The sequence below is a fragment of the Kitasatospora sp. NPDC093102 genome (genome assembly GCF_040683915.1).
Classification (GTDB): domain Bacteria; phylum Actinomycetota; class Actinomycetes; order Streptomycetales; family Streptomycetaceae; genus Kitasatospora.
This window is the reverse complement of sequence record NZ_JBFBFA010000048.1, coordinates 1-55,698: the sequence shown is the minus strand read 5'-3', so window position 1 is coordinate 55,698 and position 55,698 is coordinate 1. Positions and strand designations below refer to the sequence as shown.

The following is a 55,698-nucleotide window of genomic DNA, read 5'->3' as shown; positions in this document are numbered from 1 at the left end:
GATCACCGACGACACCTCACCGAGCCAGGCACGCTCGGGGGTCTTCTTCGAGGCCGTCAGCCGCTTGGACAGCTCGGCCGACGTGACGAACGGCAACCCCGCGGCGCGGGCGTCCTCACGGACGCGAAGCGCGTCGTTGAAGACCACCCGAGCACACCCGAACGACCTTGCCAGTGACGCACACTGACTGACGCTCGGGTACACGCGGAAGACGTACCGAAGCTGCATGACGGCCACCGTAGCATCCTGGTTCATGTCACCACGGTGGAATCCGAACCCCGTATATGCGCACCGGCCTTCACGTCATCTACAACCTGCACGTCCACTTGGTCTTCGTCACGAAGTACCGACGCAGGGCCTTCACGGACGCCATGCTGACCCGCTGCGAAGAGATCATGCGGGACGTGTGTACGGACTTCGAGGCCGAGTTGAAGCAGTTCAACGGCGAGCAGGACCACGTGCATCTGCTGGTGCACTACCCGCCCAAGGTCCAGCTCTCCAAGCTGGTCAACAGTCTCAAAGGCGTCAGCTCCCGGCGTCTGCGACAGGAGTACGACAGCCACGTCCGCCGCTACCTGTGGGGCGGCCGCTTCTGGTCCGGCTCCTACTTCGCGGGCTCATGCGGTGGTGCGCCGCTCACCGTCGTACGCCAGTACATCGAGAGTCAGCAACGCCCGACCGCCTGACCCTCGCCCCGCAGGCGCAGAGAACTCCGGCGCTCCGCGCCTCCGGGCCAGGGATGGCCTTCACCTCCGGCGTGAACGCCGGAGCACTGGCCAAGATCAGAGGTAGACCACCTCGGGGAAGCTCGGCGACGGGCCGTCCAGGAGGTGGTCGTCGTGGCCGCGCAGCCAGCGGTCGAAGAACGACGCGACGTACGAGCGGGTGGCGAGCACCGCGCGGTCCGGGCGGACGTCGCCGACGTCCTCGGTCAGCTTCTCCCCGCTGATCGCACCCTGGCGGGCGAGCTGGGGCAGCAGGGACTGCGCGTCGGTGTAGGAGCCGTGGCGGGAGCCGGTGAGGGTCACGTCGGCGTGCCAGCCGGTGCTGTGCTGCCACAGGGCGTCCCAGCCGGGCTGCCGGTGGTAGCTGCCGGAGTCGGGGTCCTGGGTGCCCATGAGCAGGAAGGGCCGGGTCAGGCCGTCCTCGGCGACGCTGGGCAGGAAGACGCCGGTCCTCCCGTCCGGGCCGGGGAAGTGCAGCTGGCCGTCGAGGTTGACGCCGGCCTTGAGGCGCGGATCGTCGTGCATGGTCTGGAGGGCCGTGGAGCCGCCCCCGGAGTGGCCGACCATGCCGATCCGGTCGAGGTCGAGGGAGGCCGCGAGGCCGGCCGGCAGCCGCTTGTCGTGGCGCAGCCCGGCGAGCTGGTCCAGGACGAAGCGGGTGTCGTCGACCCGGGTCTGCAGCGTCTTGCGCAGGAGGGCGCCCATGTCGAGGCCGGGCTGGGCGAACAGCGCGGGGAGGACGGAGGTGGCGAGGTCCCCGTCGGGGAAGGCGACCTCGGAGGCGTCGTAGGTGTGGTCGACGGTGACGATCACGTAGCCGCGCGAGGCGAGGTCCTCCACCAGGCCGGTGCCCCAGGTGCGCGGGTCGCCGAAGCCCGCCGAGTACAGCACGACGGGCCGCTTGCCGCCGGGGAGGGCGGGCGCGTCGGCGCGGGCGTGGGTGCGGATGCCTGCCCAGTCGGTGCGGCCGGGCTCGAAGACGTAGTCGCTCTGGCCGGCGCTCCCGGCGCTGCCGAAGTGGTCGGCGGCAGCGGGGAGCATGTACGGTGCGCGGTCGTTGCCGGTGGCGGGCCGGGTGGTCGGGTACCAGAAGCTGATCATCAGCTTGCGGTGCTGCCCGGGCTTCCAGGGGTCGTCCCGGCCGTCGTCCGTGAGCTGCAGGGACGTCGTGCCGACCGGGTACGGCCCGGTGGGCTGCGGCAGCCAGGCCCTGGCCTGCTGCTCGGTGCCCAGCCCCGGCGCCGCCACCGCGCCCGGTGCGCCGACCACGCCCAACGTCGCCGTCGCCGCCAGCAGCACCGCCGCCACGGCCCGTCCTCGCCTGCTCATCGCCGTTCCTCCTCGTTCGGTTCCGTCTTCGCCCTCAACACGGGCGACGGTACGGGCGAGGAGGGGCGGAAACCGTCATACCGGGGTGCCAAGTCCCGCTGTAGTACCCCGGTATGACGGTGTCCGGCGCTGTCCGGCTCCACACCTCGTGCCGGTGGTTTCCGGACGGGCCGACCGTCGGGATCCGGCAGCGATCACTGCCCGCCCTCCGGTCCGGTGCCGCGCCCTGGGCGCCGACCGAAGGCGTCGCGCAGGTTCGTCCGAGGCCCCGACGGGTCCTCCGGTCCGGCCTGGGTCCGGCCCTCAAAGGCGTAGTCGGCCCGCATGGCTGCCCGGGGCAGGGCGTCGTCGAAGTCCGCCAGGGTCTTCAGCTCGGCAGGGTCGCTCGGGTCGGTTGTGCCGAGAAAGCCGGGACGGTTGGCACGCCGGGTGATGCGCAGGGCATGGCCGCTCAACTCGCCGAGTTCATCGGCGCGTTCGTCGCATTCTGGATCTTCGGCGTTCCACGGTTCCAGCACACTCACCCACGAGGCGCTGCGGTCGAAGCGCCGGACCAGCTCCCGTCGATGCGGGTCGCGCAGCGCGCCCGGCGGTCGAGCAGCAGCAGTCCGGGCGCCTCGGCGGGTCGTGGTCGCGTCCTCCGCCGATCAGGCGTCGAGCACCTGGCCGTCGCGCCTGACGACCGGTCCTTGCGTCGACCACGGGAACTCGATCCAGTCGTCGGTCCTCTTCCACACGTACTCGCACTTCACCAGGGAGTGCGACTTCTCGTAGATGACGGCGGACCGGACCTCGGCGACATGGTCGAGGCAGAAGTCGTGCACGAGCCTCAGTGTCTTGCCCGTGTCGGCGACATCGTCGGCGATCAGGACCTTCTTGTCGGTGAAGTCGATCGCGGCGGGCACAGGCGCCAGCATGACGGGCATGTCGAGAGTGGTGCCCACGCCCGTGTAGAACTCGACGTTCACCAGGTGGATGTTCTTGCAGTCCAGCGCATACGCCAGACCGCCCGCGACGAACACCCCGCCGCGGGCGATGCTCAGGACGAGGTCGGGCTCGTAGCCGTCGTCGGCGATCGTCTGCGCGAGTTCGCGCACCGCCCGCCCGAAGGTCTGGTAATCCAAGGTCTCGCGCACATCAGTCACGGCGATCAGTGTCCTTGGCCGCCGGCCGGGCAGCGAGCACCGGCACGCTGAGGAGCGAAAGTGTGGCGCTTCACACCCCGGCCGCACGCTCCGGGCCGGGGCCGTGCCCCGGTGGGCCCCTCTGCCATACCCAGAGGTAAGCTCCGGACATGGGGGGAAGGCGCGCAGCTGACGCAGGCCGAGGCGGGCAGTCGGTATGAGGTGTTTCACACCGGCTGCCCCGCACGTGACATGGTCGACCACGTGACCAGCAGGTGGGGCATCTGGGTGCTGATCTCCTTGCGGAGCAACGACCTTCGGTTCTACGAGCTGCGCGACAGCATCCAGGGCATCAGCGAGAAGATGCTCGCTCAGACCCTGCGCGCGCTGGTCCAGGACGGCCTGGTCTGGCGGGAGGTGGAGCCGACGACGCCGCCCCGGGTCACCTACGGGCTGTCCGAGTTCGGTCGGGACGTCTGCGAGCCGCTGACGGACCTGTTCAACCGAACCACACAGCAGCTGCCGCCGCGCAGCCCGGGGCAGTGCGGTGGTGGTCGGCCGCGGCGCGATCCTCACTGGTTCCGGTCGGCCCAGGCCGCCACGAGGTCACGGCAGCTTGCGATGCGGGGGTGGCATCCGCACGCACCGACGGGCTCCGTGCCGTCCTCGTCCGGGGTTCCGGACCTGCGCGGCCCGTGACGCGACAGGCCGGGCGGTGTCACGGCTCCCGGCGGGCGCGTTCGGTGATGTTGCGGGCCATTCCTCCGAACACCACCGTGTGGAACGGTGCGACCGACCACCAGTAGGCGTGGCCGGCCAGGCCGTGCGGGTGGAAGAGCGCCCGCTGGCGGTAGCGCGTGCGGTGCTCACCGTCCGGTGTGACGGACAGTTCGAGCCAGGCCAGGCCGGGCAGCCGCATCTCGGCGCGCAGCCGGAGCAGTCGGCCCGGCTGGATCTCCTCGACCCGCCAGAAGTCGAGGGAGTCGCCCACCCGCAGCCGGGCGGGGTCGCGGCGGCCCCTGCGCAGGCCGACGCCGCCGGCCAGGCGGTCGAGCCGGCCCCGCAGGGCCCAGGCGAGCGGGAAGGAGTACCACCCGTTGTCGCCGCCGATGCCTTCGATCACCCGCCAGACGGCGGCGGGTGACGCGCTCACGGTACGTTCCCGGAGGTCCTGGTAGAGGCTGCCGCCGGCCCAGTCCGGGTCGGTGGGCAGCGGGTCGCTGGGGGCGCCGGGCAGTGAGGCGGAGGACCAGCGGGTGGCGACGTCGGCCTCCTTGATCCGGCGCAGGGCAAGGGTCACGGCCTGGTCGAAACCGGTCAGGCCCTCCGGTGGGTCGGGCACCCACCGGGCGATGTCGTGTTCACCGCAGACGACCTCATGGCGCAGGGACTCGACCAGCGGACGGGCGATGGAGTTGGGCACCGGGGTCACGAGGCCGACCCAGTGGCTGGAGAGGCGGGGAGTGAGGACCGGCACGGGGACGATGAGGCGCCGTCGCAGTCCGGTCAGCCGAGCGTAGCGGTGCATCATCTGCGCGTACGTCAGGACGTCGGGGCCGCCGATGTCGAAGGTGCGGTTCACTTCGGGCGGCAGACCGGCGGCGCCGGCCAGGTAGCGCAGGACGTCCCGGACGGCGATCGGCTGGATCCGGGTGGAGACCCAGTGCGGCGTGACCATCGCGGGCAGGCGTTCGGTGAGGTGGCGAAGCATTTCGAACGAGGCGCTGCCGGAGCCGATGATCACGGCCGCACGCAGTTCGGCCGTGGGCACACCGCTGCCGCGCAGGATTCGGCCGACCTCGGCGCGGGACCGCAGATGGGGCGAGAGGTCCGCTTCGGGCACCCCGGCGGGGACGAGACCGCCGAGGTAGACGATCCGGGTGACGCCGGCGGCCGCGGCGGCGGCTCCGACGGCACGGGCTGCCGCGCGGTCGGTGGCCTCGAAGGCCGGTCCGGTGCCGAGGGAGTGCACCAGGTAGTAGGCCACGTCGACGCCGTCGAAAGCCTCTGCGAGGGTCTCGGGCCGGCTCACGTCGCCGGCGGCGATGTCGACGTCCGCCCGCCACGGTTGGTCCCGCAGCCGGCCGGGATTGCGCACCAGGCAGCGGACGCGGTGTCCCCGGGCGAGCAGCTCGGGCACCAGGCGGCCGCCGATGTAGCCGCTCGCGCCGGTCACCAGGCAACGCCTCGCTCCGGCTCGCTGTGCGTCCATCTCGACTCCTCATCCGAAAGCCGGGCCCGCCGACTCCTGCGGTCGGCCGGAGCAGCGGGATCAGGATCGCGTCCCACTTCGGAGCCCGCGACCGGGCGGATCGGCCGGCGCGACGACCGGTCCGGGCCCCTGCTCGTTCCGCAGCGATCCGGGTGACCGGCCGAGTATCCGGGTGACCGGCCGAGTATCCGGGTGACCGGCCGACGGATCGGCACCCGGGCACGGCTGATCGGCTTCGTCGCCGCCGCCTTCCCCGCGTCTCGGCGGACCGCCCGGCGACCGACGCCGACGGCAGCCCCGCAGAGCGCGGGGAACACATGGCGTGGGTGTCCGCCCCGTCGCACGACCGGGAGCACCGGGTCGGTCCTCCGGCTGCCGGGACACCGGCGCCTCGCCGCGCAGCCCGGTCGCAGCGACTGAAGCGACCGGGGCCGCGGGTCGGCCCGCGGTGGTGCTGGGCCGGCAGGCCCGCTTCGGCCACGGCTGTTCCAGCCGCACGTGGCCGGCGAGGTCCTGGACCGCGCCGGCCACCTGGGCACCCTGGAACTGTTCTTCGCCGGGATCATGCCTGTCCTGCGCCGCGAACTCCCGAGCCGCTCGCTGGACGACGCCGACCGTGAACGGCTGTCGGCGGGCTCGGACGGGCTCGGACAGGCGTTGGCCGGTTGTGACGAACTCTGACGGCCGCCGCTCAGCGTCAGCGGGAGCAGGCGATTCCCCGGGCGGCGGCCCGGGCCGCGGCAGCCGCGCGGCTGGGGAGGTCGAGTTTGGCGAGGATGTGTTCGATGTGGGTCCCCACGGTGCGCGGCGTAACGTATACGCGGTGGCGTCGTCCGGGTAGCTCCCGGCCAGGGTGATCGACGACTGCCTGGCAAGGCGCGGGCCTGATCTTGGACGGCTGACCACGGCCAGGCCCGACATCACGCCTTCAAGTTCGGTAGCCGGGGTGACTACGCTTCGGACCGTGATCGATCACGGAATCGCCTATCCCTACCACCGTCTCCACGTCGTGCCTGCGGTCGTGGCGCTCGCGAGCCCGACCTGGCAGCGAGAGGTCTGGCTGGATCCGAACCAGCTCGAGGATCTGGACTACATCGTGCACGTGCTCTTCGACGACTTCTGCGATGCGAAGAACCCGTCGAACTGCTTGGGATTCAGCCTTCGCACCGAGCAGGAAGTCGAGCTGATGGCGCGTCTCGGCGCCGACTACATGGCGGTTCAGAACGCGGTCGGCGCCTCGGCCCCCGACGAGGTCTACCTGGACGCCCCGGGATGGCCCGCCGTGCTCGCCGCGGCAGCTCGGTTGGCTCAGGTGCTGGTGGAGAACGATCTCACCGCTCTGAACAACCTGCACGAGGCGGGCCACCGCTGGCCGCCGGGCACCGGCGAGCTCCCGGACGACGCGGACTACTTCTGACCGCGCGCACGCGGGGCCGACTGTGACTGCCTCGGTAGCGGACACCGCAACACCCTTCCGTACAAGGAGAAAACATGCCCAGGGACGTCGCAACGGTCTGTCTGAAAGCGACCGCTGCCGACGACGTGACGGCCGCCCTCACCGCGGCCCTCACCCCCTTCGCGCACGACGTCCAGCCGGTGGACGGGCGCTGGCAGGGCGAATGGGACTGGTGGCACGTCTACGGAGGCGACGGTGAGCGGGGGCTGGCAGTCCGCCCTGGCCATGAGAACGACCTGCGACTGATCCGCAGCCCCACCTGGCTTGACGGCTCCCCGCGCCCGGCGCAGCCCGCGCACCGGTGCGACGGCGGACCCCGAGGCCTCCTCGACCTCGACACCGAGCGCACGGCCGCAGCCGTCGCCGCAGCCCGGGAACGGGACACCTGGTCCGCGTTCGCCGCGCAGTTCCCGCCCGCCCACTCCCTCCGGACGATTGCCGAACGCAGCCCGTCCGGTCCCCCCGCCGCCGGCTCCGCCTACCAGGCGTTCACGGAACAACCGCTCATGCGGGCTCTTGCCGCCTGGCGGCAGTCCGACCCGAGCGCCCCCACATGGACGAAACACTCGGATCCCATCGGGCACTTCGCCATGAGCCGTGAGCAGTACGCACATCGAACCGCCGTACGGGTCCAGACCACGAACGTCCTGGTCACCCTCGACGGCCGATGGACCGACTGCTTCGAGTACGCCCCCACGCCGCAGCAGCCGATCGCGGCCGACGCGTACTTCGACTTCGCGGACCGGTACCTCCGCGAACTGCCGGACGACGCGGTCATTGTCCGCGTCCGATTCCATTCGTGACGCCGAGCGCCACCGGGGCCACCACCACCATGGCGGCGGCCCCGCTGTCCTGTCAGCGAGCCGCCGGTGTCCTGTCAGCGGTGACGAGGCCAGAATTCGCAGGCCGGAAGACCGACGACTGGCAGGGGAACATCCACCTCCACGTCACCGGAATGGGGACGCCATGAGAGCGAGCATCAGGGGTTACAGCAGTCCGGACGTGGATCTGGACAACTTCGCACCCGAGGACCCGGAGCGTTTCGCCTTCCTGCTACAGGTGCTCGTCGGGCCTGAAGGGGGCATCGGCGCGGAGTCGTTGAGCTTCACGGTCTGCACGCCGGGCCACCTCTCGAGTCTGGTGGACGAGATCGGAACGGTCCCCGGGCACGGGCTGGTCATCACCAAGTCGTGTGACATCGACGAGATCATCGCCATCGTCGACAGGATGGTGCTGCGGCAAACCGGGGAGGACTGGCGCGCTGTGGCCAAGAACCTCGGGAGAATCGGCATCATTGAGTCCGAAGATCTTCTGATGACCCGATAGGTGCCCGGAGTCGTCTCCGCGCCTTCGGAACACAACCGGTCACCATCGAGCGGGGCCGGCAGCAAGCACCACCTGATCGTCGAGGCACACGGCATCCCGCTCGCGGCAACCACCACCGGCGGCAACCGCAACGACGTCACCCGACTGATCCCGCCGATCCGCGGCCTCACATCCGGGATCTCAGCACGTCGACCTCACAGCCCGGCGCGTAGGGGTCGAAGCCGTGCTCGATCAGCCAGCGAACCACCAGCAGGCTTCGCAACGACCACCACGCGTGGATCACGTCGAGGTCGACGTCGCTGCCGTAGCCGGCGATGACGTCGTCGAGGTGCTCCTCGTGTCCGAGCGTGAAGGTGGCGAGGTCGTACAGGGCATCACCCTGGCCCGCCTCGGACCAGTCGATGATGCCCGTGACCTCGTCGCCGTCGACGAAGACGTGCGCGATCTGCAGGTCGCCGTGCGTGAACGCGGCAGTCCACGGCCGGAGCGCGGCCTCGGCGACCTGGCGGTTGCGGGTGACCAGGTCGGCGGGCAGGACGCCGTTCGTCACGAGCAACTCGCACTCGTCGTCGAGTTCCGCCGCCAGCGCGACGATGCTCCGCCCGGCCCGTCCCGGCCGAGACGGCAGCGGCGCGTCGTGCAGCTTCCGGATGGCGGCGCCCGCCGCCGCCCACGCCGCCGGTGACCCGGTCGACGGCCCGCCGAGGCGCCCGAGCGTCGTGCCCGGAAGCGCGGCCAGCGCGAGCACGGGCGGCTTGCGCCACAGGACCTCCGGGGTCGGGACCGGCGCGAGAGCCATCGCCTCGACCTCGACGTCGATGCGCGCCTGATCGGCGTCCACCTTCAGGAACACGTCGCCGACGCGCAGAGTCACACGCTCGGAATGGGCGACGACGACTTCGACCTCATCCATGGACGACCAGTATCCCGGGAATGACCGCCGACGTCGCCGGGTTTGTCGCGTGCGATGGCGCGGCTGACCGCGTCCGGCCACCCGGCGGCCTCGTGCACGAGACCCGCTGCTGCTCAGGTTGAACTCGCCTTGTCGCGGGTGCTGACGAACCTTGATCCCGGCGGTATGACACCGGGATGCGTACGCGTGGCGGGGCGGGTTCACTGCCCAGCAGCAACAGCGCGCTCGCGCCCGACCGGTCAGGGTCGCCCCGGGGCGACCCGATGGGTGCCCGTCACTGCCATGACCAGGGAGTACACCGAGGTCGTCGCGGTGATGAAGAGGCGGTTGTTCTTCGGCCCGCCGAAGGTGAGGTTGGAGACGGGCTCGGGGACGAGGAGCCGGCCGATCAGCGTGCCGTCCGGGTCGTAGCAGTGCACGCCGTCGCCGAAGGCGGCCGCCCACAGGCGCCCTCCGTCGTCGAAGCGGATGTTGTCGAAGCTGCTGTCGGGCGCCTCCGCGAAGACCTTGCCGTCCGAGAGGGTGCCGTCGTCGCGCACGTCGAAGACGCGGATGTGCCCCGCCCGGCTGTCCGACACGAACAACTGCCGCTCGTCGAGCGAGAACACGAGCCCGTTGGGGCCGGTGAAGCCGTCCGCGACGAGCCGTACCTCGCCGCTGCCCGGGTCGATGCGGTAGACGTTGCACGCGCCGATCTCGCTCACGGCGCGGTGGCCCTCGTAGTCGCTGGTGATGCCGAAGTCGGGGTCGGAGAACCAGATCGAGCCGTCGGAGCGCACCACCGCGTCGTTGGGGGAGTTGAGCCGCTTGCCCCGGTACCGCTCGGCGAGCACGGTGATCGAGCCGTCGTGCTCGGTGCGGGTCACCCGCCGGTTGCCCTGCTCGCAGCTGATGAGGCGGCCCTCGCGGTCCAGGGTGTTGCCGTTGCTGTGACCGGCCGGGGAGCGGAAGACGCCGACCGTGCCGGTGACCTCGTCCCAGCGCAGCATCCGGTCGTTGGGGATGTCGCTCCAGATCAGCTGACGCCAGGCGGGCAGGTAGACCGGACCCTCTGCCCACCGGCAGTCCCCGTGCAGCTTCTCCAGCCGGACGTCGCCGTTGGCGCACTTCCCGGCGCGGAAGCGGTCGTCCAGGATCTCGTACAGGCCGAAGAGAATATCGTCAGACACTATTCGCCCCTTGGTGCTTGTTGCTGAATTTTGTTCGGCGAAGCCCGAGTATGGCAGAAGCGGATATGGTTGCACCATGACATCGGAGAACCTCGACGAGATCGACCGCACGCTGGTCGCGCTGTTGCAGCAGGACGCCGGGCAGGCGTACGCGGCCCTGGGCAAGGCGATCGGACTGTCCGCGGGAGCGACCCACGAGCGGGTCCGCAAGCTGCGCGAGCGCGGGGTCGTCCGGCGGACGACTGTCGAGGTCGATCCGAAGGCGCTCGGGCTCGGCGTGCTGGCCTTCGTGATGGTCGAGTCCTCGGCGTGGATGGGGGATTCGGCCGAGGCCTTCGCCGCCATCCCGGAGATCGAGGAGGCCCACATCATCGCGGGCAGCGCCTCGGTCCTGGTGAAGGTGCGCACCTCCACCACCGAGCAACTCCAGGACGTGCTACGGCGGTTGTACGCGATCGACGGAGTGAGCGGCACCCAGGCGACGGTCTCGCTGGAGACCTTCTTCGAGCGCCCGCCGTCACCCGCCCGGTAGACCTGGCGCGAGGGAAGGCGGACCGGCCCGTGAGCGCTGCGCGGGATGCCACGGCGGGGCGGTGGGGTTCGCGGTCGAGGACGGGCATCTGGTGAACCTGTCGGCCGGGCGGCCGCGTCCGACTCTCCCGTGGGTCACGCCGCGCCGGTGCGGACCGTCGATGACGCGGGCGCCACAGCCCGCGGCGAGGCCTCCCGGGCGGGCGAAGCCGTACGGGGGCGCCCGACCAGCTGGAGCGCCCGCAGGCGATCGGGGTTCTCCCCGGGGGAGCCCCACCCCCTGAAAGCCGCCTGGTCGGGGGCGGGGCTCCGGACAACGTACGGTTCGCGGCTATCCGAGGCCGCGAGCGTCCTGCTTCAGCGCGGTGTCCACGGTCAGCGCGGTCGCCACGACAAGGCTGAGCAGCGGGTCGGCGAGCGGACGGTGGATCTGGAGCACGTAGTTGTCGGCCGTGGTGAACATCGTCTTCGCCAGGCCTTCCCAGGTCTTGGTGATCCGGGCGACCTCGGTGTCCGTCTCGTCGACGATGGAGAAGTTCCAGGCCCGCCAGTTCTCCGCCTTGATGGCGCCGATCTTCTGACCGCCGACCTCCAACGCGAAATTGATCTTCCCGATGGCGTTCTGCTGAATGATCTGGCCGACCTCCTGGCCGTTCGGACGCTGCACGATCACCCGCGACTTGATGAGCTTCGCCGGGCGGGTCAGCAGCAGCACCGGGGTGCCCTGCGCGTCACGGATCTCCAGCTTGTGGGTCAGGTACTGGTCGATGGAGAAGAGCAGCCGTATCACCTTGCGCAGACCGCTCTGGCCGACCTGGACCACCGAGCCCAGCGTGGCACCCTGCTGGTCGAAGACCGAGTACTCGTTGGTCAACTCGATCAGCTTGGCCTTCTGGTTCACCACCAGAACGGGCTCGGAGAGGAGGGTGCCGCCGCCGCCGAAGACCGGTCCGACGCCTGCCTGTTGCCGTACCTGGCGCTGCACCTTGGCGGAGTCGCCGGCCGACGCGGCCGGCTGCCCGGGCAGACCCGGGGTGTTCGTGTTCTGGGACATGGCGGGCAGGCTAGGCCCAATCCTCCGTGGGTAGCCAGATCGTTTTGAACGGCCCCCGGGTTCGTTCAGGACTTCGAGTTGCGAACTCGTCCTGTAGGTTCGGGTGTTGAGAACGACAGCCGACCGGTACTCGACGGAACGGGTGTGGCTGATGTCACATCCGCTGATCGTGTGCGGGCGATGGCCTGCCTCGTAGCAGGCCGTCCCCGCCCCCAACGCGCTCCTCCCCGACACCTCCGCGGCCCGCCAACACCGGACCCCGTGGGCTGTCAGTCGCCGGCCCAGAGGTGCAGGATGGTCGCCCACTCGTCGGAGACGCCACCAACACCTCGGCCATCCCGGTCACCCGCCTCGGCATCACCACCGGCCGCGCCTCCCACGTCCTCGGCCTGCACTTCTTCAACCCGGCCCCGGTGATGCCCCTGGTCGAGCTGGTGTCCTCGCTGCACACCGCTCCGACCGTCCTCGACCGGGTGGAGGCCTTCACCCGGGATGTCCTCGGCAGGCACGTCATCCACTCGCGCGACCGGGCCGGCTTCGTCGTCAACGCCCTGCTGGTGCCCTACCTGCTCTCCGCCATCCGGATGGCCGAGGCCGGCCACGCCAGCCCCGAGGACATCGATGCCGGTATGGTCCACGGCTGCGCCCACCCCATGGGGCCGCTGCAACTCGCCGACCTGATCGGCCTGGACACCGTCGAGGCGATCGCTCGGTCCATGTACGACGAATACAAGGAGCCGCTGTACGCCCCGCCGCCGCTGCTCTCCCGCATGGTCGAGGCGGGGCTGCTCGGCCGCAAGAGCGGACGGGGGTTCCATCTGCACCCCTCGGTGTGACAGGCACGCCCCGCCGACGCCCGGCTCCCGTCAGGGAAGGCCCGGCACCGGCGGGGCGCCGTGCTGCCCACGTGCGGCAGAGCCGCCGAATCGGTGCCTCCAGCGCGGCGAGCCCGTGACGTCAGGCAGTGACGCGTCCGGCCGAAAGGACGTCCTCCCGGAAGCAGCCCGGTCGGGGCCCTTGGTGTGGCACGCCCGGCCCCTCTCGACGCCGCACCCGATCGCGCTCCGCCCCGTCGAGGACGGCCTGGTGGACCGCTCGGGCCAGCCGGGCGCCCCAGACCGACCGCGGGCCGCCGAAGGGGTCGGCCACCCCGCCGTCGACCGGAGTGCGAACGGCCACGCACACGGCGTCGGACGGTGTTCCGGAGCACGAGTAGCCGGCGTCCAGGAGAGCCTGCACTTTCGCCTCGGTGGCCGTCGCCAGCAGGTTCACCAGACCCGCGTCCGCCACCGGCGCAGGAACGACCGCGAGGATGTTGATCGTCCCCGGGACGTATGGAGCAGTCGGTTTCTCGGTTGCCGCGGCCCACGTCGGGACGCCGATGCCGGTCGTCACCAGAGCGACGACACCGCCGTCCTCACCCCAGGTGCAGTCGTCGACCTCCGCAGCGGTCATCAGGCCGACGCCCGTCCCTCGCAATCCCCCGGCCTCCGCCAGCTCCGCCAGGTGGCGCTCCGGGTCCATGCGGCTGTAGCCCGGCCGGACCTGGGCGTTCATCACCCAGCCACGCTCGCCGATCCCACCGCCCAGCACCGCGCTGCTGACCATCCGCCAGCCCGGACCGGCCTTCCACACCAACAGATGGCGACACGAGCCGTCCTCCGACCGCGCGGACCGGAGGACGGCAGGCCGCCGAATCTCGGACACCAGGCTGTTCGCTGTGATCACCTCAGAGGCAGGGGGTCAGGTCGGCTCGGTCCAGCGGCGGCGTGCGGTGATCACCGGCTGATGAGGCCTCGTGGATCCTAGCCTTCCGAGACCGATCCGCAGGATCCGCAGATTCGCAGCACGGAGGTGTCCGGATTCCGCAGATTGGCCTGCTGGATCCCCGCCCGCCGGCGCGGCAGCCTGGAGCGCACGAGCCCGTCAGGGCATTCCCGACGCTCACGAGGAGTCCCGTGATCGAGCACCACGTCCGCGTCCACCCCAGCGCCGATCGGCTGCCGCGCGAGGAGCAGCTCGCCTGGAAGCTCGCCGCCGTCGCGACCGGCACCGGGGAACCGGAGCCCGCCAGCGTGGAGATGGCCGTCAACCGGGTGATCGACAACGCCTCGGTGGCGATCGCGTCGCTGCTGCGCAGGCCGGTGGCGGTGGCCCGGTCCCAGGCACTCGCACACCACGGCACGCCCGGCGCCCGGGTGTTCGGCAGCCTGACCCGGGTCTCGCCCGAGTGGGCGGCCTGGGCCAACGGCACCGCCGTGCGTGAACTGGACTTCCACGACACCTACCTCGCGGCCGACTACTCCCACCCCGGGGACAACATCCCGCCGCTGCTGGCCGTCGCCCAGCACACCGGGCGCACCGGCGCCGACCTGCTGCGCGGCATCGTCGCCGCGTACGAGGTCCACGTCGCGCTGGTGCGGGGCATCTGCCTGCACGCCCACCGGATCGACCACGTGGCGCACCTGAGCGCGGCCACCGCCTGCGGACTCGGCGCGCTGCTGCGGCTGCCGACGGACACGGTGTACCAGGCGGTGCAGCAGGCGGTGCACACCACGACGGCGACCCGGCAGTCCCGCAAGGGCGAGATCTCCAGCTGGAAGGCCTTCGCCCCGGCCTTCGCCGGGAAGGCCGCGATCGAGGCGGTGGACCGGGCGATGCGCGGCGAGACCTCGCCGTCCCCGATCTACGAGGGTGAGGACGGCTTCCTGGCCTGGATGCTCGACGGGCCGCAGTCCGACTACACCGTGCTGCTGCCCGGAGCCGGCGAACCGCGCCACGCGATCCTGGACACCTACACCAAGGAGCACTCCGCCGAGTACCAGGCCCAGGCGGTCATCGACCTGGCCCGACGGCTGCGGGAGAAGCCCGGCCCCCTGGAGAAGGTGCGTTCGGTGGTGCTGCACACCAGCCACCACACCCACCACGTGATCGGCTCCGGCGCCAACGACCCGCAGAAGTACGACCCGACTGCCAGCCGCGAGACCCTCGACCACTCGATCCCGTACATCCTCGCCGTAGCCCTGGAGGACGGCGGCTGGCACCACGAGCGCTCCTACGCCCCCGAGCGGGCCAGCCGCCCGGGGACCGTGACACTCTGGCGGAAGATCACCACGGTCGAGGACCCGCAGTGGACCCGCCGGTACCACGACCCCGACCCGGAGCGCCGGGCCTTCGGCGGCCGGGTGGTGATCACCCTGGACGATGGTTCGGTGGTCGAGGACGAGCTGGCCGTCGCCGACGCCCACCCGGCCGGCGCCCGCCCCTTCGACCGCCCCGCGTACGAGCGGAAGTTCCGCACCCTGACGGAGCGCATCGTCACCCGCACCGACCAGGACCGTTTCCTGTCAGCCGCAGCCGGTATCACCGAGCTGAAGGCCGCCGGCCTCGACGAGCTGTTCCCGGCCGTCGACTTCCAGGCCGTGCGTGACTTGGACGGCACTCTGCCGAAGGGCCTGTTCTGATGCTGCACACCCGCACCACCGCCTCCGAGCGCCGCCGGGCGTTCCGAGAGCAGCTCGCCTCCGGAAGGCTGCTGCGCATCCCCGGCGCGATCAACCCGCTCTCCGCCCGCCTCATCCAGGACACCGGCTTCGACGCGGTCTACCTCTCCGGCGCCGTGATCGCCGCCGATCTCGGCCTGCCCGACATCGGCCTCACCACCTCCACCGAGATCGCCGCCCGCGCCCAGCAGACCACCAGGGCAACCGACCTCCCGGTCCTCATCGACGCCGACACCGGCTTCGGTGAACCGATGAACGCCGCCCGCACCGTCCAGCTGATGGAAGACGCGGGCCTCGCCGGTCTCCATCTGGAGGACCAGGTCAACCCGAAGCGCTGCGGCCACCTCGACGGCAAGGCTGTCGTGCCCCGCGAGGAGATGGTCCGTCGGATCAGGGGCGCCGTGGACGCCCGTCGCGACCCCGACTTCCTCCTGATGGCCCGTACCGACGCCCGCTCGGTCGAAGGACTCGCTGCGGCGATCGACCGGGCGAAGGCCTACGTCGACGCCGGAGCCGACGCGATCTTCCCGGAAGCCCTCGCCGACATCTCCGAGTACGAGGCCTTCCGTGAGGCGGTGGACGTGCCGCTCCTCGCGAACCTCACCGAGTTCGGCAAGACCCCACTGCTGGACACCCGCACCCTGGAGAGCCTCGGCTACAACATCGCCCTCTACCCGGTGACACTGCTGCGGCTCGCCATGGGCGCGATCGAGGACGGGCTGCGCACCATCGCTGCCGAGGGCACCCAGGCCTCCCTGCTGCCGCGCATGCAGACCCGCTCCCGGCTCTACGAACTCCTCGGCTACCAGGAGTACTCGGCCTTCGACTCGGCCGTCTTCGACTTCACCCTCCCGCCCGGCACCTGACCGGCCACCACGTACCGGAGGCACCGATCCATGCCCACCACCGCACCTGAGGTCCACCGCGGCCTCGCCGGTGTCGTCGTCGACACCACGGAGATCTCCACCGTCATCCAGGAGACCAACTCCCTGACCTACCGCGGCTATCCGGTCCAGGACCTGGCCGCCCACCGCTCCTTCGAGGAGGTCGCCCACCTGCTGTGGCACGGCGAGCTCCCGGACGAGGCGCAGCTACGCGAGTTCCAGGCCCGCGAGCGCGCCCTGCGACCGCTCGACCGCACCACCGCCGAGCTGCTCGCCAAGCTGCCCGAGACCTGCCACCCGATGGACGTGCTGCGCACCGCCGTCAGCTTCTTCGGCGCCGAGGACCTCAGCGAGGACGACGGCCGCCCGGCGTCCAACCTCGCCAAGTCCCTCACCCTGCTGGCCAAGCTGCCCACCGTCGTCGCCGCCGACCAGCGCCGGCGCCGAGGCCTGGCCCCGATCGCACCGGACCCGAACCTCGGGTACGCGGAGAACTTCTTCCACATGTGCTTCGGCGCGGTGCCCGCCCCCGAGGTCGTGCGCTGTTTCGAGATCTCGCTCGTGCTGTACGCCGAGCACAGCTTCAACGCCTCGACGTTCACCGCCCGCGTCGTCACCTCCACCCTCTCCGACCTCTACAGCGCCGTCACCGCCGCGATCGGCGCGCTCAAGGGCCCGCTGCACGGCGGCGCCAACGAGGCCGTGATGCACATGCTGGAGGAGATCGGGGACCCGGCCCGCGCCGCCGACTGGCTGGACGAAGCCCTGGCCGCCAAACGGAAGATCATGGGCTTCGGCCACCGGGTCTACAAGCACGGCGACTCCCGCGTCCCGATCATGCAGGCCGCACTGGACGACCTGGTCTCCCGCACCGCCGGCCCGGAGAGCACGCGTCTGGCCGCCCTGCACGTCGCACTGCGCGAGGCGATGCTGGAACGCAAGGGCATCCACCCCAACCTCGACTACCCCACGGGCCTCGCGTACCACCTGATGGGCTTCGACACTCCTGCCTTCACACCCATCTTCGTGATGAGCCGCGTCGCCGGCTGGACCGCCCACATCACCGAGCAACTCGCCCACAACGCCCTGATCCGCCCGCTGGCCTCCTACGACGGGCCGGATCAGCGGCCGGTGCCGGTCTCCCCGCCGGGGTGACCGGCAGGGCCGACCGGTCACCTCGGCGGGCGGCTCGCACCGTCACGGCCGTCGGCGACGACCGGGTAGGGCACCCTGGTGCGCCGGTCCGGGTCCACCACGAGCCGGCCACCGGCCGGCGGCCGGGCGCGCTGGGCACAGTCGGTGCGCTCGCAGATCCGGCAGCCCAGACCGATCGGCGTGGCAGCCTGCCGACCGTCCAGGGCGATGCCCTCGGCGTAGAGCCGAGCGCGACGGCGAACTCACCGCGTGGCGCGCGGTGGCCATAGCCGCCGTGCGCCACGGTGCGGGCGATCCAGAAGTACCGCTTCCCGTCCGACATTTCGGCGATCTGGGTGAGGATCCGGCCGGGCGCGGAGAAGGCCTCGTAGACCGTCCAGAGCGGGCAGGTGCCGCCGAGGCGGGAGAAGTGGAAATCGGTCGCGGACTGGCGCTTGGAGATGTTGCCCGCCCGGTCCGCGCGGAGGAAGGAGAACGGCACGCCCCGGCGCCCGGTGCGCTGGAGGGTGCTCAGCCGGTGGCAGACGGTTTCGAACCCAACACCGAACCGAGCCTGGAGGAGCTCGATGTCGTAGCGCAGTTCCTCGGCGGCAGCGTGGAAGGCGGAGTAGGGCATCAGCAGCGCGCCGGCGAAGTAGTTGGCGAGGCCGATCCTGGCCAGGTCGACGGCCTGGGGCGAGGTGAGACCCGGTCCGGCTGCCGCGACCAGCGCGTCCAGCAGCGGCCGATGCTCCAGCAACGCGAGCTGGGTGGCGAGTTGGAAGGCCCGCTGGCCGTCGGTCAGCCGGGGCGAGAGCCTCAGTGTGTCGCTCGCAGCGTCGAACCGGCGCATCTCCGCGTGCTGTCGGGGGTCGGTGTCGACGACACGCACCCCGTGCCGCTCCTGGAGGCGGCCCACGAGCGCGGCCGCCGTGCGGCCGGCCGTGACCGTCGCGAGGGCGGACGCGGTGCGTTCGGCCGCCTCGTCCAGGGAGGCGATGTGGTTGTGGTGCGCGTAGAAGAAGTCGCGCACCTCGTCATGGGGTTCGGCCCGCGCCAGCGCCGCGGATCCGGCGGGGTCCCCGAGTTCGGCGACCCTGGTGGCCGCTTCGCGGTACCGACGGTGCAGCGCGACCAGTGCCCGGGCCACATCCGGGTGGTTCCGGCTCACCTCCGCGATCTCCTCCGCCGCGACGGGGCCGCCGCACGCCTCGTCCGCGAGGGCGGCGCGCAGGTCGGTGGCGAGGCGTTCCTCGTCGGCCTCGGAGAAGAACTCCGGGTCCACGCCGAACACCTCGGCGATCCGCAGCAGCACGGCGGCGGTGAGCGGGCGCTGGCTGTGCTCGATCTGGTTGAGGTAGCTGGTCGAGATGCCGAGCTCGTGGGCCAGTTCGACCTGGTTCATGCCGTGCTCGCGACGGAGCCGGCGCAGCTTGGCGTGGGCGAAGATCTTGCGTCCGGCGGGACGTGCCATGGTGCGACGTGCTCCTCTGCTCTGCACCGGGGCGGGCACGGCGCGTGCCGCCGTGCCCGCCCCTTGTGATCCCGTACCGGCGCGTCAGCCGGCCAGTTCCTCGCGCAGCAGGCGGGCGGCGCCTACCAGGCTCTCCAGGGAGGCGCGGGTCTCCGGCCAGCCGCGGGTCTTCAGCCCGCAGTCCGGGTTGACCCAGAGCCGGTCGGCCGGGATCGCGGCGAGGCCGGCGCGCAGCAGGGACACGGCCTCCTCGGTGCTCGGGACGCGCGGGGAGTGGATGTCCCAGACGCCGGGGCCGACCTCGCGCGGGTAGCCCGCCTCGGCGAGTTCGTCGGCCACCTCCATGTGGGAGCGGGTGGCCTCCAGCGAGATGACGTCCGCGTCAAGCTCGTCGATCGCCTTCATGACGGCGCCGAACTCCGCGTAGCACATGTGGGTGTGGATCTGGGTGTCGGCCCGTACCCCGGAGGTGGCGAGGCGGAAGGCCTCGGTGGCCCACGTCAGGTACGCCGGGCGGTCGGCGGCCCGCAGGGGCAGGATCTCGCGAAGGGCCGGTTCGTCCACCTGGACGACGGCCGCGCCGGCGGCCTCCAGGTCGGTGACCTCGTCGCGCAGGGCGAGGGCCACCTGCCGGGCGGTGTCGGCGAGCGGCTGGTCGTCGCGGACGAAGGACCAGGCGAGCATGGTGACCGGGCCGGTGAGCATGCCCTTGACCGGACGGCCGGTCAGGCCTTGTGCGTAGCGGAACCAGTCGACGGTCATCGGGTGCGGGCGGGAGATGTCCCCGGCGAGGACCGGCGGGCGCACGTAGCGGGTGCCGTAGGACTGGACCCAGCCGTGCCGGGTGGCGAGGTAGCCGGTGAGCTGTTCGGCGAAGTACTGGACCATGTCGTTGCGCTCGGGCTCGCCGTGCACCAGGACGTCCAGGCCGGCCTTCTCCTGGTAGGCGATGACCTCGCGGACCTCGGCCTCCATCCGCTCCCGGTAGGCGACGAAGTCGATCCGTCCGGCCGTCAGGTCGGCTCGGGCGAGGCGCAGTTCGGTGGTCTGCGGGAAGGAGCCGATGGTGGTGGTCGGCAGCAGTGGCAGGCCGAGGCGGGCGCGCTGGGCCTCGGCCCGGACGGGGTAGGGCTGGGCGCGACGGGCGTCGTCCGCGGTGACGGCGGCGGCCCTGGTGCGCACGGCCGGGTCGCGGGTGATCGGGGAGGTGGCGCGGGAGGCGAGGTCGGCGCGGTTGGCGGCGAGCTCGGCGGTGATCGCGCCGGTGCCCTCGTGCAGGCCGCGGGCGAGCAGCGCCGCCTCGGCGGCCTTCTGCTTGGCGAACGCGAGCCAGCGGGCGATCTGCGGGTCGATGTCGCGTTCGAGGGTTGCGTCGATCGGCACGTGCAGCAGAGAGCAGGACGGCGCCACGTCCACGGTGTCCGCGAGGCCCAGGAGGGTGGCCAGGGTCGCCAGCGACTTCTCCAGGTCGTTGATCCAGATGTTGCGCCCGTCGATCACCCCCGCCACCAGCCGCTTGCCGGGCAGCCCGCCGACGGCGGCGAGGTCGTCGAGGTTGGCGGCGGCCGGGCCGGTGAAGTCCAGCGCCAGACCCTCGACCGGGGCCTTGGCGAGGACCGGCAGCGCGTCGCCGAGCCGGTCGTAGTAGCTCGCGACCAGCAGCTTGGGCCGCTGCGCGAGGCCGCCCAGTTCGCGGTAGGCGCGGGCGGCTGCGTTGAGCTCGGCCGGGGTGCGGTCCTGCACCAGGGCGGGCTCGTCCAGTTGCACCCAGGTGGCGCCGGCGGCCTTCAGGTCGGCGAGCAAGCGGGCGTAGACCGGCAGCAGCCGGTCCAGCAGGGTGATCGGCTGGAAGTCGGCTGCGGCGCCGGGCGCCGGCTTGGCGAGCAGCAGGTAGGTCACCGGCCCGACCAGCACCGGCCGGGCGTCATGGCCGAGTGCGAGGGCCTCCTTGAGCTCGGCGACGGCCTTGGCCGGGTTCGCGGCGAAGGCGGTGTCCGGGCCCAACTCCGGGACGAGGTAGTGGTAGTTGGTGTCGAACCACTTGGTCATCTCCAGCGGTGCGACGTCCTGGGTGCCGCGCGCCATCGCGAAGTAGCCGTCCAGCGGGTCAGCGTCGACTGCCTCCCGGTGGCGGGGAGGGATCGCACCGACGGCGACGGTGGTGTCCAGCACGTGGTCGTAGAGCGAGAAGTCACCGGTCGGGACCTCCTCGATGCCGGAGTCGGCGAGCTGCTGCCAGTTCCCGCGGCGCAGGTCTGCGGCCGTGGCCAGCAGCGCCTCGGCGGTGACCGAGCCCTTCCAGTACCCCTCGATCGCCTTCTTGAGCTCCCGGCCCCTGCCCTGGCGGGGGTAGCCGTACACGGTGGCGACGCTCGCCGCGGCTGCGGACTTCGTGGTCAAGGGACTCTCCTTCGCGAGTCTGTCTCCTCAAGTACCCGGGGACGGGACGAGGACGCGAAGGGATGACGAACCGGGCGGCGGCCGCCACGAAACGTACGGGGCCTGATCCGCCTGGTATGGTCGCCGACCCGCCCACGAGGTCACCGGATAGCCGCACGCGAACGGTCGCGTACGGGCAGTGGCAGGTCTTCGGACTCGCGGGCACGTCCAACCCCTGGAAGGCGGACACCTACTGGCCGTCGCTTCCCAGACCCGTCCCGGGCCCAGTGCGTATGACGGCGGTCGTTCCCACTCACCGCTGCGGGGCAGTCCCGGATTCCCACCGGGTTCCCTCTTGCGACGCGCCTGCCTGGCGGACAGGGCGAACCAGCTGCGCGGCCAGCTTAGGGGCAAAGGTCTTGGCCTGACGCGAAAATCACGGAACGTGTCCGAATGATGAGACCCCGCCTCGGCTCACGGGCCGACGGTCAGGTTCGCGGCGAGGCGTCCGGCGTGCGCGGCAGGGCAGCGCGGATGTCCGCGAGCAGTTCGGGCAGGCCTCGGCCCGGTCCCAGCCGGCCGTCCAGCCGCTCGATCTGGTCGGCGGGGATGCTCGCCAGCACCCGTTGGGCTTCGCCCAGGAGTTGCCGTTCCCGGTGGAGGTCGAGCTTCATCCTGGCGACCTGCGCCTGCGCCCCGCCCAGCTGGCGGCGTGCGGATTCGAGGCCGGCGTGCTGTTCCGGGGTCAGGACGACGACGTTGGCCCCGTTCAGCGTCATCGTCCGGTGCTTCGCGGGCTTGGGCACCATGGTTGGCCTTTCGGTTCAGGAGTGCGCCTGCCCCGTGGGCTGCGCGGCGGTTTGCGGCCCTACCGTGCCGTCCGGACCGTGCGGGGCCTCGAAATGCACCGTGGGCTCGAAGTTGGCGCGGCGGGCCGCGCGGCGGAAGACGGTCAGGACGGCCGGCCCGACGACGAGCAGGGCGGTCAGGGTGGTGACGGCCCGGCCGGTGTCCCAGCCGAGCGAAGTGGCGAGGTCGAAGAGCAGGTAGCGGTGCCACTGTTCGGTGAAGGGCAGGCCGGGGAGGTAGGCGATGGAGCTGTTCGGGTCGGTCGAGAACGGCCAGAAGGACAGGTTCAGCAGGAAGCCGAAAAGGTAGCCGGAGAAGGCCCCGTACACGGCCAGCATCGGAACTTCCCAGCCCCGCCGGGCCTTCGGCAGCAGCCCGGCGAGCATGCCGACGAAGGCGCAGCCGAACATCTGGTAAGGCATCCAGGGGCCGACTCCGCCGGTGAGCAAGGCTGAGGCGAACAGCGAGGTGCAGCCGAGGGTGAAGCCGAAGCCGGGGCCGAAGACGCGGCCCGCCAGGACGAGGGTGAAGAAGACCGTCTCCACTCCGGCGGTCCCGGCGCCGAGGGGCCGGAGTCCGGCGTTGACGGCCGACAGCACGCCGAGCATGGCGAGGGCCTTGGCGTCGATGCCGCCGGCCGAGATCTCCGCGATGACGACGGCGAGCACCAGGACGAGCAGCGCTCCGAAGATCAGCGGCGGGGCGTAGTTGGAACCGAACTTTCCGGGGGCGACGACGAACGGCCAGGTGAAGGCGACCAGGCCGATGAAGGCGGCCAGGGCGACGACGATGCGGGCCCGGCCGGGGATCCGGACGGCGGTCATCGGGTGGCCTCCGTCGCTTCCAGGGCCGCCCCGACCTGTCGTGTCGTCAGATAGGCGAGTGGGGCGAGGATCTTGGCGGCTTGCGGGGCGAACGTGGGCGAGGCGACGATGACCTCGGCGGTCGGTCCGTCGGCGACGATCTCGCCCTCGGCCATTACCACGACGCGGTCGGCGGCGGAGGCGACGAACTCGACGTCGTGGGTGGAGACGACGACCGTACGGCCTTCGGCGGCGAGGGCGTCCACGATGCCGGTGAGCGTCTCCTTCGCCTGGTAGTCGAGCCCTCGGGTGGGTTCGTCCAGCAGCACGACCCGTGGTGCGGCGGACAGTTGGATCGCCAGGACGAGGGCCAGCTTCTGCCCCTCGGAGAGGTCCCGGGGGTGGGTGTCGTCCGGGATCCCTGGGGCCAGGCGGTCGAGGATCTGCCGTGCGGTCGGCCCGCCGACGTCATCGGCTTCGAGGTCGCTCTGGGCGAGTTCCTGGGCGACCGTCTCCAGGTACAGCAGGTCGGTGGGGGTCTGCGGGACGAGCCCGACGAGCTGCCGGGCCCGGGCGGCGGGGAGGCGCTTGGGGTCCTCGGCCAGGCCGCCCCAGGCCCTGGTGACCTTCACTCTGCCGCCCTGGCGGGGCCCGGAGCCCTGGAGGGCCCACAGGAGCGAGGACTTGCCGGAGCCGTTGCGGCCCATCAGGGCGGTGACCTCGCCCGCGCTCAGTGCCAGGTCAACGTCCCGGACGGCTGCCACCGGCCCGTACCGGACGACCACTCCCTTCGCGTCCAGCACCGGTTCCCCCGCCACCGCTGCCCGGCGCGGCGGGGGAACCGGCACGTCGGTGAGCCGCTCCCGCAGCGGTGCGGCGGCGCGGCGGGCGTCCCGGACGGACAACGGCAAAGGCCGCCAGCCGGCCAGGCGACCGAGGTCGACGACGGGCGGCGCGATCGTGGTGTCCCGGAAGACCTCTGCGGGCGGCCCGTGCACGACCGTCCCGTCGCCGGGCAGGTAGGCGACCCGGTCTGCGTACTGGACGACCCGCTCCAGCCGGTGCTCGGCGAGCAGGACGGTGACGCCGAGGTCGTGGACCAGCCGGGTGATCGCGGCCAGCACCTCCTCGGCAGCGGTCGGGTCGAGCGCGGAGGTCGGTTCGTCCAGGACCAGGACGCGCGGGTGCGCGGTGAGCACGGAGCCGATGGCGACGCGCTGCTGCTGGCCGCCGGAGAGCTCGTGCAGGGCCCGGTGACGCAGGTCGGCCAGGCCCAGCAGGTCGAGGGTCTCCTCGACGCGCTTGCGCATCACGTCCGGTGGGATCGCCAACTGCTCCATGACGTAGGCCAGTTCCTCCTCCACGGTGTCGGTGGTGAAGCCGGCCAGGGGGTCCTGCCCGACCACGCCGACCACATCGGCGAGCTCGCGCGGGGGGTGGTGGGCGGTGTCCCGGCCATCCACGGTGACGCGGCCGCGCAGGGTGCCGCCGGTGAAGTGCGGCACCAGGCCGTTCACCGCGCCGAGCAGGGTGGACTTGCCGACGCCGGTGCGGCCGACCACGAGGCAGAGCTCGCCCTCCGGGATGTGCAGGTCGATGTCGCGCAGGACGGGCGTGGTCTCGCCGTCGTACACCACGCTCACCCGGTCGAATCGGATCACGTGCTCACCTCGGAGGTCGTGCGGTCGGTGCTGATGCTGCGGGTGCCGCGGCGCCTGAGGGGGGCGCCGGCGGGCACGGGCGTACGGCCGGGCGGTGGCGAGACGATTCCGGCTGCGCCCGCCAGCAGCAGGGCGAGCACCGGGACGAGCGGCAGTGTCGGCCAGGCCAGCGGGTAGAGGGAAGGGTTGAGGTCGGTGGCGTCGTAGCCGACGGTGGCGAACAGCAGCACGGCGGCGGTCACACCGCACCCGGCCACGCCCCACTCGGCGGCCCGCCAGCGGTCCGGCCGGTAGGTGGTGCGCCGCACCCGCCGCCCGCCGAGCAGTAGGCCCGTCACGCAGAGCACGGCACCCGCGAGGAAGGCCGGCAGCCCGAGCACGGCGGGCGCCGTACCGTCCAGCAGCCCGTACACCCCGGCACACAGGCCGCACATGCCGAGCAGCATCAGCGCGCCGGTGAGCCGACGGGAGCGGCGCGAGGCGGTGCCGGAGCGGCCGTAGCCGCGCGAGTCCATGGCGGCCGCAAGGCTGAGCGAACGCTCCAGCGCGTCCTCCAGGACCGGCACCACGATGCTGCGCAGCGCGCGTACGCCCTTGCGCCGCCCGGCGCGCAACCGCCGTGCCCGGGCGACGCGTTGGACGCTCTGCACCAGCTGGGGCGCGACACTGAGCGACACCGTCACGGCGACGCCCAGCTCGTACAGGGCGCCGGGCAGGACCCGCAGCGCCCGCTTGGGGTTCGCGAGGGTGTTGGCGGCGCCGATGCAGCAGATCAGGCAGGCCAGCCGCAGCCCGTCGAAGGCCGCGGAGAGCGTGGCCTCCAGTGAGACCGGGCCACCGATCTCGATGCCCGCGTACCAGTCGGGGGTGGGGATGTGCGGCAGGGAGAAAAGCAGGTGGTCGTTCGGGGTGATGCCGGTCGCGAAGACGCACCGGAACACCACCCGGATCGCCACCACCGTCAGCGCCAGCCAGAGGTAGTAGGTGAAGCCGCGGGCCCACGGGGCCTCGGTGCGGCGGGCCGTCACCACATAGCCGAGCACGGCGAGGACGAGCAGGAGCAACAGCGGGTTGGTCGTGCGGCTGGCCGCCGTCGCCAGGGCGAGCGCCCACGCCCACCAGGCCAGCGGATGCAGGTTGCGTGCGCTGCGCCGACCACCCGCTCCCCGCCCGGGGGCGGTGGGCGGGCTGACGGGCAGGGCGGCGGCGTGTTTGTCGAGCGCGGTCACCGGATCACTCGGCCTGTCGCCGGCGGCGGCGCGCCGTGATCACGGTCGCCACGCCCAGGACCACGACGAGGACGGAACCCACCACCGCGGGGAGCATCGAACCTGAGTCGTGCGGGGCATCGGCCACCGGGTTGGCGTCCACCACCCCGCCGGGCACGGCGGGGGTGGCCGTCGGCGCGGCCACGGCGGGCTGCTCAGTCGGCTGGTCGCTCGCGGTGTCCGTCGGTGCCGCGGTGGGCGGCTCGACCGGAATCGGTGTGGCGGGCACCGGCGTCGGCTCGGGGTCGCCCGGCGGGGTGACGCCGTCCTCGGGGGTACCGGCCGTGCCGTTCCCCGGGGGCGTGACGGGCACGGGCGGACGGGCTCCGCCGGCCGGGGGTTTGGCGGGAGCCGGGGCACGCCCGGTGCCACCGGTAGTGCCGGAGCCGCCGGTGCTGCCGCCGGAACCGGTGCCGGAGCCACCATCACCGCTCGTACCGGTCGCCCCCGTGGAGCCGCCCGAACCACCGGAGCCGCCCGCGGTGCCCTGGCCCGGGTCGGCCGGCTGCCCACCGGGGCTGGAATTGTGCGCCCGAACGCTGTCCGGCGAGAACGTCGGACGCCCCTCGGTGCCCTCGATGTTGGTGCCGCCGAAGATCCACAGGTCGACGCTGCCGGGCTTCGGCTGGTAGAGCATCGCACCGAGCTGGCTGTAGGACCACTCGTTCTGGCCCGGATCGGCGTGCCAGTACGACCAGTACGCGGTGGCCGGGGGCGTCAGGACGCACTTCTCCTGGTCCGGGGTCGGGAACTGCTTGCCGCCCTGGAAACCGCTGTAGCCGATCCGGCAGATGAAGGCCGGACCGTCGTGGCCGGTGCCGGTGGTCTTCCAGCCCCCCTGGTTCAGCAGGGTGTACCCGGTGGTGGGCGTGGTGCCACAAGAGCGCAGCAGCGGTCCGCCCCACTTGCTGAAGTCCACGGCGAGTACGACCCCGGAGGTGGTCGTGCACTGGTCCATCGGCAACGGCGCCGCAGCGGCCGGGGCCGCGCCCACGGCGACGCCGCCGAACGCGAGCGCGGAGGTCAGCGCCGCCGCCCCGGACAGCCGGGCGAGCCGTTCACCGAGTCCCCGGCTCACCGGTGCCGCCCCGGGGCAGCCGCGATGCGGCGACGGGCGACGAGGACGGCCGCGGCACCGAGCGCGGTCAGCGCACCGGCGCCCGCCGTCAGCGCCAGTGTCTGGCTTCCGGTGCTGGCCAGGTTGCCTGAACCGGTCTGCCCCGGCACGCCGCCGGACGCAGCGCCACCGCCGGACGAGGGGGTGTCGGTGACCGGGATCGGCGCGGTCGTGGTGGGCGAGCCCGTCGGGGTGCCGGTGGGAGTACCCGTCGGGGTAGGCGTGCCGGTCGGGGTGGTGGTCGGCGTCCCGGTGGGCGTCGGCGTTCCGCCAAGGTTGCGGGAGAGCGTGCCGAAGGAGATCCCGGTGGCACCGCCCAGCACCTGCGTCGAGGCCCGGACGTCCGAACCCTGCTGCCCGCCGGAGGCGACGTTGAACCCGCCATCACCGTTCTGCTGGCCCGCGAGGAAGTCGAGCGCCTTGGCGATCTGTCCACCGTAGGGGGTGGCCTTGCGCAGCGTCATGCCCTGGACGGCCAGCGCGGCCGAGTTGGTGGAGTCGCCGGCCGCACCGGGGAAGCCGCCGTCGGGCAGCTGCCGCGAGGCGAGCCAGCCGAGCCCCTTGTCGACCGCCTGGGCGGCCTCGTCCCCGGGGACGAGGGCGAGGGCCATGACGGCCATGGCCGTGCTGTCCACATCAGAGTCGCCGGTGGCGGGGATCAGGCTCGGCCAGGAGCCGTCCGGGTGCTGGAGGCTCTTCAGGTAGGCGATCGCGGGGGCGGCGTTGGTCGCGTCCCCGGCCCGAAGCTGGGCCATGAGGGCGAGCGCCTGGGAGAAGACCGAGGTGGCGTAGGTGTAGTTGCCCGGGGCGTCGCAGCCGGTGCTCGCGTCGGCCTTGGTGCACACCATCGCGGCGAGGGCGGCGATCAGGTCGTGGCCGCCGAAGGCCCGCGGGTTGCGGCCGACGACCTCGGCGAGCAGCGCCTCCTTGCCGATGGACCCGCCGCCGGCGTACTCGGTGCCGATCGCGGTCCAGTCGTTGACGGTGCGCTCGCTCGCGTCCTTGCCCTGCTGGTCCAGGAAGTCGACGATCCTGCGCAGCGCGGCGTCGTCGGTTCCGGTCGCGGCGAGGGCGTAGGCCCCGTCGATGGTCAGGCCGAAGTCGGCGAAGGCCGGGAACCCCTCGTAGTAGTGACCGTTGATCAGACGGGACGGGTCGGTGAGGTAGGCGCTCCCCTTGGCCGCGTCGGGCTTCCTCCCCTCGGGCGGGGCCGGCGTGGTCGTGGCGCCGGCCGGATCGTGCCGGACGCTGGTGAGATCGGTGCCGGTCAGGGCCAGGATGGCCTGCTCGGTGGCGGCGGTGTCCGGGTCAGTGGTCGACTCGTCGGGGCCGAAGCCTCCGTCCTTGCCCTGGCGGGCGGCGAGCCAGGCGGTGGCGGCGGCCCGGCGAGAGCCCTGGCCGGTTGCCTTGAACGCCTGGGCGGCGCTTGCGGTGCTGGTGGTGTCGCCGGGGGCGCCGACGTACGGCAAGAGGGAGCCGTCGGGCTGCTGGCTCGCCGCGAGCTGGTCGGCGGCCTTCTTGGCGGCTGCTTCGTACCCGGGGGCCGTGCGCAGGGCGAGGACCGCGAGGCCGGTGGTGAGCGGGTCGGATTCGCAGTGGTCACCGGCGACGATCATCGATCCGGCCATGCCGCCGTCGGCGCACTGGAGCGCCGTGAAGCGGGCAAGCGCCGGGACGGGCGGTGCGACGCCGGCGCGCTGGAGGGCGATGACGCCGAGGGACTGGACCCAGGGCGAGGCCGCACCGAGGAAGTCCCCGGCGGCGGTGCACTTGCCGTTCTCCCCCGCTGCGGTGCACACGTGCTCGGTGAGCACGGCAACCAGGTCCCGGCCGCCGAAGGCACGGGGGTCGCGACCTGTGCTCTCGGCGACGAGGGCCAGCAGGGCGGCAGCCCTCGTGTCGGGCGTGCCGGTCGGACCGTCGGGGTACAGGAACGCGTCGGTGTGATCCGCGAGGAAGCCGATGACCTTTCGCAGCGCCGGGTCCTGCGTCCCGGCGGCGGCGAGCACGATGGCGGTGAGGGCGGTCCGGGGGTAGTCCGGCCCGGGGGCGGCCCAGTTCTCCATGTGATCGCCGCCGACGAGCTGACGCGCCAGCCAGGCCGCGGCGGCCGCCGGATCACCCGTGGCGGACGGGGATCCGGTCGGACTCGCGGTCACCGAGGGCGACGCGGACGGTGAGGCGCCGCTGTTTTTGGCGCGGACGGAGTCCGGAGTGAAGCTCGGCGCCCCGCTGGTGCCGCCGATGTCCGTGCCGCCGTAGACCCAGGCCTCCACCTCGCCGGGCTTGGGCTTCTGCGTGCCGGCCCCGAACCGGCTGTAGGACCAGGTCTGTTGGCCGGGCTCGGCAATCCAGTACGACCAGTACGCGGTGGCCTGCGGTGTGTTGACGCACGGCTCCTCGGCCGGTGTCGGGTACTGGACGCCGCCGTTGAAGGTCCCTGTCCCGAGCCGGCAGATGAAGGCGGGTCCGTCGTGTTCGGTTCCGGTCGTGGTGAAGCCGGCATTGTGCAGCAGGTTCATGCCCGTCGTGGGGTGGGCGTCGCAGCCCCGGGCGACACCGCCGCCCCAGTGCGTGAAGTCGACGGCGACGATCGCACCCGTCGTTGCCGTGCACTGCTCGATCGGGTCGGCTGCCGCGGTTCCGGGGTGTCCGAGCAGGACCGTGCCGCAGGCGGCGACCGCGACGGTGCCGGCGATCACCAGGGAGGCGAGGTCCCGGTTTCTGTGACGTGTGCGATTGCTGCTGACCCTCACGACGACTCCCTGGTCGGTCGACACGGGAGGCAACGGCGCAGCCCACGGCACCCCGGGGAGGGGGCCGCCAAGACTGCGTCGTAGTCCGCGACGACGCAAGTGCTCTGTGAACAGACCCCCGGTCCAGGCATTCCGGCTCACCCACCCTCAGGTGGGTCCACGGTTGCGGGTCAGCGCCGGAGTTGGACCGGCTTCCCCTGAATGCCGAGGGCAAAAAATCGGTTCATCAGACCACAGCGGCCGATGAGGAGTCAACGGGTCGTCAGGTCGATCACATCACCTCGTCGGACGACGGAACCTGCGGTAGCGTCCGCTGTGGCCGAGTGGGGGAACCCGGTGCGAATCCGGGGCTGACGCGCAGCGGTGTGGGGTGGCGATCGCGCCGTCCCGAGCCCGAATGCCCGCCCGACCGTGCACCACGGCGAAAGCCGGCCCACGCGATCCGGGCGGCGACCGCTCCGGCAGTCGCGCGTTCCGAGTGGACGCAGGAATTCCGGGGCAGGGTCGGCGCCCGCCACCCCAAGGAGCCTGTCCCGTGCCCCTCCTCACCCCATCCCGTGCTGCCACGGCGACCACCGTCGCGCTGGCGGCCGGTGCCCTGTTGCTCTCTGCCCTCCCCGCCCACGCGACCGCCACCCCGGCCCAGATAGCCACCTCCAAGAGCACCGGCGTCACGTACCTGAAGTCTCTCCAGGCCGCCGACGGCAGCTACGTCACCGGCGGCGGGCTCTCCAACGAGTGGGCCTTCAGCGCGCTCGCCGCCGCTGGAACGGCCGCCGCCGACGTCACTCCCGGCGGGGACACCACCAAGAACGCCCGCCTGGTGTACCGTAACCAGCTCGCCGCCCCCGGCTGGCCCAGCGCCTCGCCCGTGGCCACGGACTACGAGCGCGGCATCCTCAACGCCTACGCCGCGGGCATCGACCCCGCCCGCGTCGGCCCCGGCCGCAATCTCCTTGCCGACCTCGCCGCCTACTGGCAGAGCGCCGAGCCCGGCTACTACGGCCCGTCCGCCAACTTCAACGGCACGGTCTTCGGCCTGCTCGCCCTCGCCGGCGCCAAGAGCCAGGCCGGCACCCAGCGCTCCCCGCAGAAGCTCATCGACGCCTCCGTCACCGCGGTGCGCGCCAACCAGCACAACGACGGCGGCTGGAACTACAGCAAGGCCGCGGGCGACCCGACGGCGCTCGCCCAGGGCAGCGACATCGACATGACCGGCGCTGCCATGGCCTCCCTGTGCGCAGGCGGCGTGCCCGCCACCGACCCGGCGATCATCGCCGCCAAGAACTTCCTCAAGGGCAAGCTCGCCGCCTCCGGCGCCTTCAACGCCATGTTCGGGGTCAACACCGACTCCAACGGCTGGGCCGTGTCCGGCCTCAACGCCTGCGGCATCAACCCCCAGGGCACCGACTTCACCAGCGGCACCGGCAAGACCCCGGTCGACTTCCTCATCGCCCAGCAGTTCAAGCCCGGCGGCGGCTTCAAGTACCTGCCCACCGACACCAGCCCGTCGCCCTACGCCTCCGTTGACGGCCTGCGCGCCGTCGCCGGCGCCGGGTTCACCGCCACCGCGCCCACCCCGACCACCGTGGGCGAGCCCACCTGGGCCGCCACCACCGACTTCACCGCCGGCACGGCCGCCCGCCTCTCCCTGGTCGTCGACGACGGCACCAACGCGCTCAAGGTCTGCGCCGTCACCCTCACCCCCACCGGCACCACCACGACCCTCGGCGACGTCCTCGACGCGGCGGGCACCGCCACCCCGAGCGGCTGCGTCACCTCCGTCACCCCGTCCACCGGCGGCGGCACCATCACCGCGCTCAACGGCACGGCCAACGGCGGCTCCTCCACTTGGAAGGTCAGCCTGGACGGTGCCACCGCCACCGCCGCCACCCGGGCCACCACCGTCCACCTCGGCGACACCGTCTCGCTGCGCTACGGCAGCTGACCGCACGACGCCGGAGGGGGCGCCGACCCCTCGCTCCGGCGGGAACGATCCACGACGGCCCGGCGGCAGATCCGCCGCCGGGCCACCGGAGACAGGGGGACGGATGGCGATGAGTGTTTCCAGATGGGCGGCAGGCGGCCACGTGGCTCTGGTCGGCACGCTCGCCACGCTGGGCGGGCTGACGCAGAACGGACGCTTCTACCTCGGCGCGATCGCCCTCACACTGCCCACGGGGCTCCTGGCTCTGGCCGCCGTGTACCTCGCACGCGGTCTGTTGACGGGCATCGGCGGGCTGTTCACCGAGACGCGCCTGCCCGATGGCGACGACCCCGCATGGCTGACCACCGCGGACATCGTGGTCAACACGCTGTTGTTCACGGCCGCTGCGGTAGCCACGGTGTTGCTGGTCGAACACTTCGTCCGGCGGCGCCGATTGTCCCGCGGCGCCTGAGCCCCTGCCGCCGGCGCCCTGGCTCCTCCGGAGAGGGGACCGGGGCGCCGGTCGGCCTCCGCGTTTCAGGGCGCGGTGATGCCCGGCTGCGCGCCGGCACCGAAGGACCAGCCCTCGACGTCGCCGGGTGCCGGGTCGTAGCTGCCCGCGCCCAGGCTGCTGTACGACCAGGGGCCGCCGTGCTGGGCGTGCCAGTACGACCAGTAGGCGCTGCCGGTCGGGTTGGTGCAGGTCGTCGGCAGGGCGTTGATGGTGCAGACGAAGCCCGGGTAGCGCGGGTGGAAGGCGTACGAGAATCCGGCGCCGGTCAGCGCGGCCAGGCCACTGGCCGGGTCGCCGAGCGCGCAGCCGGTCTGGATGCCGCCGCCGACGGCGGTGAAGTCGACCACGACGGTGACTCCGGTGGTGCCGGTGCAGGCGGCCGCCTGCGCCTGCGGGGCCTGGACGGCGGAGACGCCGAGCAGTCCGGCGGTGAGGGCCGCCGCGGCGGCGATCGACCCGAGCATACGGCGGGCCGGGCGGACCGCGGTGAGAGTGTCGGTCATCGGTGAAATCCTCCTGGCGTCAGGCTTGTTCAGCGCGCGACCGGGGCCGGGCAGGCCAGGGTCGGGGCGTCGGGGCGGGCCCCGGAAGCGGAGAGGGTGGGCAGCGGGGTGCCCGCGAGGCCGAGGACGGCCTGCGCGGTGGCCCGGGCGCCGCTGCCCACGTTGAAGCCGGACGCGTCGTAGGCGACGGCTCCGCGGACCGCCGGGTCGGCGGAGCAGCCCTGCTGGAACGTGACCAACCGGCTCCAGCCCTTGAGGCCGGCGACGAGGCGCCCGCCGGAGAGCAGCGCCTGGGTGGCCAGGCCGGTGGTGTTGGCGTTGGAGGCGCTCGCCCCGGCGGCCGCGAACCCGCCGTCGGTGTTCTGGTGGGCGGTGAGCCGGCCCAGGCCCGTGTTCGCCTTGGCGGCGCGACCGGTGGCGGCGAGGGCCTGGACGGCGAGTGCGGTGGCGTCGGGGTCACTGGTGCAGATGGCCTGGCTGAAGGAGACCGGGAAGCCGCCGTCCGCGCACTGGCTGTCCGCGAGGAAGTCGACAGCCGCCGCCGGAGCGTCACCGGGTGTGCGGTGCAGGGCGATCACGGCGAGGGACTGGCCGAAGGCGTTGCTGTAGTCGCCCCACTGGGAGCGGTCGGAGAAACGGCCCTCGGCGGTCTGCAGCGAGCGCAGGCGGGCCGGCAGGTCGACGCCGCCGAAGGCCGTCGGGTTCCCACCGCGGACCTCGACGGCGAGCAGCAGCTTGGCGGTCGCGCCCGCGTAGGCCTCGGTGGTGCCGTCGCCGAGGTAGCCACTGATGATCTCGGGCTTCGCCAGCCAGGCGGTGGCCTTCGCGGCGGACTCGTCGGAGCTGTGCGAGGCGGCGAAGGCCAGCACGGCGTCCACGGTCAGGCCCTGGTCGGGGTAGGCGGTCCCGTTGAAGACGGACTCGAAGTGGTCGCCGTCCACGAGTTGGCGGGCCAGCCAGCCGCTTGCGGCGGCGTCGGGACGAACCGTCGGGGACGAGGTCGCGGCGGCGGGCGCGGCGTGGGCGGCGGTGGCCGCCGGGAGCGCGGTGGCGAGTGCGAGGGCGGGTATCGCGAGCAGACCGAGAGTGCGGCGGAGCGCGGGCATGGGTGCCTTTCCGGGCCTGGACGCAGGGGCCCGGAGGACGTCGGCGACACGCCGGGCAGCCCTCGGAGCTCCGGCCCGCAGACCACGACGGGAGGAGGGGACGACACACCTCCGCCGACGGGTAATCGGGCTCGCCGCCGACGTGGAGCCGGAGGCCTACCGTTGCGGGTCAGCGCCGGATTCGGACCGGACTTCCCCCATCGGCGGAGTCACTACTTGACGGCCCATCATGGCGAAACGGAAAAGATCCGGTCAAGGGTTCGTGCGTCACATCACGGTGGTCCATACCCGGCTTCGCGACGCACTCCTCCTGGCTGCCGGCGTGATCAGGGTGTCTCGGACGGCAGAATGCCTCCTATGCGGCACATCTTCGTCATCGGCATCGGCGCGGGCGACCCCGACCACCTCACCCTGCAGGCGGTCAAGGCACTCGCCCGCACGGATGTCTTCTTCATCCTCGACAAGAGCGAGGAACGGCAGGACCTGATCCGGCTGCGTCGCCGGATCCTGGCCGAGCACGGGCGGCCCGGGCACCGGCTCGTCGAAGCACCGGACGCGGAGCGGGACCGCACCACCCCGGCATACGCGACCGCCGTGGACGACTGGCGTGTCCGCCGCGCCGACCTGGTCGAGCAGTTGGCCGTCGAGCACCTCGGTGAGGGCGAGACGGGCGCGTTCCTGGCCTGGGGGGATCCGAGCCTCTACGACAGTGTGATCGCCGTGGTGGACGACGTACGAGCCCGTGGCACGGTCGCGTTCGACTACGAGGTGATCCCGGGCATCAGCAGTGTGTCCGCGCTAGCCGCCCGCCACCGCACCACGCTGACCCGGGTCGGCCGCCCGGTGCAGATCACCACCGGCCGCCGCCTGGCCGAGGGCTTTCCCGAGGACGTGGACGACGTGGTGGTGATGCTCGACGGCCGGGCCGCCTTCAGCGGGATCGACCCCGAGGGGCTGGAGATCCACTACGGCGCCTACCTCGGCACTCCCGACGAGATCCTGGTCGCCGGCCCGCTGGCCGAAGCCGCCCCGCGGATCCGCGAGCTGCGCGAGGCGGCGCGCGAGCGCAAGGGCTGGATCATGGACACCTACCTGCTGCGGCGGTCGGCTGACTGACCGGCGTGCGCCGCCCCGGGCGAGGGGCGGCACACGCGCGAACCGTCAGCGGTGGGCGAAGGACGGCGGTCGCTTCTCGGCGAAGGCCGCCATGCCCTCCTTCTGGTCGGCCGTCGCGAACGTCGCGTGGAACAGCCGCCGTTCGAACCGGACGCCCTCGGCCAGGATGGTCTCGAAGGCGCGGTTGACGCTCTCCTTCATCATGACCGCCGCCGGAGCGGACATCGCCGCGACCGTCTCGGCGGTGGTCAGCGCCTCGGACAACAGCTGGTCCGCCGGGACGATCCGGGAGACCAGTCCGGCCCGCTCGGCCTCCTCGGCGCCCATCATCCGGCCGGTCAGGCACAGTTCCATGGCCTTCGCCTTGCCGACCGCCCGGGTCAGCCGCTGCGAGCCGCCGATGCCCGGGATGACACCGAGCTTGATCTCCGGCTGCCCGAACTTCGCGGTGTCCGCCGCCGGCAGGACGTCGCACAGCATCGCCAGCTCGCAGCCCCCGCCCAGCGCGTAGCCGGCGACCGCCGCGACGACCAGCTTGCGCAGCGCGGCGAAGCGGTCCCAGGCGGCGAACCAGTCGCCGAGGTAGGCGTCGACGAAGTCGAGGGACTGCATCTCCTTGATGTCGGCGCCGGCCGCGAAGGCCTTCTCCGAGCCGGTGATCACCAGACAGCCGATCTCCGGGTCCCGGTCGAAGGCGGTCGCGGCGGCGACGACTTCGGTCATCAGGAGGGTGTTGAGCGCGTTGAGCGCCTTCGGTCGGTCGAGCGTGATGAGCCCGACCCGGCCCGTGCGCTCGACCAGGATCGTCTCGTAACCGGTCACTTGCCGTCCTTCCCGAGGGTGGTGATGATCGCGGAGAAGTCCAGGCCAGTGCTGCCGGCTGCCGCGAAGTCCGCGTACAACTGCGCGGCCTTGCGCCCGAGTTCGGCGGGCAGGCCGGCAATCTCGGCGGCCCCGGCGGCGAGGCCGAGGTCCTTGGCCATCAGGGCGGCGGCGAACCCGGCCGCGTACTCGCGGTTGGCCGGGCTGGTCGGGACCGGGCCGGGGACGGGGCAGTTGGTGGTGAGTGCCCAGCACTGGCCGGAGGCGGTGGAGGCGACGTCGTAGAGCGCCTGGTGGCTGAGCCCGAGGCTCTCCCCGAGGACGAAGGCCTCGCTGACCGCGATCATCGAGATGCCGAGGATCATGTTGTTGCAGATCTTCGCGGCCTGTCCGGCACCGGCCGCACCGCAGTGCACGACCTTGCGGCCCATCGTCTCCAGCACCGGTCGAACCGCCTCGAAGTCCGGCTCCGCGGCGCCGACCATGAAGGTGAGGCTCGCGGCGGTCGCACCGACCACTCCGCCGGAGACCGGCGCGTCCACCGAGCGGTGTCCCGCGTTCACGGCCAGGTCGTGCGCCGCCCGGGCGTCCGCGACGTCGATCGTGGAGCAGTCGACGAAGAGCGTTCCCGGACGGGCGGCCGGCAGCAGGTCCGTGTAGGCGGCCAGCACGTGCCGATTGGCCGCCCCCGTCGTGACGGCCGCGCGCATCGAGGCACCTCAGCACGCCGACCTCAACAGCCGCCTCGGCGACGCCGTCTGGTCTCTGGCCCCGTTCGTCGCCAACCCGAGCCAGGGCCTGGTCCAGATCCACTGGCTCCCGTGCCCGGCCCTGCTGCTGCCCGAGCTCAAGCAGGCGGCCTGGCATCTGATCAACTCCGACCTGCCCGCCACCTACCTGCGCGCCCGAGGCAGCGCGATGCGCACCCGCCCCGCTGCAACCACCACCGCCAGCATCGTCACCCGGTGGATCGACCTCGCCGACGTCCTGCACCACCAAGGCATCAGCACCCTCGCCGAGGCCGACACCGCCGCCCTCCACGCCTACGGCCTGCACCTGAAGACCGACGCCACCGACCGACGCACCGCACGCCGCAAGTTGCTGGCCATCTCCAGCCCGCACGCCTACGACCAGCTCACCGCACACCCCACCGGGATGGCGCTTCCTCCCTGGGACGTTGACGACCTCATCGACGACTACCTGCCCAAGACTGGCGGCACCAACGGCGAGAACACCACCGAGCCCCTGGCCGCCACCACGATCGCGCCCCTACTCGCCTGGTCCCTGCGCCTGCTCGAAGACCTCGCCGACGACATCATCACCGCCGACACCACCGCCACCCGCCTCGCGCAGGCCGCCGCCTCCAACACCTTCGACCCGACCGCGACGCACACGCTCGAACAGCTCCTGCTCCCACGGCTCACGGCAGGCGAGCCCCTGCCGTCCACCACGCTGCACGGGCAGCCTGCCCTCGCCCGGACCTACCTCGCCAGCATCACCAGCGCCACCCCCTTCCAGGTCGACCGCATCAACCGCAGGCACGGCCTCACCGCAGCCGCCGCCAACCCCGGTCCCTGCCCGTTGCCCTCGCCCGTCACCGCCACGATCGACGGACGGCCCTGGCGCACCCACATCGACGACAACGAAGCCCTCGAACTGCTGCGGCACCTGGCCACCGCCGCGTTCGTCGTCATCGCCTACCTGACCGGCATGCGCCCCGAAGAAGTCCTCGCCCTGCCCGCCGGCTGCTGCCCCGACCCGGGCCCCGACGTGGACGGCAACCCGCCGACCTGGCACCTGATCCACGCCCGGCACTTCAAGACCGCCCGCGACCAGGACGGCAACCACCCCTCCGCCGGCACTGATCGCCCGAGCACCGGGCACACCAGCCGCCGCAGCCTCGCCAAGACGACGACCCGCCGGCCGTCCACCGGCACGTCCGCCACCGTCCGATGGTGGAAGCCGTGCACCCGCCCTGTCGGCGTACCACACACGGGACACGGCACCGGATCCTCCCGGGTCCGCGCGGTCACCCGGATCACGCCACACTCGCCCGTCACGTCCTCGACCACCAGCGCCGACAACCCTGAAAACACCACACTCACAAGCTCATTGACATCTCGCACACCATGCCAACGATGCCCGTCACTGCTGGTTGCCACCGACTACGGAACAGAGCCGGAATCCTGATAGTCCCTCTGCGCCGTCGCGGAGAAGTCATTCGCCCTCGGCCGTTCGCTCGCCGGGCAGCGGGGCGGGTCGAACCACCGGGAGTCGGTGAGCCGTTGACCGGCAAGAGGTTGTCTCGACCGAGGCCGGGGCGCACTGCCCTGCGGTACGCGTCCTCGGCTTCCGTGCCCGATGTAAGGAATGGTCATGCCCGTCTCGCCCGGCTCCTGGCTGTCCGGCCTTCTCCGGTTCGGTTCTTCGGGGAAGGCCCTGCCGTCGTGGTGGGCTGCGTTGATGGGGGGCATGTCGGGGTCGTCGTATCCGTTGGTGGATGCGGAGGCGCTGGTGGCGGGGGCTGGGGCGCTGCGGCGTGCGGCCGGTCGTCTGGACGAGCGGGCGGTGGCGTTCCAGCGGTTCGCGCTCGGGTTGTCGGCCGTCATGCCGGGGGCGGGCTCGATGATGGCCTCGACGCTGGTGAGCGTGGGGCAGCCGAGCCGGGACGGTGCGGACGGTCTGCGGGAGTGCGCGGACGGTCTGCGGGAGCAGGCCGCGCAGGTCGACTACGCGCAGAAGTCGGCGGAGGTCACCGCTCTGGTGACGCTGTGGATGGTGGCGCAGCTGGTGTGGGTGGTGGCGACGACGGGTGGGGTGTCGGCGGCGTTGATCCCGGAGGTGTTGGCGGGCGGGCGGCGGTCGGTGGAGGAGATCGTCGCGGAGTTGCTGTCGGCGATGCGGTCGGGGGCGGTGTTCGGGTCGGTGCAGGATCTGGCGATCCAGTTGTCGCAGCAGCGCGAGTACCGGGACGGGCTGGATGTGACGTCGTTGCTGATCGCCGGGGTCGGTGGCATGGCCGGTGGTCTGGGGGACGTGGCGGGGCGGGGTCTGGTGTCGGGGGTGGCGGGGCCGGAGCTGTTGCGCAGGCTGGTGGGTGGGGCGCTGGGCGGGGTGATCGGCGCGGATGCGGGTGTGGTGGTCTCCACCGCCTGGCAGGGTGGGCCGTGGGATGCGTCGGTGTTCGCCGAGGCGACTGCGGCGGGTGCGGGTACCGGGATGTTCGGCGGGGCGCTGCACCATGCCGTCGTGCGTAGACGCACCGCCTTCCAGCAGGCACTCCACGGCACGGCCGTGACCGAGCGGCCCGCGCAGTCGCCGACCGGCGAACCGGGTGTCGCCGAACGTACGGCGCCGAAGCGGCCGGCCGCGGTCACGAGCGGCGGGACCGGCGAAATGCCCGCTTCCGACCCGGCCACCGGGCCCGCCCTGTCCTACGAGCGCAGCGACTGGCGCAGCAGGGAGCGGAACTGGGTCCAGGCCGTGGCCAGGGCCCAGGGCCACCCGCTGGTGCGGGAGGTCCAGGCGCTGGCGCCCGAACGGTTGCGGGCCTGGCAGGACGCCCTGCCCGCAACTCACAGGCAGCAGCTGGACCTCCTGGTGAAGCCCCTCATGGCACCGGCCGACAGCCCCGCACCGGCCGCACTGTTCCCCGAACCCGCCGAACTCGTCGAGCTGCGCGCCACGTTCGCCGGTGAACTCGCCCTCCACCGGCTCACCGACCCCGGCACCACGGCCGACCACGTCCTCAAGGGAGAACGCCGCCGCCCGACCGACCGCGCCGTCATCGCCGACGGTCACGCCCGGCACGCCTTTCTCGGCGCGGCCGACCGCCAGACCGTCGCCGCCGACCGCCGCGCGGGGCGTCTCCCCGGCGGCGCTCCGAGCCACGGCTCCGAGCCCGTTCGACACGACACGTCCGGCGCCGAACGGAGCCCCTTGGAAGGGGCCTCCGGTCCCTCCTCGCTCCCTGCCACGGCCTCGTCAGGCGAGTCGTCAGTCGCCCTGCCGCACCCGCCGGCCGTACCGGCCCTGCCGATGCCGGTGGTCGATCGTCTGGCTCATCAACTGCGCCGGGAACTGACCGGCGAGGAGGTGAACGCACCCGCCCTGCTGTCGCTGCTGCACCAGGCCACCGCGGACTCCCGCCCCCTTCAGCCGGTCGCCGAACACTACGAACGGTCACACCACCAGAGCCTCGCCGAGGAGCTCTTCCAGGCCCGGGCCAAGGGCAGACTGAGCGACGAGGCCTACGCCCTGGCCCTGGACACCATGGCGTCGGCCCCCACTGTGGACCTGAGCCGCCTCGACCTCGCAGCCTTCGTGGCAGATCTCGATTCCGCCGTCACGTCCGGGGACGAACGGCGGCTGAACAGGCTCCTGCGCTCACTGCGGCGCACCATTCCCCTCGTCTTCGACGTGGAGGACGCCTATGCCGCCCGCTCAGCCGGCGGCCTGTCGCTGCAGGACGACCTGCGCCACGCATTCCCCGAGCACGGGGAGTACTTCGGCTTCCTGCTCGGCCACGACAACAACCTCGAAACGAAGGTCATCGGTCCCGCCGAGGCCCTGCACTGGCACGCGACGGCAGAGCGCACCACCTTCGTCGACGACGCGGGAGCGGAGTTGCCCGTCCCCTTCGACTACCCCGAGGACGGCTGCTACGCGCGCGCCCACGTGGTGGCGAAGATGCTCAGCAGGTCCGGCGTCTACTCCCGCAAGGTTTTCGCAGTATGGGACAATCCGGCGCTCGGGCTGGTGGCCGAGTCCGAGAACGCCGCCGGGGCGATGCCCGGTGCCCCGGGCAAAGTGCGCTGGATGTACCACGTGGCGCCGCTGGTACTCGTCGACGAGGGTGCGGGACGACACGTCGAGACCGTCATCGATCCTTCACTCAGCAACAAGCCCCAACCGCTGAGCAGGTGGCTGGCCACCATGGGCGTCCACTCCTACGCCCGGCTCGAGGGCTTCGAAACCGACCCACAGGAATTCCTGAGAGACGTCCGCGACCGAAAGAGGCAGCCCGTTTCGAGCGGCGGACTCGGCTTCTGGGGCTACCCCAAGGACACACCCGTGGTGTTCACCACCGGTCGCGTCAACCTGAATCACGTCTTCCGTGCGAAGCCGCTGCTCACGCGAGAAGAACCTTCTTCCCTGAGATTCCCGGAGATGACATGGGGTCCGGACAAGGGCAAGCTGAGCACATACAGCTCCGAGGCGCGGTACCGCGGCGAGCTGCGGACAGTACGCACCATGCTCCAGCAACCGCAGACCACAGCCCTTGAACTCAGGCAGCGCCTGAAGACGAGCCCGTTCGCGGCGCGTATCCGCCAGGACCCACTCGTCGCCCGTCCGTTGAGCGACCGGTTCGGGGAGAGCGTGTCCGACGACCTGATCGTGCCTCGCGTCATCCCCGCCCGGCTGCCCGACCTGCCGCCCGGACCAGTCCCCCCGCTCCACCCGCCTACCGGCACGGCACACCCGGCGCCACTCATCTTCCCGGCCGGCGCCGCCGCCGTGGCCCCGTCCCGCGCCGCCCGCTGGAAGCGCGTCCTGGACGACCTGCCCGTCCACGACGGCCTGCGCACCGTCGTTGTGCCCTACCTCAGCGGCGACGGCATCCCCCACAGCTCCGCCGGCCCGCTCACCCTGGACGACTTCAAAGGCCTCGCCAAGGCCGCCGGCTGGCAACCCGGATCGGACCTGCGCGTCGTCTTCGCCGCACTCCACCCCGACGCCGCCGACGGGTACGACCACCGGGCCTACACCGCGTACCTGCGGCGGGCCGCCCAGTCACTCGACCACGACCACCCCACGGACGGCGGGGGCGGCGTGGACATCTACACCGTCGGCACGCTCGCCCCCGACCTCTCCCTCGCCCCCGCCACTCACCCCAACGCCCCGAAGGAACAAGAGGACTTCACTGCCGAAGGCACCCACGACTACTGGGGGCACTGGGTCCGAATCGCCACCCACCCCGACCGTCCCCCGCGCTTCACCAGCGGCGGTGGCCAACTCCACCCCGTCACCCCCCACCACCCCAACACCGCCCGCCAGGAAGCGGTCGAATCCCACACCCATCCCTTCGACCACGCCCCAGGCCACCCGGAGCCCGCCGATGGCGTCGTCATCAGCGCACCCCCCATCGCGAAAGCCGACCCGCCCGCGCTCGCCCCTCAACCCGGCCTGTTCACCGTCATCCCCCGCGGCTTTGCGCCGTTCGGGCACCCCAACACCACCGACCACGCCGGGAAGCCGTTCGTCATCACCCCGGGCCTCCTCGCCCGAGCCCTGCGCCGCCGCGGTTACAGCGGGCAGGACCTGCTCTGGCAGGTCGCCTACCCGCCCGAGCACCGGGCCGCCGCCGTGCGCTACCTGCTGGATCTCTCCACCGAACTCGGCGGCCCCGACATCTACCTCCCCGCCGCTGGTTCCACCGGATTCACCGTCGACGACGGATACGTGAAGAACCGCGCCCACGGCGCGCTGGCGTACTACGAACGCCTCACCACGACTCCCGACGTCCCGGCCCGCTTCACCGCCGTCGACGGCACGCTCAGACGTCACCACCCCACCGCCACGCCCCCGATCGATCCCGTGGAGAGCGGAACTCCCCACGCCCCGGACGGTCCCACCGACTCCGCACCCCCGTCCCCATCCCTCAGTCCGGCCCACCAGACCCTTGTCGAAAAGGCACGCAAGGCCACAACGAACGAGATCGAGACCTGGTGGAAAGAGCACAGCTCAGGACACAGAGACCTACTCCAGGAGGAGCTCCGGGAACGGACCGCAGTCGAGATGACTCTGCCGGAGGACCCGAACGACCTCCGGCGCTGCGCCTACCTGCTTGAGCTGGCCCTCCTAGCCGACCTCGAAGACGACTTCGCAACCCTGTGCCCGCACCTGTTCAGCAGCGTCGGCCGATCCGGTGAAACGAGCAGCCACCCCGTCGGGGCCGGCGACGCCACCGACTCCGCACCCCCGTTCCAATCCCTCAGCCCGGCCCACCAGACCCTTGTCGAAAAGGCACGCAAGGCCACAACGAACGAGATCGAGACCTGGTGGAAAGAGCACAGCCCAGGACACAGAGACCTACTCCAGGAGGAGCTCCAGGAACGGACCGCAGACAGGGTGACGTTGCCGGAGGACCCGAAGGACCTCCGGCGCTGCGCCTACCTGCTTGAACTGGCCCTCCTAGCCGACCTCGAAGACGACTTCGCAACCCTGTACCCGCACCTGTTCAGCAGCGTCGGCCGATCCGGTGAAACGAGCAGCCACCCCGTCGGGGCCGGCGACGCCACCGACTCCGCACCCCCGTTCCAATCCCTCAGCCCGGCCCACCAGACCCTTGTCGAAAAGGCACGCAAGGCCACAACGAACGAGATCGAGACCTGGTGGAAAGAGCACAGCCCAGGACACAGAGACCTACTCCAGGAGGAGCTCCAGGAACGGACCGCAGACAGGGTGACGTTGCCGGAGGACCCGAAGGACCTCCGACGCTGCACCTACCTGCTTGAACTGGCCCTCCTAGCCAACCTCGAAGACGACTTCGCAACCCTGTACCCGCACCTGTTCAGCGACGTCGGCCGATCCGGTGAAACGAGCAGCCACCCCGTCGGGGCCGGTGACGCCACCGCGGGTCAGGACTCCCGGCCCGGTCGGACCACTCCGCCCGTCCGGCCGGACGAACCCGGCACACCGCTCCAAGAGGTCAGCCCACCTCCGGCACGGTCCGACACGCCCCCGACCGGCGCCGATCCCAGCAGCACCGCACACGGGCTCCCCGCCGGTCCCACCGAACCGGCTCAGCCCGCCGCCGTGACCAGTCCTCCCCGGCTGCCCACCGACGCGTGGCCCGCGGGGCTGCGCGAGAAGGCCCGGGACTTCCTGCGTGGCAAGACGGCCTCGGTCCTCACCGAGGACCAACTGGCCCTTGCGGAACGGACCCTGGACCTCGTCACCGCCAACGACCGTTCCGCCACCGCCCACCCGTTCGCCTCCGAGGCGACCATCCGCGTCTACCGGCGGAAGACCGCCGACATCCTGCGAAAGATCGCACCGAGCATCGACCTCCGCACCTACGACCCCACCAAGCCGCTGCCGCTGCCGGGTTCCGAGGCCCGCCTGCTGAGCATCCACTCCGTCACGACCCCCAACGGCCGTCCGCTACCCAGGCCCGTCGTGGAGGCCGTCACCCGCACCGTCGTCGCCTACCAGCGCGGCTCGCTCCGCAACGAACCCGCCATCAGCGCCACCACGGCCCCCGCGCGCAAGGACCTCGACACCCCACCCGGTTCCGCGCGCCCGGCCGTCACGCGCCGACCGGTGGTGAAGACCGGCACGCGCTTCGACGACACCACCCCTGCTGCCCGCAGAGCTGGCACCGGAGTCGCGCCACGGGCTTTCCGCCTGCCCACCGTCGCACTGCCCGCCACGGAAGAACCGCACCCGCCTGGTGCCACGAACCGCACCCGCACGCCCGGGTCCGGTCGTACCGGTCCAGTCCCAAGCCCTGTGACCCCGCACAGGCGCACACCCGAACCCGCCGTGCCCTCCTCACACCGCGCCCGCAGCCATCGACCGACAGCCCCGGCCCCCGCCCGGCCCGAACGCCCCCGCACCGCCCCGGCCGGAGTCCCGCCGACTCCCCCGAACACCACCGCACCCGGCTCGGCCACCCGGGGCACGCGCCTCACCACCCGGCCGAACACCACCCGCGCCAAACAGCCTCCCGTCGAGCGGCAACCCGGTTCGCGGCAGAAACCCGGGCCTCAGGAACTGCTTGAGCGCACCGGCCTGCCCTCCGAGGGGTCCGCTGCCGCACGGTTCAACGTCCACCTCGCGACACACCTCACCGAGGCCGCCACCACCCTCCGCCCCCGCCTCGACCCCCGCGACCCGCTCACCCGCCTGCGCCGCCACGTCTTCGGCACCACGCCCGCCACCGACACCGAGCTGCTCGGCCTCGCCCACACCCTGATCGACGTCAACTACCCCATCACCCCGGACACCCTCCGAGCCCTCCAGTCGCTCACCCCCCTCCTCACCCCCGGTACCACCACCCCCTCCCCCGAGGCCCTCACCACCGTGGTCCTCGGTATCCCCGACCCCCGCCCCGAAGACGTCTGTGACCTCCTCGACATCGCCAAGGCCCTCCTCGACTTCAACGATCTCCGCAGGGTCCACCACCCGTTCACCATCGACATCCTCAAACGCGCGGCCGAGGGGCACGCCCCCGACCAGAACATCCGGGCGACGTAGCCGGCCCGCTGTCACCCGAGGGGACCGGTAGGGACTATCAGGATTCCGGCTCTGTTCCGTAGTCGGTGGTGACGCTGCGTCCTCATTGCGGGAGGAGGACGCGGTGGCGGAGGAGGTCGAATCCGGCGCGGCCGTGCATCTGGCGCATGATCCTCCTGGTGCGGGTGTTGACGCCTTCGGTGCGGCCGTTGTGGTACGGGAGGGTGAGTCCGGCGTCGACGGCGGCGCGGTCGAGTTCCAGGCCGTTCGTGAAGGAGTGCAGGTGGGGCAGGTCGGCTGGCGCATCGAGTACACGTCGATGCCCGTCCCGGCGTTGTCACTGAACTCGCCCTTCAGCAGGTGCGGGATGCCGGCGGCGAACTCCACGACTTCCAGGCCGCGTTGGATGTCGCCGTGGGCGTCGGCCACGGTCTTCCCGTGTTCGGCGGAGAGCAGCCGGGCGAGTTCGTCCTTCTCCCGCTCGACCAGTTGGAGGAAGCGCAACAGCACCCGGGCCCGCCGCTGCGGGTTCCAGGCCGCCCACACGGGCTGTGCCTGGGCCGCGTCGGCGATCACCGCCTCGACCTCGGCGCGGTCCGCCAGCGGCACCCGGGCCTGCACCCGGCCGGTGTTGGGGTCGAAGACGTCCCCGTAGCGGCCGGAGGTGCCGGCGGTGGGCTTGCCGGCGACGAAGTGGGTCAGTTCACGGACCATCGGTTCCTTCTCTCGACAGGGATGGGGAGAGGAGGAATGGAGGCCGCCGACCGCGAGCGGGCGCACGGTGGTGCGCCCCTCGGCACGGGCGTGCGGCGGTAGAACGGACCGTCAGGGTGTGGGCGCCCCGGCAGCCGTCGGCACGGGACAACCAGGAGCAGTGGAACGGGAGCAGCCCGGAGTCATGCGTGTCGTCTCCATCCTCGTGGAAAACACGAACCACCCGCGGCCGGTATCCTGACTCCCGGATCACCGCACGCCCTCAGGCCTTCCCGGCTGGCTGCCAGTGGCCGTCATCTGCGAGGACGAACTCCCCGGTCACAGTGGCGGGACCGTGCCGGACTCACACCGGCTTCCCTGACACCGCGGACCTGCCGTCGACCATATAGTTGGACGTCCTAGTAAGTCCAGAGGTCTGTGTAGGCGTTGCGCCATCGGGGCCTGCCACCCCGAACACCGCCCCGACTACCCCCTGGAAGAAGACCGTCCGCGACTTCGCCATCGCTTAGGACTTGTCCGCCCGATCATGTGACTATCGGTTGCCTTGCTCGTTGTGCTGGGCATGGGGCGGGGTGATCTGACGGATGAGGAGTGGGAGCGGCTGCGGCCGTTCCTGCCGGTCAGCAACAGGCGTTGTGGCCGGTGGCGGGATCACCGGCAGGTGATCGACGGGATTCTGCACCGGGTGCGCACTGGTGTTCAGTGGCGTGATCTGCCGGAGCGGTTGGGGCCGTGGAAGACCGTCTACGAGCGGCACCGGCTGTGGTCGGCCGACGGGACCTGGGAACGCCTGCTCCAGCAGGTGCAGGCCGAAGCGGACGCGGCCGGCGACATCGACTGGGACATCTCGGTCGACTCGACCATCGTGCGGGCCCACCAGCATGCGGCCGGTGCCCGCGCTGACCCGCCACCGGCCCTCGGGCCAAAGGGGGCTGGGCCAGGGGAACACCAGGACGAGACGCCGTGGCAGAGCCTCGTTGCCCGCCTGGTGGAGGTGGTGCTGGAGGCGAGGGCCTGAGCCGCTCGCGCGGCGGGTTCACCACCAAGGTCCACCTGAGCGCGGACGGCCGCTGCCGTCCGCTGTCCCTGGTCGTCACGCCGGGGCAGCGGGCGGACTGCACGCAGTTCGAGCCCGTGCTGGAGAAGATCCGCGTCCCGCGGACCGGCTTGGGCAGGCCCCGCAAGACGCCCGACAGCCTGGCCGCGGACAAGACACCCCATGCAGATATCGGGTCAAGCAGCTGCAGCGAGTGGTGACGGTTTCGGCGGAGCGAATGCGATCGCTTCATCGAACTTCTGGCAACTGGTCAAGCAGTGGTGGAGCTGACCGAGCATGCGGTTGAACAGGTGACGGAGGGCCGCGTAGTAGCGGTCACCGGTCTCCCGTCGCCGGTTGTAGTGGGCATGGGCGCCGGGCGAGGCGGTGAGCGCTGCGAAGGACCAGTGCCTGCCGGTTGCGGCCAAGCGACTGTTCTTGATCCGGCGATGGCTGACGCGCCGGCTCTTGCCGGACTCCCGCGTCACTGGGGCACTTCCGGCATACGCTTTCAGATCCCGAGCGGTGTCGAACCGGGTGCGGTCGTCGCCGATCTCGGCGAGTATCCGGGCGCCGGTGAGCACGGCCAGGCCCGGAAAGCTCGTGATGATCTCCGCATCGGGATGCTGCAGGAAGAGCTCCTCGGTGGCGCGCGCCAGGTCGTCGCAGGCCTGGCAGGCCGCCTCGAGCTGGCCGAGCAGAGCGAGTGTCTGGCGTCCCATCGCTCTTTCCACCAGGGCCGGTTGGTGCAGCCAGGACTGGCGGAACACCTCGAGCAGCCGGTCGGTCTCGGCCTCGATCCGGCGCTGGCGGCCGGCCCGCATGACGGCAGCCTTGAGCCGACTGCGGGTGAGCTTGGCGGCCTCGGCCGGGGTGGGGGCGATTGCCAGGATCGCGCGGGCCTCACGGGACAGCAGCCGCTCGCGCTTGCCAGCGAACGCCTCCAGGACCGCCGGGTAGTACTCGCGCAGGTGCGATCGCAGACGGTTGTGGGCCCGGGTGCGGTCCCAGACCGCGTCCTGCTGGGCCCTGGCAAGGACGCCGATCGCCTTGACCAGGTCGGAGTCGCCCGGTAGAGGCCGGTGGAGTTCGGCGTCGGTGCGCAGGATGTTCGCCAGCACGACGGCGTCCTGGTGGTCGGACTTCTTGCGAGAGACGACGTGCCGGTCTCGGTAGCGCGCCACGGCCATCGGGTTGATTGCGAAGACCCGACGCCCGGAAGCCCGCAGACAAGCCACCAGGAGCCCGCGTGAGGTCTCGATCGCGATCGGGATCGGATCGTCCGGGCTGTCGCCGTGCTCGGCAAGCAGTCGCAGCAGGTCCTGGAAGCCTGCCGCGTCATCACTGATCCGAAGCTTGCCCAGCAGGTGGGCTTCGGAGTCGACCACCGCCACGTCGTGATGGTCCTCGGCCCAGTCGATCCCGCAGGTCACGTGCATGCGCACCCCTTCCGAGCCTTCGCTGTCCGTCGGCGTCGAGCCGCGGCAGGACCACCCGGCGACCTAACAGAAGCGCTCGCGGGCGCACCACCTCATCAGCCGTCCGTGGCCCCAGCTGCCCCCGGGGTCCTCGCTCTCGTGAAGAGCTCCACGGCTCCGGCTGATCAGGAGGTGGCCCTGGGAACGGCTCGAACAACGGCACCGTACGACGACCGCGTACCAAACGGCAGGGGCCGCGCATGCGTCCCTCTTGTCGAAGCGCTCCCAGGCGCCGCTTACAGACCAGACGTCCCGCCCCGCCCCTGCCAGGACCGCCAAAAAGCCGACCCACGACGCCTATTAGGCCTACAGCAACGGCCCTTGCCGCGCCTACCTGCGCAGGCGCGGCATCCCGCACACGATCCCGGAGAAGACCGACAGCCGGGCCGCCCGCCTGCGCAAGGGCTCGCGCGGCGGGCGGCCACCGGGCTTCGACGAGGAGCGGTACAAGAAACGCAACACCGTCGAACGCGCCATCAACAAGCTCAAGCACGCCCGAGCGGTCGCCACGCGCTACGACAAACGCGGCTACGTCTACCTCGGCACCGTCGCCGCAGCTGCCCTCGCCATCTGGCTCCGCACATGATCGCCCGGACAAGTCCTAGCCGAGCAGCGGTCCCGCCAACTGCCGGTGGGTGGGTCAAGCAGGCACCTGGCCGGCCACGAAACCCTGCGGTTCCCCCGGGGCCTTCCCTGCGTTCAGGCGCCGCATCGCCTCCGCTGCAATCAGCGCGGTCGGGATGGCCGCGGCCGGCACCGTCCACCACGGCAGGCCGACCCAGAACGCGAGCACCGCGGGCATGACGCAGGAGAACAGCGTCCAGAAGATGAACGACCGGACGAGGGCAAACGTGGTGGTACGGCCGGTGAACAGTCGTGTGCCCAGGGCGGCGGCGAGCACCGCCAGCAGCGCGACGGCAGTGCCCAGCCCGGCCAAGAGCTGCACCTCGTCGCGGGGCTCGTCGACGGAGGCCTGCGCGACGCCGGCCCGCTCCAGGCGCATCACCTGGCCGCGCCACAGCGTGCCGTCCACCCGGTCGCCGGGCTTCAGATCCTCTAGCAGTGGCCCGTCGTTGCCGAACCGCACCGTGCCGCTCCAGGACGGCGCGCCGTCCAGCGTTGCCAGGCGGTCCTTGTGCCGGAGGACCGTGCCGCTGACGGTGAACGACACCGTGCGCACGCACTCCTCGACCGCCGCGCCCGGGCTTTCGGCCGGGCAGGTCGCGGCGACCGAGTACGAGCGGGACCGCTCGGCGTCGTCCGGCATCCGGACGCCGAACACGTACCAGGCGGCCGCTGCCGGGACGAGCGCCGCCGCGGCGAGCAGCGCGCCGCCGGTGCGGATCCATGGTGAGGGACGGTGGGTCATGATGGTTCTCCCCCCAGTCCGGTGCGCAGCCGGAACGCCTGGGTTGCCGTCGCCGGGGCGTGCCGCCCCGCCCCTTCCGGGGTCGGACGGCACCGGAAGGCCGGAACGCCGGACGGTGTCTCAATTCTCGGAATCTGTCCGAAGTCCACTGAAGCCCTGTGGACGGTGGGTAACGTCTGAGGGGGCCGGGGTCGGCATGAGGGGCGGCGGGTCCGCAGCCGGGGCCGGGCCGACGGCGTGCCGGCGGACCTCGCGTCGAGCGCCACGCACACCACCCCCGGACCGGCCCGCGGACACAGCTGTCCCTTGTTCGCCGACCAGGCTTCCCGGCACTCCTTCGTGCACGCTATCGGATTCCGCCCCGGCTTCGCACGCGGGTTCGCCAGGCCGCCCGCACCGATTCGTCGACCGGTACTCCTGGTAGCCGGCCGTGCGCGTGGAGCGGAACTTCCTCCCTCGCTCGGCTCGTCCAGTCCACACCGCGCGCCGGTCACCACCCCGGGAGAGTCGGCGGCACACATCCCGCAGCGCCGCCGGGGAAGCGACCCCCGCTCAGCCAATGACCCCACCCGTCCACGCCGGGCCCGAACCTGATCGACCGGACAAGTCCTAGTGTCCTGCGCCGGAGATCCGTCGGCAGAATCGGGCGAGGGAGTCGAGGATCTCGTCGGCGGTCTTGGTCCAGGTGAACGGCCTGGGGTCCTCGTTCCAGTTCTTGATCCAGGCGCGGATGTCCCTCTCAAGGGCCTGAACGTTCTTGTGGGCACCGCGCCGGATCATCTGATCGGTGAGGAAGCCGAACCAGCGCTCCACCTGGTTGATCCACGAGGACCCGGTCGGGGTGAAGTGCATGTGGAATCGGGGATGTTGCGCCAGCCAGGCGCGGATGGCCGGGGTCTTGTGGGTGCCGTAATTGTCGCAGATCAGGTGGATGTCGAGCCCGTCGGGAACCTCGCGGTCGATCTTGACGAGGAACTTCTTGAACTCCGCCGCACGGTGGCGGCGGTGCAGTGAAGTGATGACCTTCCCGCTGCTGGTGTCGAACGCGGCGAACAGGGTGGTCAGGCCGTTGCGCACGTAGTCGTGGGTCCGGCGCTCCGGCATGCCCGGCATCATGGGCAGGACCGGCTGGGAGCGGTCGAGGGCCTGGATCTGCGACTTCTCGTCGACCGACAGCACCACCGCGCCTTCGGGCGGGTCGAAGTACAGGCCGATCACGTCGTGGACCTTCTCGATGAAGAGCGGGTCGGTGGACAGCTTGAAGGTGTCGGCCAGATGGGGCTTGAGCTGGAACTTCCGCCAGATCCGTCCGACGGTCGACTTCGAGAGGCCGCTGCGGGCGGCCATCGAGCTCCGGGACCAGTGTGTCGCGTTCTTCGGGATCTCCTCCAGTGTCGCCACGACGACCGCCTCGATCTCGTCGACCGCGATCGCTGCACCGCGCCCCGCGCGGCGAGGCGATCCGCACGGTGCTCACCTGCCTGGTGCGCCTCACCGACGACGTCAAGCACAACGGCCGGACACTACCGGGCTGGTGGACCGCCACCGGACCGTCCGGAACGCCCGACGACAGCTTCCCTGGCGGGCACGCCAACAACGGCCTCGCGCACGGCATCACGGGCCCCCTCGCCCTGCTCGCCCTGACACTGCGCCAGGGTGTGGAGGTGGACGGCCAGCGCCAGGCGATCGGCACAATCGTGGCCTGGCTGGAACGCTGGCGCGACGGCCACGTCTGGCCGTACTGGATCACCCCCGCCCACCTGGACGGCACCGCGCGCACGCCGCTGCTCCCTCAGCGGCCGAGCTGGTGCTACGGCACCGCCGGCCTCGCCCGCACCCAGCAGCTCGCTGCCCTCGCCCTCGGCGACCAGCGCCTGCGCCACCAGGCCGAAACTGCCCTCGCCACCGCACTGGCGGACCCCAAGGCGCTCGCTACGACCACCGACCTGTCTGCCTGCCACGGCTTCGCCGGGCTCGCCCACATCGCCCACCGCGCCGCCGACGACGCCCTTCCGCACAACGCGGCCCGCCTGCACTCCGCCGCCGCCCTGCTCCTCGACACCGCCCACCCGCCCGGCGCCGACCCCGACAAGCAAGCACGCCACCTCCTGGCGACGGCAGGGCCCGGGTTCCTGGAAGGCGCCGCCGGCACCGCCCTCGCCCTGCTCGCACCCGCCACCGGCACTGCACCAGCGACCCGCTGGGACGCCTGCCTCCTGACCACCTGACCAAGGACCCCTTCGATGACCACCGGCTGGATCCAGCACGACCTCGTCTTCGCCGACCCCGCCACCGTCGAACAGATCACCGCCCACCACCTGGCCCCCGTCCTCATCCACGCTCAGAACTCCGGCCTCCTGGAGGGCTGGTGGTACATGCGCAAGGGCGGGCTGCGATTGCGCTACCGCACCGCCGCCCCCGCCCCCGTCGTGACCGCACTTCTGGACACGCTCGTCGAGGAGGGGCTCGTCGAGGGCTGGGCCACCGTGGTCTACGAGCCGGAGACCGAGGTGTTCGGCGGTCCCGAGGCCATGCAGATCGCCCACCGGCTCTTCCACACCGACAGCCGACACCTGATGGCCCGTGCCGCCAAGCCCGAGCCGCCCACACTCGGCCGCACCGAAACGTTCGTCGTCCTCGTCTCCGCCATGCTCCGCTCCGCCGGCCTCGACTGGTACGAACAAGGCGACGTGTGGAGCAGGTTCGTCGCCGAACGCCCCGAGCCGCCCTCCCTCACGCCCGAGCGGGCCGCCGCCCTGAATGCCGCGATGCACCGCCTGATGACCCTCGACACCCGCCGGCTCACCCGCCCCGGCGAGCCGCTCGCCGGACACACCGGCTGGGTCGACGCCTTCGAGACGGCTGGACAGGACCTTGTCCGCGCGGCCCGCGACGGCCGCCTCACCCGCGGACTGCGCGCCGTCCTCGCCCACCTGATGATCTTCCACGCCAACCGCGCCGGCGTACCCATCGAGCACCAATCCACCACCGCCGCACGCGCGTTGGACATCGCCTTCCATTCCGGTGAGGGCTCCGCGCCCTCGCAGTCCACCATCCGCACAACCACTAGGGTCGCCCACGTGACTACTCTCAGCAACAACATCGCCACCCCGAACACCGAGCAGCTGCGCGACAGCCTCACCGACCGCCTGCTCACCCAGGGCACCATCCGCACCGACGCGGTCGAAGCCGCCTTCCGCACCGTCGCCCGCGAGCACTTCCTGCCCGGCTTCCCCCTGGAGGCCTCCTACGCCGACACTCCCACCTACACCAAGGCGGACGGATCCGGCACCCGGATCAGCGCCGCCTCCCAGCCCGCGATCGTCGCACTGATGCTGGAGCAGCTCGAAGCCCGGCCCGGCCAGCGCATCTTCGAGGCCGGGGCTGGGACCGGCGTCAACGCCGCCTACCTGGCCACCATCGTCGGCCCCGACGGGCACGTGGTTGCCGTGGACGTGGACGACGACCTGGTCGACGGCGCCCGCAAGCACCTCTCTGACGCCGGGATCACCAACGCCGACGTGATCCTCGGCGACGGCGCCCTCGGCCACCCCGACGCCGCCCCGTTCGACCGCATCATCGCCACCGTGAGCACCAGCGAGATGCCCACCGCCTGGCTCCAGCAGGTCAAGCCGACCGGGCGGATCGTCCTGCCGCTGCGCCTACGCGGCACCGCCTCGCGCACCATCGCCTTCGAGCGCGGCGAGAACGCCTGGGTGTCGGTCGACGACCAGCTCGCCGTCTTTATGCCTCTGCGCGGCAGCATGGACGACGCCCGCCGCACCGTCACCCTCACCCACGAGGGCGACGTCACCCTCCAGGCCCACAAGGACCAAACCGACGCGGTCGACGCCGACCTGCTGCTCGGCGTCCTCGACACCGAGCGCCACGACGTCTGGACCGGCGTCAGCATCCCGGCCGGCACCACCTACGAGTACCAGGACCTGTGGCTGGCCCTCCGCTGCCCCAACTCCCTGATGAGGATGAGCGTCACCGGCACCGCCCGCGAACGCGGCATCGCCCCCATGTTCGGCTGGGGCGCCATGGCCACCGTCCACACCCACTCCCTCGCCTACCTCACCCTGCGCCCCGGCGAGCCCGACGCCAACGGCCGCAAGACCTACGAGACCGGCGTCATTGGCCACGGCCCCGCCGGCCAACAGCTCGCCGACCTCGTCGCCGAGGAAGTCCGCACCTGGAACACCGGCTTCCGGAGCCGGAGGCCGCGCTTCGAACTCCCCGACACCCCCGCCACCGCGGACCCAAACGCCGGCCGGTTCGTCCTGAACCGCCTCCACCACCCGATCACCGTCATCTGGGAGTAGTCCGCATGCACCCGACCGGCCCCGTCGCCCGGCGCTTCCCGCTGGTCGCACGCCACCGGCCCGTGTGCCTGCCCCTCGACGCCCGTGTCGGCCGGCTCACCGAGCTGGCCGACACGGCCTCCCGGCAGAACGACCCGGGCCTCGCATCCACCGTCTTCAACCAGGCAGCCCTCCTCGCCACCGACCTCGCCCTGCCCGACTACGCCCGCGAGCTGTGCCACCGCCACGCCGCCCTCTACCTCACCCGCGGACCACTCCCGGCAAAAAGCGCCATCCGCGGCCTCGAACCCGTCGTCAACCTCGCCCGCCTCCATATCCGCGCCGGCCATCACCAGCGCGGCCACCAACTCCTCATCGACCTCTACCACGCCGTCACCACAGCCACGGAGACGACGCTCGACGGCATCACCATCCCCGCCCGCCTCACCGAGACCGACCAGCAGCGCCACGAAGTCCACGAGTGGCTGTGGCGCGTCGTCATCGCCGACGGCACCCGCGCCCTCACCACCGCCGGCCGCTGGGCGGACGCCCTCCACCACATCGAGAAGCACCGCGGCATCGGCCAACGCATCCTCGACGGCCGACAAGTCGCCATCCTCGCCCGCGCCACCACCGCCGACCTGCCCGGCGCCCTCGCCCTGCTGGACACCACCCAGCCGGGCGCCCCCTGGGAGGACGCTGTCACCGCCGTCCTCACCGCACTGTGCCGCCCCGACGACCGACACGCCGCCAAAACGGCAATCGACCACTGCCTCGCCCTCGAACCGACCGAGGGCCTGGCCGTATTCACCACCCGCCTCACCCTCACCGCGATCGACGCCGCCGACACAACCGCACCCACTGCCCGAAACCTCGCACACCACCTGGCTCTCCGAACCGCCGAGTCCGGCGACGGCTACGCGCTCCGGGATCTCCTCGCCCACCCAGTCGCACTCGCCCACCTCCGCGCTGCCCGGGTCGAACTCCTCAGGGAGTCCCTGGGAGCCTTCGCGCTGAACACCGGCACCCTGTCACCACACCTCAAAGCCGCCCTGAAGGACGCGCTCGACCGCGCAGGAACGGTGCTGGAAATGGCGCGGCTCGACCCGACCACTCCCAATTGCGACCCGATCGAACATCGGGCTGAACAAGGCACTACGCCCTATTACTCCAGCTGTAGATCGTGATCTTGGTGGTCGAGTGCCAGGTTTCGGTTGAACTGATTTCCGCCTCGGCGGGGCTGGTTCGATGCGCTTGCTGTCCCAGCTGGACTGGTCAGTGGGGATTGATGGTGCCTTCCGAGCCATAGAAGCGGCCCTGATCGCACAGAGCGTCGATCTCAGCGTTTTCCTCCTTGCTCAGCTGGGCATCCAGCGCGACACCGATGACGTGTCGGGCGCGGGCCAGCCGCCGAGGAGGCGAGCCAGCGTCTCGACGGCTGAGAGCGTACGAAGATCTTCCGGAATTTCCGCTGGTCAGATAGGGTGCCAGAGTGTTCCGCCGATCTGGACGAGGGCGGCCAGGGCGAGGCGGGTCTTCTCACCGCCGGACAGGACCCTGGCCGGCTTGTCGGCGTCGTCGCCGCGGAAGAGGAACGCGCCGAGCACGTGCCGCAGTTCGCCGTCGGTCAGGTCGGGCGCGGCCTTGGCGAGGTTGTCGCGGACGCTGAGCGTCGGGGCCAGGGTGTCGTGCTCCTGGGCGAAGTAGCCGAGGCGTAGCCCCGTCCCGGGGACGACGCGGCCGGAGTCCGGGGTCTCCTGACCGGCCAGGATCCGCAGCAGCGTGGTCTTGCCCGCACCGTTGGGCCTGAGGTGACCCCCGCGGTGTGGACACACCTGAGAATGGATCTCGTTGGTCCAGGAAGGTGAAGATCCACGTGGGACGTCCCTCGAAGTACAGTCC

At 71.7% G+C, this 55,698-nt stretch carries 38 protein-coding genes, 11 pseudogenes and 5 riboswitches; of the genes and pseudogenes, 21 read left to right on the top strand and 28 right to left on the bottom strand.

The genetic code is table 11. The features are described from left to right. Positions 1–228, bottom strand: a 228-nt coding sequence (locus AB0O11_RS34195) for a helix-turn-helix domain-containing protein (RefSeq protein ID WP_363394819.1), incomplete at its 3' end; no start/stop codon positions are given. Positions 229–284: 56 nt separating this feature from the next. Between AB0O11_RS34195 and tnpA the strand changes: the two genes are divergently transcribed. Further along, entirely contained in the window at positions 285–686 is a 402-nt protein-coding gene (tnpA, locus tag AB0O11_RS34190; protein ID WP_363394811.1) for an IS200/IS605 family transposase, read from the top strand. Positions 687–782: 96 nt separating this feature from the next. On the opposite strand, the gene AB0O11_RS34185 is transcribed toward tnpA, so the two are convergent. The 3 genes from AB0O11_RS34185 to AB0O11_RS34175 all read right to left on the bottom strand — a co-directional run bounded on the left by AB0O11_RS34185 (position 783) and on the right by AB0O11_RS34175 (position 3,199). Beyond that, positions 783–2,054 (bottom strand): esterase, encoded by a 1,272-nt coding sequence (locus AB0O11_RS34185; RefSeq protein ID WP_363394809.1) that lies wholly within the window; start codon positions 2,052–2,054, stop codon positions 783–785. A gap of 194 nt (positions 2,055–2,248) precedes the next feature. Then, the gene (locus AB0O11_RS34180) at positions 2,249–2,578 is read right to left on the bottom strand and encodes a hypothetical protein (protein ID WP_363394807.1); all 330 of its coding nucleotides are present in this window, start codon (positions 2,576–2,578) and stop codon (positions 2,249–2,251) included. Between the two features lie 123 nt (positions 2,579–2,701). Next, positions 2,702–3,199, bottom strand: a complete 498-nt coding sequence (locus AB0O11_RS34175; protein ID WP_363394805.1) for a phosphoribosyltransferase — start codon at positions 3,197–3,199, stop codon at positions 2,702–2,704. 231 nt (positions 3,200–3,430) lie between these two features. Here AB0O11_RS34175 and AB0O11_RS34170 point away from each other — a divergent pair. Further along, positions 3,431–3,703: pseudogene (locus AB0O11_RS34170) on the top strand (helix-turn-helix domain-containing protein); the annotation flags it as partial. Positions 3,704–3,896: 193 nt separating this feature from the next. On the opposite strand, the gene AB0O11_RS34165 reads toward AB0O11_RS34170, so the two are convergent. Continuing rightward, positions 3,897–5,390: an SDR family oxidoreductase gene (locus AB0O11_RS34165; RefSeq protein WP_363394803.1), complete on the bottom strand. Its 1,494-nt coding sequence runs from the start codon at positions 5,388–5,390 to the stop codon at positions 3,897–3,899. A gap of 498 nt (positions 5,391–5,888) precedes the next feature. On the opposite strand from AB0O11_RS34165, the gene AB0O11_RS34160 reads away from it, so the two are divergent. From AB0O11_RS34160 to AB0O11_RS34140, 5 genes and pseudogenes are all read left to right on the top strand, one after another. Beyond that, positions 5,889–6,071 (top strand): hypothetical protein, encoded by a 183-nt coding sequence (locus AB0O11_RS34160; RefSeq protein WP_363394801.1) that lies wholly within the window; start codon positions 5,889–5,891, stop codon positions 6,069–6,071. 283 nt (positions 6,072–6,354) lie between these two features. Further along, the gene (locus AB0O11_RS34155; protein ID WP_363394799.1) at positions 6,355–6,807 is read left to right on the top strand and encodes a hypothetical protein; all 453 of its coding nucleotides are present in this window, start codon (positions 6,355–6,357) and stop codon (positions 6,805–6,807) included. 74 nt (positions 6,808–6,881) lie between these two features. Beyond that, positions 6,882–7,649 (top strand): hypothetical protein, encoded by a 768-nt coding sequence (locus AB0O11_RS34150; protein WP_363394797.1) that lies wholly within the window; start codon positions 6,882–6,884, stop codon positions 7,647–7,649. Positions 7,650–7,812: 163 nt separating this feature from the next. Further along, positions 7,813–8,172 (top strand): Imm8 family immunity protein, encoded by a 360-nt coding sequence (locus AB0O11_RS34145; protein ID WP_363394795.1) that lies wholly within the window; start codon positions 7,813–7,815, stop codon positions 8,170–8,172. A 57-nt stretch (positions 8,173–8,229) separates the two neighbouring features. Next, positions 8,230–8,340 (top strand): annotated as a pseudogene (locus AB0O11_RS34140) (IS5/IS1182 family transposase); the annotation flags it as partial. On the opposite strand, the gene AB0O11_RS34135 reads toward AB0O11_RS34140, so the two are convergent. Both AB0O11_RS34135 and AB0O11_RS34130 read right to left on the bottom strand, forming a co-directional pair. Beyond that, a complete protein-coding gene (locus AB0O11_RS34135) occupies positions 8,339–9,085 on the bottom strand; it encodes a phosphotransferase (RefSeq protein WP_363394793.1) in 747 nt (248 codons plus the stop codon). The pseudogene AB0O11_RS34140 and the gene AB0O11_RS34135 overlap by 2 nt on opposite strands. 239 nt (positions 9,086–9,324) lie before the next feature. Beyond that, the gene (locus AB0O11_RS34130) at positions 9,325–10,254 is read right to left on the bottom strand and encodes an SMP-30/gluconolactonase/LRE family protein (protein WP_363394791.1); all 930 of its coding nucleotides are present in this window, start codon (positions 10,252–10,254) and stop codon (positions 9,325–9,327) included. Positions 10,255–10,330: 76 nt separating this feature from the next. Between AB0O11_RS34130 and AB0O11_RS34125 the strand changes: the two genes are divergently transcribed. Then, positions 10,331–10,786 (top strand): Lrp/AsnC family transcriptional regulator, encoded by a 456-nt coding sequence (locus AB0O11_RS34125; protein WP_363394789.1) that lies wholly within the window; start codon positions 10,331–10,333, stop codon positions 10,784–10,786. 330 nt (positions 10,787–11,116) lie between these two features. On the opposite strand, the gene AB0O11_RS34120 is transcribed toward AB0O11_RS34125, so the two are convergent. Beyond that, on the bottom strand, positions 11,117–11,908 hold the full coding sequence (locus tag AB0O11_RS34120) for a phospholipid scramblase-related protein (RefSeq protein ID WP_363394817.1): 792 nt from the start codon (positions 11,906–11,908) through the stop codon (positions 11,117–11,119). Between the two features lie 218 nt (positions 11,909–12,126). Between AB0O11_RS34120 and AB0O11_RS34115 the strand changes: the two are divergent. After that, positions 12,127–12,675: pseudogene (locus AB0O11_RS34115) on the top strand (3-hydroxyacyl-CoA dehydrogenase family protein); the annotation flags it as partial. A 121-nt stretch (positions 12,676–12,796) separates the two neighbouring features. On the opposite strand, the gene AB0O11_RS34110 reads toward AB0O11_RS34115, so the two are convergent. Further along, positions 12,797–13,537 carry an adenosylcobinamide amidohydrolase gene (locus AB0O11_RS34110; protein ID WP_363394815.1) on the bottom strand — a complete coding sequence of 247 codons (741 nt, stop codon included), beginning with the start codon at positions 13,535–13,537 and terminating at the stop codon, positions 12,797–12,799. A gap of 260 nt (positions 13,538–13,797) precedes the next feature. On the opposite strand from AB0O11_RS34110, the gene AB0O11_RS34105 reads away from it, so the two are divergent. From AB0O11_RS34105 to AB0O11_RS34095, 3 genes are read left to right on the top strand one after another with little or no spacing between them, the layout of a single operon-like run. Next, a complete protein-coding gene (locus AB0O11_RS34105) occupies positions 13,798–15,303 on the top strand; it encodes an MmgE/PrpD family protein (protein WP_363394787.1) in 1,506 nt (501 codons plus the stop codon). Next, positions 15,303–16,208, top strand: a complete 906-nt coding sequence (gene prpB / locus AB0O11_RS34100) for a methylisocitrate lyase (RefSeq protein WP_363394785.1) — start codon at positions 15,303–15,305, stop codon at positions 16,206–16,208. The genes AB0O11_RS34105 and prpB overlap by 1 nt, the downstream gene beginning before the upstream one ends. A 30-nt stretch (positions 16,209–16,238) precedes the next feature. After that, the gene (locus AB0O11_RS34095) at positions 16,239–17,381 is read left to right on the top strand and encodes a bifunctional 2-methylcitrate synthase/citrate synthase (protein ID WP_363394783.1); all 1,143 of its coding nucleotides are present in this window, start codon (positions 16,239–16,241) and stop codon (positions 17,379–17,381) included. 17 nt (positions 17,382–17,398) lie between these two features. On the opposite strand, the pseudogene AB0O11_RS34090 reads toward AB0O11_RS34095, so the two are convergent. The 8 genes and pseudogenes from AB0O11_RS34090 to AB0O11_RS34055 all read right to left on the bottom strand — a co-directional run bounded on the left by AB0O11_RS34090 (position 17,399) and on the right by AB0O11_RS34055 (position 29,667). Further along, positions 17,399–18,834 (bottom strand): annotated as a pseudogene (locus AB0O11_RS34090) (short-chain fatty acyl-CoA regulator family protein). Between the two features lie 84 nt (positions 18,835–18,918). Next, positions 18,919–21,234, bottom strand: coding sequence for a 5-methyltetrahydropteroyltriglutamate--homocysteine S-methyltransferase (gene metE, locus AB0O11_RS34085; RefSeq protein ID WP_363394781.1), 2,316 nt, complete (start codon positions 21,232–21,234; stop codon positions 18,919–18,921). A 162-nt stretch (positions 21,235–21,396) separates the two neighbouring features. After that, a riboswitch (cobalamin riboswitch) is annotated at positions 21,397–21,620 on the bottom strand. Positions 21,621–21,701: 81 nt separating this feature from the next. Continuing rightward, positions 21,702–22,022 carry a hypothetical protein gene (locus tag AB0O11_RS34080; RefSeq protein WP_363394779.1) on the bottom strand — a complete coding sequence of 107 codons (321 nt, stop codon included), beginning with the start codon at positions 22,020–22,022 and terminating at the stop codon, positions 21,702–21,704. A gap of 15 nt (positions 22,023–22,037) precedes the next feature. After that, entirely contained in the window at positions 22,038–22,886 is an 849-nt protein-coding gene (locus tag AB0O11_RS34075; RefSeq protein ID WP_363394777.1) for an ECF transporter S component, read from the bottom strand. After that, positions 22,883–24,526, bottom strand: a complete 1,644-nt coding sequence (locus AB0O11_RS34070) for an ATP-binding cassette domain-containing protein (RefSeq protein ID WP_363394775.1) — start codon at positions 24,524–24,526, stop codon at positions 22,883–22,885. The genes AB0O11_RS34075 and AB0O11_RS34070 overlap by 4 nt, the downstream gene beginning before the upstream one ends. Then, a complete protein-coding gene (locus AB0O11_RS34065; RefSeq protein WP_363394773.1) occupies positions 24,523–25,755 on the bottom strand; it encodes a CbiQ family ECF transporter T component in 1,233 nt (410 codons plus the stop codon). The genes AB0O11_RS34070 and AB0O11_RS34065 overlap by 4 nt, the downstream gene beginning before the upstream one ends. 4 nt (positions 25,756–25,759) lie before the next feature. Beyond that, complete coding sequence (locus AB0O11_RS34060) at positions 25,760–26,821, bottom strand: hypothetical protein (protein ID WP_363394813.1); 1,062 nt, start codon at positions 26,819–26,821, stop codon at positions 25,760–25,762. Between the two features lie 47 nt (positions 26,822–26,868). Beyond that, positions 26,869–29,667, bottom strand: coding sequence for a prenyltransferase/squalene oxidase repeat-containing protein (locus tag AB0O11_RS34055; RefSeq protein ID WP_363394771.1), 2,799 nt, complete (start codon positions 29,665–29,667; stop codon positions 26,869–26,871). A 104-nt stretch (positions 29,668–29,771) separates the two neighbouring features. Then, a riboswitch (cobalamin riboswitch) is annotated at positions 29,772–29,916 on the bottom strand. A gap of 77 nt (positions 29,917–29,993) precedes the next feature. Beyond that, positions 29,994–30,070, top strand: a riboswitch (cobalamin riboswitch). Positions 30,071–30,202: 132 nt separating this feature from the next. On the opposite strand from AB0O11_RS34055, the gene AB0O11_RS34050 reads away from it, so the two are divergent. Continuing rightward, positions 30,203–31,615, top strand: coding sequence for a hypothetical protein (locus tag AB0O11_RS34050; RefSeq protein ID WP_363394769.1), 1,413 nt, complete (start codon positions 30,203–30,205; stop codon positions 31,613–31,615). Positions 31,616–31,757: 142 nt separating this feature from the next. Then, complete coding sequence (locus AB0O11_RS34045; RefSeq protein WP_363394767.1) at positions 31,758–32,066, top strand: hypothetical protein; 309 nt, start codon at positions 31,758–31,760, stop codon at positions 32,064–32,066. 65 nt (positions 32,067–32,131) lie between these two features. Here the strand turns inward: AB0O11_RS34045 and AB0O11_RS34040 are convergent, their stop codons facing one another. Both AB0O11_RS34040 and AB0O11_RS34035 read right to left on the bottom strand, forming a co-directional pair. Beyond that, positions 32,132–32,611 carry a flagellar hook-length control protein FliK gene (locus tag AB0O11_RS34040; protein ID WP_363394765.1) on the bottom strand — a complete coding sequence of 160 codons (480 nt, stop codon included), beginning with the start codon at positions 32,609–32,611 and terminating at the stop codon, positions 32,132–32,134. Between the two features lie 29 nt (positions 32,612–32,640). Then, positions 32,641–33,717 carry a peptidase gene (locus AB0O11_RS34035; RefSeq protein WP_363394763.1) on the bottom strand — a complete coding sequence of 359 codons (1,077 nt, stop codon included), beginning with the start codon at positions 33,715–33,717 and terminating at the stop codon, positions 32,641–32,643. Between the two features lie 98 nt (positions 33,718–33,815). Next, a riboswitch (cobalamin riboswitch) is annotated at positions 33,816–33,937 on the bottom strand. A gap of 137 nt (positions 33,938–34,074) precedes the next feature. On the opposite strand from AB0O11_RS34035, the gene cobF reads away from it, so the two are divergent. After that, entirely contained in the window at positions 34,075–34,833 is a 759-nt protein-coding gene (gene cobF, locus AB0O11_RS34030) for a precorrin-6A synthase (deacetylating) (RefSeq protein WP_363394761.1), read from the top strand. A 45-nt stretch (positions 34,834–34,878) separates the two neighbouring features. Here cobF and AB0O11_RS34025 read toward each other — a convergent pair whose 3' ends face one another. The 3 genes and pseudogenes from AB0O11_RS34025 to AB0O11_RS34015 all read right to left on the bottom strand — a co-directional run. After that, on the bottom strand, positions 34,879–35,655 hold the full coding sequence (locus tag AB0O11_RS34025; RefSeq protein ID WP_363394759.1) for an enoyl-CoA hydratase: 777 nt from the start codon (positions 35,653–35,655) through the stop codon (positions 34,879–34,881). Then, complete coding sequence (gene mmsB / locus AB0O11_RS34020; RefSeq protein WP_363394757.1) at positions 35,652–36,365, bottom strand: 3-hydroxyisobutyrate dehydrogenase; 714 nt, start codon at positions 36,363–36,365, stop codon at positions 35,652–35,654. The genes AB0O11_RS34025 and mmsB overlap by 4 nt, the downstream gene beginning before the upstream one ends. A 1,068-nt stretch (positions 36,366–37,433) precedes the next feature. After that, a pseudogene (locus AB0O11_RS34015) lies at positions 37,434–37,751 on the bottom strand (transposase family protein); the annotation flags it as partial. A gap of 280 nt (positions 37,752–38,031) precedes the next feature. On the opposite strand from AB0O11_RS34015, the gene AB0O11_RS34010 reads away from it, so the two are divergent. Next, positions 38,032–44,916, top strand: a complete 6,885-nt coding sequence (locus AB0O11_RS34010; protein ID WP_363394755.1) for a protein-glutamine glutaminase family protein — start codon at positions 38,032–38,034, stop codon at positions 44,914–44,916. Between the two features lie 82 nt (positions 44,917–44,998). Here AB0O11_RS34010 and AB0O11_RS34005 read toward each other — a convergent pair. Together AB0O11_RS34005 and AB0O11_RS34000 are read right to left on the bottom strand one after the other, a co-directional pair. Next, positions 44,999–45,201 (bottom strand): annotated as a pseudogene (locus AB0O11_RS34005) (ISL3 family transposase); the annotation flags it as partial. Then, positions 45,196–45,609 (bottom strand): annotated as a pseudogene (locus tag AB0O11_RS34000) (aldehyde dehydrogenase family protein); the annotation flags it as partial. The pseudogenes AB0O11_RS34005 and AB0O11_RS34000, both read right to left, overlap by 6 nt. Before the next feature lie 209 nt (positions 45,610–45,818). Next, positions 45,819–46,010: riboswitch (cobalamin riboswitch) on the bottom strand. Between the two features lie 161 nt (positions 46,011–46,171). Here AB0O11_RS34000 and AB0O11_RS33995 point away from each other — a divergent pair. After that, positions 46,172–46,821 (top strand): annotated as a pseudogene (locus AB0O11_RS33995) (IS5 family transposase); the annotation flags it as partial. A 21-nt stretch (positions 46,822–46,842) separates the two neighbouring features. Here AB0O11_RS33995 and AB0O11_RS33990 read toward each other — a convergent pair. Next, positions 46,843–48,084, bottom strand: coding sequence for an IS110 family transposase (locus AB0O11_RS33990; protein ID WP_363394753.1), 1,242 nt, complete (start codon positions 48,082–48,084; stop codon positions 46,843–46,845). A 343-nt stretch (positions 48,085–48,427) separates the two neighbouring features. Here AB0O11_RS33990 and AB0O11_RS33985 point away from each other — a divergent pair. Further along, positions 48,428–48,709, top strand: a pseudogene (locus AB0O11_RS33985) (IS5/IS1182 family transposase); the annotation flags it as partial. Positions 48,710–48,763: 54 nt separating this feature from the next. Here the strand turns inward: AB0O11_RS33985 and AB0O11_RS33980 are convergent. Next, positions 48,764–49,492, bottom strand: a complete 729-nt coding sequence (locus AB0O11_RS33980) for a hypothetical protein (RefSeq protein ID WP_363394751.1) — start codon at positions 49,490–49,492, stop codon at positions 48,764–48,766. Positions 49,493–50,101: 609 nt separating this feature from the next. After that, a pseudogene (locus AB0O11_RS33975) lies at positions 50,102–50,944 on the bottom strand (IS630 family transposase); the annotation flags it as partial. A gap of 17 nt (positions 50,945–50,961) precedes the next feature. Here AB0O11_RS33975 and AB0O11_RS33970 point away from each other — a divergent pair. Genes AB0O11_RS33970 through AB0O11_RS33960 form a run of 3 tightly spaced genes read left to right on the top strand, consistent with a single transcriptional unit; the run spans position 50,962 to position 54,983 of the window. Further along, a complete protein-coding gene (locus AB0O11_RS33970) occupies positions 50,962–51,720 on the top strand; it encodes a lanthionine synthetase LanC family protein (protein ID WP_363394749.1) in 759 nt (252 codons plus the stop codon). Between the two features lie 15 nt (positions 51,721–51,735). Beyond that, entirely contained in the window at positions 51,736–53,817 is a 2,082-nt protein-coding gene (fxlM, locus tag AB0O11_RS33965) for a methyltransferase, FxLD system (RefSeq protein WP_363394747.1), read from the top strand. A 5-nt stretch (positions 53,818–53,822) separates the two neighbouring features. Then, positions 53,823–54,983, top strand: coding sequence for a hypothetical protein (locus AB0O11_RS33960; protein WP_363394745.1), 1,161 nt, complete (start codon positions 53,823–53,825; stop codon positions 54,981–54,983). Positions 54,984–55,304: 321 nt separating this feature from the next. On the opposite strand, the pseudogene AB0O11_RS33955 reads toward AB0O11_RS33960, so the two are convergent. After that, positions 55,305–55,598 (bottom strand): annotated as a pseudogene (locus tag AB0O11_RS33955) (ATP-binding cassette domain-containing protein); the annotation flags it as partial. Between the last annotated feature and the right edge of the window lie 100 nt (positions 55,599–55,698).

Excerpts from the sequence above, each read along its gene's own strand:
- tnpA (WP_363394811.1), top strand. The coding sequence starts at position 285 with ATGCGCACCGGCCTTCACGTCATCTACAACCTGCACGTCCACTTGGTC.
- AB0O11_RS34185 (WP_363394809.1), bottom strand. The coding sequence starts at position 2,054 with ATGAGCAGGCGAGGACGGGCCGTGGCGGCGGTGCTGCTGGCGGCGACG.
- AB0O11_RS34165 (WP_363394803.1), bottom strand. The coding sequence starts at position 5,390 with ATGGACGCACAGCGAGCCGGAGCGAGGCGTTGCCTGGTGACCGGCGCG.
- AB0O11_RS34150 (WP_363394797.1), top strand. The coding sequence starts at position 6,882 with ATGCCCAGGGACGTCGCAACGGTCTGTCTGAAAGCGACCGCTGCCGAC.
- AB0O11_RS34145 (WP_363394795.1), top strand. The coding sequence starts at position 7,813 with ATGAGAGCGAGCATCAGGGGTTACAGCAGTCCGGACGTGGATCTGGAC.
- AB0O11_RS34135 (WP_363394793.1), bottom strand. The coding sequence starts at position 9,085 with ATGGATGAGGTCGAAGTCGTCGTCGCCCATTCCGAGCGTGTGACTCTG.
- AB0O11_RS34125 (WP_363394789.1), top strand. The coding sequence starts at position 10,331 with ATGACATCGGAGAACCTCGACGAGATCGACCGCACGCTGGTCGCGCTG.
- prpB (WP_363394785.1), top strand. The coding sequence starts at position 15,303 with ATGCTGCACACCCGCACCACCGCCTCCGAGCGCCGCCGGGCGTTCCGA.
- AB0O11_RS34095 (WP_363394783.1), top strand. The coding sequence starts at position 16,239 with ATGCCCACCACCGCACCTGAGGTCCACCGCGGCCTCGCCGGTGTCGTC.
- AB0O11_RS34080 (WP_363394779.1), bottom strand. The coding sequence starts at position 22,022 with ATGGTGCCCAAGCCCGCGAAGCACCGGACGATGACGCTGAACGGGGCC.
- AB0O11_RS34075 (WP_363394777.1), bottom strand. The coding sequence starts at position 22,886 with ATGACCGCCGTCCGGATCCCCGGCCGGGCCCGCATCGTCGTCGCCCTG.
- AB0O11_RS34040 (WP_363394765.1), bottom strand. The coding sequence starts at position 32,611 with ATGACCGACACTCTCACCGCGGTCCGCCCGGCCCGCCGTATGCTCGGG.
- AB0O11_RS34035 (WP_363394763.1), bottom strand. The coding sequence starts at position 33,717 with ATGCCCGCGCTCCGCCGCACTCTCGGTCTGCTCGCGATACCCGCCCTC.
- cobF (WP_363394761.1), top strand. The coding sequence starts at position 34,075 with ATGCGGCACATCTTCGTCATCGGCATCGGCGCGGGCGACCCCGACCAC.
- mmsB (WP_363394757.1), bottom strand. The coding sequence starts at position 36,365 with ATGCGCGCGGCCGTCACGACGGGGGCGGCCAATCGGCACGTGCTGGCC.
- AB0O11_RS34010 (WP_363394755.1), top strand. The coding sequence starts at position 38,032 with ATGCCCGTCTCGCCCGGCTCCTGGCTGTCCGGCCTTCTCCGGTTCGGT.
- AB0O11_RS33990 (WP_363394753.1), bottom strand. The coding sequence starts at position 48,084 with ATGCACGTGACCTGCGGGATCGACTGGGCCGAGGACCATCACGACGTG.
- AB0O11_RS33980 (WP_363394751.1), bottom strand. The coding sequence starts at position 49,492 with ATGACCCACCGTCCCTCACCATGGATCCGCACCGGCGGCGCGCTGCTC.
- fxlM (WP_363394747.1), top strand. The coding sequence starts at position 51,736 with ATGACCACCGGCTGGATCCAGCACGACCTCGTCTTCGCCGACCCCGCC.
- AB0O11_RS33960 (WP_363394745.1), top strand. The coding sequence starts at position 53,823 with ATGCACCCGACCGGCCCCGTCGCCCGGCGCTTCCCGCTGGTCGCACGC.